50 protein-coding genes and 2 tRNA genes (2 of these 52 only partly in view) are annotated in these 57,671 nt (G+C 67.9%); 32 read left to right on the top strand and 20 right to left on the bottom strand.

Translation table 11 applies throughout. The features are described 5' to 3' along the window. The 4 genes in view from E3O18_RS03630 to E3O18_RS03615 are tightly spaced (at most 2 nt apart) and all read left to right on the top strand, a layout consistent with a single transcriptional unit that may run on beyond the window. Positions 1-1,054 carry the 3' portion of a spermidine/putrescine ABC transporter substrate-binding protein gene (locus E3O18_RS03630; protein WP_134396407.1) on the top strand. It extends 158 nt beyond the left edge of the window, so the window shows 1,054 of its 1,212 coding nt (coding positions 159-1,212); its start codon lies beyond the left edge, outside the window; its stop codon occupies positions 1,052-1,054. Between the two features lie 2 nt (positions 1,055-1,056). Then, on the top strand, positions 1,057-2,256 hold the full coding sequence (locus E3O18_RS03625; RefSeq protein ID WP_134396405.1) for an ABC transporter ATP-binding protein: 1,200 nt from the start codon (positions 1,057-1,059) through the stop codon (positions 2,254-2,256). A 1-nt stretch (position 2,257) separates the two neighbouring features. Further along, a complete protein-coding gene (locus E3O18_RS03620; protein WP_134396403.1) occupies positions 2,258-3,172 on the top strand; it encodes an ABC transporter permease in 915 nt (304 codons plus the stop codon). Continuing rightward, positions 3,169-3,975 carry an ABC transporter permease gene (locus tag E3O18_RS03615; RefSeq protein WP_174722105.1) on the top strand — a complete coding sequence of 269 codons (807 nt, stop codon included), beginning with the start codon at positions 3,169-3,171 and terminating at the stop codon, positions 3,973-3,975. Before E3O18_RS03620 ends, E3O18_RS03615 begins: the two co-directional genes overlap by 4 nt. A 15-nt stretch (positions 3,976-3,990) precedes the next feature. Here the strand turns inward: E3O18_RS03615 and E3O18_RS03610 are convergent, their stop codons facing one another. Together E3O18_RS03610 and gabT are read right to left on the bottom strand one after the other, a co-directional pair. Further along, entirely contained in the window at positions 3,991-5,013 is a 1,023-nt protein-coding gene (locus tag E3O18_RS03610) for an asparaginase (protein WP_241978108.1), read from the bottom strand. 16 nt (positions 5,014-5,029) lie between these two features. Continuing rightward, positions 5,030-6,412, bottom strand: coding sequence for a 4-aminobutyrate--2-oxoglutarate transaminase (gene gabT / locus E3O18_RS03605; RefSeq protein WP_134398756.1), 1,383 nt, complete (start codon positions 6,410-6,412; stop codon positions 5,030-5,032). A gap of 136 nt (positions 6,413-6,548) precedes the next feature. Here gabT and E3O18_RS03600 point away from each other — a divergent pair, with 136 nt between their 5' ends. After that, positions 6,549-7,034 carry an OsmC family protein gene (locus E3O18_RS03600; RefSeq protein ID WP_134396490.1) on the top strand — a complete coding sequence of 162 codons (486 nt, stop codon included), beginning with the start codon at positions 6,549-6,551 and terminating at the stop codon, positions 7,032-7,034. A 111-nt stretch (positions 7,035-7,145) separates the two neighbouring features. On the opposite strand, the gene E3O18_RS03595 is transcribed toward E3O18_RS03600, so the two are convergent. Then, the gene (locus E3O18_RS03595) at positions 7,146-8,483 is read right to left on the bottom strand and encodes an aminotransferase class III-fold pyridoxal phosphate-dependent enzyme (protein ID WP_134396397.1); all 1,338 of its coding nucleotides are present in this window, start codon (positions 8,481-8,483) and stop codon (positions 7,146-7,148) included. Between the two features lie 76 nt (positions 8,484-8,559). Continuing rightward, on the bottom strand, positions 8,560-9,354 hold the full coding sequence (locus E3O18_RS03590; RefSeq protein WP_134417476.1) for a lysophospholipid acyltransferase family protein: 795 nt from the start codon (positions 9,352-9,354) through the stop codon (positions 8,560-8,562). Between the two features lie 65 nt (positions 9,355-9,419). Between E3O18_RS03590 and dxr the strand changes: the two genes are divergently transcribed. Further along, positions 9,420-10,502: a 1-deoxy-D-xylulose-5-phosphate reductoisomerase gene (gene dxr, locus E3O18_RS03585; protein WP_134396393.1), complete on the top strand. Its 1,083-nt coding sequence runs from the start codon at positions 9,420-9,422 to the stop codon at positions 10,500-10,502. Positions 10,503-10,520: 18 nt separating this feature from the next. Here dxr and E3O18_RS03580 read toward each other — a convergent pair whose 3' ends face one another. Genes E3O18_RS03580 through E3O18_RS03570 form a run of 3 tightly spaced genes read right to left on the bottom strand, consistent with a single transcriptional unit; the run spans position 10,521 to position 13,145 of the window. Next, positions 10,521-11,450 (bottom strand): NAD-dependent epimerase, encoded by a 930-nt coding sequence (locus E3O18_RS03580; protein WP_134396391.1) that lies wholly within the window; start codon positions 11,448-11,450, stop codon positions 10,521-10,523. Between the two features lie 25 nt (positions 11,451-11,475). Continuing rightward, positions 11,476-11,907 (bottom strand): hypothetical protein, encoded by a 432-nt coding sequence (locus E3O18_RS03575; RefSeq protein ID WP_134396389.1) that lies wholly within the window; start codon positions 11,905-11,907, stop codon positions 11,476-11,478. Then, positions 11,904-13,145, bottom strand: a complete 1,242-nt coding sequence (locus E3O18_RS03570) for a serine/threonine-protein kinase (RefSeq protein ID WP_277870881.1) — start codon at positions 13,143-13,145, stop codon at positions 11,904-11,906. Before E3O18_RS03570 ends, E3O18_RS03575 begins: the two co-directional genes overlap by 4 nt. Positions 13,146-13,298: 153 nt before the next feature. Between E3O18_RS03570 and E3O18_RS03565 the strand changes: the two genes are divergently transcribed. Then, positions 13,299-14,678 carry a site-2 protease family protein gene (locus tag E3O18_RS03565; RefSeq protein WP_198410884.1) on the top strand — a complete coding sequence of 460 codons (1,380 nt, stop codon included), beginning with the start codon at positions 13,299-13,301 and terminating at the stop codon, positions 14,676-14,678. A gap of 139 nt (positions 14,679-14,817) precedes the next feature. Here E3O18_RS03565 and E3O18_RS03560 read toward each other — a convergent pair whose 3' ends face one another. Next, on the bottom strand, positions 14,818-16,017 hold the full coding sequence (locus tag E3O18_RS03560; protein ID WP_134396386.1) for an acetyl-CoA C-acetyltransferase: 1,200 nt from the start codon (positions 16,015-16,017) through the stop codon (positions 14,818-14,820). 141 nt (positions 16,018-16,158) lie between these two features. Between E3O18_RS03560 and ispG the strand changes: the two genes are divergently transcribed. Further along, positions 16,159-17,319, top strand: coding sequence for a flavodoxin-dependent (E)-4-hydroxy-3-methylbut-2-enyl-diphosphate synthase (gene ispG, locus E3O18_RS03555; RefSeq protein ID WP_174720143.1), 1,161 nt, complete (start codon positions 16,159-16,161; stop codon positions 17,317-17,319). A 364-nt stretch (positions 17,320-17,683) separates the two neighbouring features. After that, positions 17,684-19,447: a proline--tRNA ligase gene (locus E3O18_RS03550; RefSeq protein WP_174722104.1), complete on the top strand. Its 1,764-nt coding sequence runs from the start codon at positions 17,684-17,686 to the stop codon at positions 19,445-19,447. 21 nt (positions 19,448-19,468) lie between these two features. Here the strand turns inward: E3O18_RS03550 and E3O18_RS03545 are convergent, their stop codons facing one another. After that, positions 19,469-20,290 (bottom strand): DUF1206 domain-containing protein, encoded by an 822-nt coding sequence (locus E3O18_RS03545; RefSeq protein WP_134398751.1) that lies wholly within the window; start codon positions 20,288-20,290, stop codon positions 19,469-19,471. A 155-nt stretch (positions 20,291-20,445) separates the two neighbouring features. Between E3O18_RS03545 and nusA the strand changes: the two genes are divergently transcribed. From nusA to rbfA, 4 genes are all read left to right on the top strand, one after another. Further along, on the top strand, positions 20,446-21,459 hold the full coding sequence (gene nusA, locus E3O18_RS03540; RefSeq protein ID WP_134396382.1) for a transcription termination factor NusA: 1,014 nt from the start codon (positions 20,446-20,448) through the stop codon (positions 21,457-21,459). Between the two features lie 8 nt (positions 21,460-21,467). Further along, positions 21,468-21,725, top strand: a complete 258-nt coding sequence (locus E3O18_RS03535; protein WP_134417472.1) for a YlxR family protein — start codon at positions 21,468-21,470, stop codon at positions 21,723-21,725. 76 nt (positions 21,726-21,801) lie between these two features. Continuing rightward, the gene (gene infB / locus E3O18_RS03530; protein ID WP_134396378.1) at positions 21,802-24,657 is read left to right on the top strand and encodes a translation initiation factor IF-2; all 2,856 of its coding nucleotides are present in this window, start codon (positions 21,802-21,804) and stop codon (positions 24,655-24,657) included. A gap of 98 nt (positions 24,658-24,755) precedes the next feature. Next, positions 24,756-25,328, top strand: coding sequence for a 30S ribosome-binding factor RbfA (gene rbfA, locus E3O18_RS03525; RefSeq protein ID WP_134396376.1), 573 nt, complete (start codon positions 24,756-24,758; stop codon positions 25,326-25,328). A gap of 101 nt (positions 25,329-25,429) precedes the next feature. On the opposite strand, the gene E3O18_RS03520 is transcribed toward rbfA, so the two are convergent. Next, positions 25,430-26,284, bottom strand: coding sequence for an A/G-specific adenine glycosylase (locus E3O18_RS03520; RefSeq protein ID WP_166784675.1), 855 nt, complete (start codon positions 26,282-26,284; stop codon positions 25,430-25,432). 79 nt (positions 26,285-26,363) lie between these two features. Here E3O18_RS03520 and E3O18_RS03515 point away from each other — a divergent pair, with 79 nt between their 5' ends. Then, the gene (locus E3O18_RS03515; protein ID WP_134396374.1) at positions 26,364-27,020 is read left to right on the top strand and encodes a hypothetical protein; all 657 of its coding nucleotides are present in this window, start codon (positions 26,364-26,366) and stop codon (positions 27,018-27,020) included. A 22-nt stretch (positions 27,021-27,042) separates the two neighbouring features. Here E3O18_RS03515 and E3O18_RS03510 read toward each other — a convergent pair whose 3' ends face one another. Beyond that, positions 27,043-28,047, bottom strand: a complete 1,005-nt coding sequence (locus tag E3O18_RS03510) for a ketopantoate reductase family protein (protein WP_134396373.1) — start codon at positions 28,045-28,047, stop codon at positions 27,043-27,045. A 63-nt stretch (positions 28,048-28,110) separates the two neighbouring features. Between E3O18_RS03510 and truB the strand changes: the two genes are divergently transcribed. From truB to E3O18_RS03490, 4 genes are all read left to right on the top strand, one after another. Next, positions 28,111-29,154, top strand: a complete 1,044-nt coding sequence (gene truB / locus E3O18_RS03505; RefSeq protein WP_134396371.1) for a tRNA pseudouridine(55) synthase TruB — start codon at positions 28,111-28,113, stop codon at positions 29,152-29,154. After that, positions 29,151-29,519, top strand: coding sequence for a hypothetical protein (locus E3O18_RS03500; protein WP_134396369.1), 369 nt, complete (start codon positions 29,151-29,153; stop codon positions 29,517-29,519). Before truB ends, E3O18_RS03500 begins: the two co-directional genes overlap by 4 nt. Positions 29,520-29,618: 99 nt before the next feature. Next, positions 29,619-30,062: a hypothetical protein gene (locus E3O18_RS03495; RefSeq protein WP_134417470.1), complete on the top strand. Its 444-nt coding sequence runs from the start codon at positions 29,619-29,621 to the stop codon at positions 30,060-30,062. Beyond that, the gene (locus tag E3O18_RS03490; RefSeq protein ID WP_134396365.1) at positions 30,059-30,988 is read left to right on the top strand and encodes a bifunctional riboflavin kinase/FAD synthetase; all 930 of its coding nucleotides are present in this window, start codon (positions 30,059-30,061) and stop codon (positions 30,986-30,988) included. Before E3O18_RS03495 ends, E3O18_RS03490 begins: the two co-directional genes overlap by 4 nt. 194 nt (positions 30,989-31,182) lie before the next feature. Here E3O18_RS03490 and E3O18_RS03485 read toward each other — a convergent pair whose 3' ends face one another. Further along, positions 31,183-32,115, bottom strand: a complete 933-nt coding sequence (locus E3O18_RS03485) for an ROK family protein (RefSeq protein WP_134396363.1) — start codon at positions 32,113-32,115, stop codon at positions 31,183-31,185. A gap of 126 nt (positions 32,116-32,241) precedes the next feature. On the opposite strand from E3O18_RS03485, the gene E3O18_RS03480 reads away from it, so the two are divergent. The 4 genes from E3O18_RS03480 to E3O18_RS03465 are packed head-to-tail and all read left to right on the top strand — an operon-like array spanning position 32,242 to position 36,701. Beyond that, a complete protein-coding gene (locus E3O18_RS03480; protein ID WP_134396361.1) occupies positions 32,242-33,192 on the top strand; it encodes a sugar-binding domain-containing protein in 951 nt (316 codons plus the stop codon). A gap of 26 nt (positions 33,193-33,218) precedes the next feature. Further along, positions 33,219-34,238: a deoxyribose-phosphate aldolase gene (gene deoC, locus E3O18_RS03475; RefSeq protein ID WP_134396359.1), complete on the top strand. Its 1,020-nt coding sequence runs from the start codon at positions 33,219-33,221 to the stop codon at positions 34,236-34,238. Positions 34,239-34,290: 52 nt separating this feature from the next. Beyond that, on the top strand, positions 34,291-35,841 hold the full coding sequence (locus E3O18_RS03470; protein ID WP_134417468.1) for an aldehyde dehydrogenase family protein: 1,551 nt from the start codon (positions 34,291-34,293) through the stop codon (positions 35,839-35,841). Further along, positions 35,838-36,701, top strand: coding sequence for an aldehyde dehydrogenase family protein (locus E3O18_RS03465; RefSeq protein ID WP_134396355.1), 864 nt, complete (start codon positions 35,838-35,840; stop codon positions 36,699-36,701). The genes E3O18_RS03470 and E3O18_RS03465 overlap by 4 nt, the downstream gene beginning before the upstream one ends. Before the next feature lie 15 nt (positions 36,702-36,716). On the opposite strand, the gene E3O18_RS03460 is transcribed toward E3O18_RS03465, so the two are convergent. Continuing rightward, entirely contained in the window at positions 36,717-38,021 is a 1,305-nt protein-coding gene (locus E3O18_RS03460; protein ID WP_134396481.1) for a zinc-dependent metalloprotease, read from the bottom strand. A gap of 190 nt (positions 38,022-38,211) precedes the next feature. Between E3O18_RS03460 and E3O18_RS03455 the strand changes: the two genes are divergently transcribed. The 3 genes from E3O18_RS03455 (at position 38,212) to E3O18_RS03445 (ending at position 42,568) form a co-directional block, all read left to right on the top strand. Then, positions 38,212-39,315: a S16 family serine protease gene (locus E3O18_RS03455; RefSeq protein WP_134396354.1), complete on the top strand. Its 1,104-nt coding sequence runs from the start codon at positions 38,212-38,214 to the stop codon at positions 39,313-39,315. Between the two features lie 95 nt (positions 39,316-39,410). Then, complete coding sequence (locus tag E3O18_RS03450) at positions 39,411-42,326, top strand: UPF0182 family protein (protein ID WP_174720141.1); 2,916 nt, start codon at positions 39,411-39,413, stop codon at positions 42,324-42,326. Positions 42,327-42,491: 165 nt separating this feature from the next. After that, positions 42,492-42,568: transfer RNA gene (locus E3O18_RS03445), tRNA-Met, on the top strand. Positions 42,569-42,748: 180 nt separating this feature from the next. On the opposite strand, the gene E3O18_RS03440 is transcribed toward E3O18_RS03445, so the two are convergent. Further along, positions 42,749-43,162 (bottom strand): galactose oxidase early set domain-containing protein, encoded by a 414-nt coding sequence (locus E3O18_RS03440; protein WP_166784873.1) that lies wholly within the window; start codon positions 43,160-43,162, stop codon positions 42,749-42,751. Further along, complete coding sequence (locus tag E3O18_RS03435) at positions 43,152-43,901, bottom strand: kelch repeat-containing protein (protein WP_134417464.1); 750 nt, start codon at positions 43,899-43,901, stop codon at positions 43,152-43,154. The genes E3O18_RS03440 and E3O18_RS03435 overlap by 11 nt, the downstream gene beginning before the upstream one ends. 31 nt (positions 43,902-43,932) lie before the next feature. On the opposite strand from E3O18_RS03435, the gene E3O18_RS03430 reads away from it, so the two are divergent. The 7 genes from E3O18_RS03430 (at position 43,933) to E3O18_RS03400 (ending at position 50,081) form a co-directional block, all read left to right on the top strand. Beyond that, positions 43,933-44,451, top strand: a complete 519-nt coding sequence (locus E3O18_RS03430) for a hypothetical protein (protein WP_134417462.1) — start codon at positions 43,933-43,935, stop codon at positions 44,449-44,451. Positions 44,452-44,603: 152 nt separating this feature from the next. Then, positions 44,604-44,680 (top strand) — tRNA-Met (locus E3O18_RS03425). A gap of 215 nt (positions 44,681-44,895) precedes the next feature. Further along, a complete protein-coding gene (locus E3O18_RS03420) occupies positions 44,896-45,858 on the top strand; it encodes a sugar ABC transporter substrate-binding protein (RefSeq protein WP_134396346.1) in 963 nt (320 codons plus the stop codon). After that, positions 45,855-46,895, top strand: coding sequence for an ABC transporter permease (locus tag E3O18_RS16270; RefSeq protein ID WP_134396345.1), 1,041 nt, complete (start codon positions 45,855-45,857; stop codon positions 46,893-46,895). The genes E3O18_RS03420 and E3O18_RS16270 overlap by 4 nt, the downstream gene beginning before the upstream one ends. Further along, positions 46,892-47,701, top strand: a complete 810-nt coding sequence (locus E3O18_RS03410) for an ATP-binding cassette domain-containing protein (protein ID WP_134417460.1) — start codon at positions 46,892-46,894, stop codon at positions 47,699-47,701. Before E3O18_RS16270 ends, E3O18_RS03410 begins: the two co-directional genes overlap by 4 nt. Before the next feature lie 146 nt (positions 47,702-47,847). Beyond that, positions 47,848-49,200 carry an HNH endonuclease signature motif containing protein gene (locus E3O18_RS03405; RefSeq protein ID WP_134417458.1) on the top strand — a complete coding sequence of 451 codons (1,353 nt, stop codon included), beginning with the start codon at positions 47,848-47,850 and terminating at the stop codon, positions 49,198-49,200. Between the two features lie 149 nt (positions 49,201-49,349). Next, positions 49,350-50,081, top strand: coding sequence for a maleylpyruvate isomerase family mycothiol-dependent enzyme (locus E3O18_RS03400; protein WP_134417456.1), 732 nt, complete (start codon positions 49,350-49,352; stop codon positions 50,079-50,081). 105 nt (positions 50,082-50,186) lie between these two features. Here the strand turns inward: E3O18_RS03400 and adhE are convergent, their stop codons facing one another. From adhE to nadA, 5 genes are all read right to left on the bottom strand, one after another. Further along, positions 50,187-52,910, bottom strand: coding sequence for a bifunctional acetaldehyde-CoA/alcohol dehydrogenase (gene adhE, locus E3O18_RS03395; RefSeq protein WP_134394292.1), 2,724 nt, complete (start codon positions 52,908-52,910; stop codon positions 50,187-50,189). A gap of 253 nt (positions 52,911-53,163) precedes the next feature. Then, positions 53,164-54,309 carry a cysteine desulfurase family protein gene (locus E3O18_RS03390; RefSeq protein ID WP_134417454.1) on the bottom strand — a complete coding sequence of 382 codons (1,146 nt, stop codon included), beginning with the start codon at positions 54,307-54,309 and terminating at the stop codon, positions 53,164-53,166. An 11-nt stretch (positions 54,310-54,320) separates the two neighbouring features. After that, positions 54,321-55,181: a carboxylating nicotinate-nucleotide diphosphorylase gene (gene nadC, locus E3O18_RS03385; RefSeq protein ID WP_134394290.1), complete on the bottom strand. Its 861-nt coding sequence runs from the start codon at positions 55,179-55,181 to the stop codon at positions 54,321-54,323. Beyond that, a complete protein-coding gene (gene nadB, locus E3O18_RS03380) occupies positions 55,175-56,815 on the bottom strand; it encodes an L-aspartate oxidase (RefSeq protein ID WP_134394289.1) in 1,641 nt (546 codons plus the stop codon). The genes nadC and nadB overlap by 7 nt, the downstream gene beginning before the upstream one ends. A 2-nt stretch (positions 56,816-56,817) precedes the next feature. Continuing rightward, positions 56,818-57,671 carry the 3' portion of a quinolinate synthase NadA gene (nadA, locus tag E3O18_RS03375; RefSeq protein WP_134417452.1) on the bottom strand. It continues 457 nt past the right edge of the window, so the window shows 854 of its 1,311 coding nt (coding positions 458-1,311); its start codon lies beyond the right edge, outside the window; the stop codon is at positions 56,818-56,820.

Genomic DNA, 57,671 nt, shown 5'->3' with positions numbered 1-57,671 from the left:
CACCGCCGCCCCCGACGAGTCCGACAGCAGCAAGCTCGTGCGCTGGGACAACTGGGCGCTCTACATCGACGTCGATGACGCCGGCGATTACCCCACACTGGATGCGTTCACGGCCGAAACCGGCATCAAGGTCGAGTACACCGAGGCCGTCGACGACAACAACACGTACTACGGCAAGGTCAAGGACCAGCTCGCCCTCGGCCAGGACATCGGCGCCGACACCGTCTGCCTGACCGACTGGATGGTCGGCCGTTGGATCCGGTTCGGCTACACCCAGGAACTCGACCAGGCCAACATCCCCAACCTGAAAAACCTGCTCCCGTCCCTGAAAGACGTCGGCTTCGACCCCGGCCGCAAAATGAGCGTGCCGTGGCAGGGCGGGTTCGCCGGCATCTGCTGGAACAAGGAGAAACTTCCGAACGGCATCGCGTCGGTCGAGGACCTGTGGAGCTCCGACCTCAAGGGCCGGGTCGGCGTCCTGTCCGAGATGCGCGACACCATGGGACTGATCATGCTCGACATGGGTGTCGACATCGCGGGCGACTGGGGCGACGACGAGTTCTTCGCCGCGATCGACGTGCTGGAGAAACAGGTCGGCGACGGCCAGGTTCGCAACATCAAGGGCAATGCGTACAAGGAAGACCTCATCAACGAGGACACCCTCGCCGCCATCGTCTGGTCCGGCGACATCGTGCAGCTCAACGCCGAGAACGGGGACAAATGGGAGTTTGTGGTCCCCGACAAGGGCGGCACCCTCTGGAACGACAACTTCCTGGTGCCGATCGGCTCCACGCACAAGAAGAATGTCGAGAAACTCATCGACTACTACTACGACCCGGCCGTTGCCGCCGAGGTCGCCGCCTACGTGAACTACATCACCCCCGTTGCCGGCGCCAAGGAAGCCGCGATGGCGATCGACCCCGAGCTCGCGAACAACCAGCTGATCTTCCCGGACGATACGACCCTGGCCAAGGCTCGCGTCTTCCGCACCCTGACCGGCGCGGAGGAGCAGAAGTACGACGCCGCCTTCCAGGGCATCCTGCTGGGCTCGTAGGGATGGCCAACGGAGAATTCGCCAGCGCGGGGGCCGACCTGGAGCTGGTGGGCATCCAGAAGAGGTTCCCAGGCTTCACCGCCATCGAGCACCTCGACCTGAAGATCCCCGCGGGGTCGTTCTTCGCGCTGCTCGGCCCGTCCGGCTGCGGCAAGACCACGACCCTGCGCTTGGTGGCCGGCCTCGAGGAACCGACGGCCGGGCGCATCCTGATCGGGGGCACGGATGTGACGAACCAGAAATCCTTCCAGCGTCCGGTCAACACGGTGTTCCAGAGTTATGCCCTCTTCCCGCACATGACGGTGCTGGAGAACGTCGCCTTCGGGCTGCGTCGCCGGCGGATCGACGACCCGGTCGCCAAGGCCCACGAGGCGCTCCGCCTGGTGGAACTGGACCACCTCGCCGCCCGCCGCCCGCAACAGCTCTCCGGCGGACAGCAGCAGCGCGTGGCCCTCGCCCGCGCGATCGTCAACCGGCCGGCCCTGCTGTTGCTCGACGAGCCCCTCGGCGCGCTCGACCTGAAGCTGCGGCGCCAGATGCAGCTCGAGCTGAAGACCATCCAGGAGGAAGTCGGCCTCACGTTTCTGCACGTCACCCACGACCAGGAGGAGGCCATGACCATGGCCGATACCGTCGCGGTCATGAACAAGGGCCGGATCGAACAGATGGGCGCCCCCGAGGAACTCTACGAGCTGCCGCGCACGGCGTTCGTCGCCAACTTCCTCGGCCAGTCGAACCTGTTCACCGGCCCCGTGGTCGGTAGCACGAGCGAGGCCATCTCCGTGGCCGTGGCCGGCCAGAAAGTCGTGGTTCCGGCGGCGCGCGCGCACCGGCACACCGGCGAGGTCACCATCGGCGTCCGCCCGGAGAAGCTGACCCTGCACGTGACCGAACCCGTCGCCGACGTCGCTCGTAACCTGATGGGTCCCGGCCGGGTGATCGACGTCTCGTTCAGCGGGGTCAGCACCCAGTACCTGGTCGAGGTCGCCGGAGTCGGCACCCTCATCGTCTTCGCGCAGAACATGGCATTCGGCCCCGTCGCCCATGAGGGGTCCGAGGTCTGGCTGGACTGGAACATCGAACACGGCTTCGGGCTTGAAGACGACGCCTCGGCGGAACCCCGTTTCGAGGCGGACGACACCACCCGGAGCATCGCGACCCAGAAACGCTCCTCCCTGCTCACGGAGCTTGAGGGAGCCTAGGGTGGCGTTCGCGGCATTCTCCACCAGCACCACCGCGCCCGAACCGGCGCCGCGCCGGAAGAGCCCGGTCGCGCTGCTCCTGCTGTTGCCGGGCATCCTCTACCTGGTGCTGTTCTTTCTGGCCCCCCTCGTCTCGCTGCTGCTGACGTCGTTCCAGGCCCCCTCGGAATTCGGCGACGTCGGCCAGTACTCCTACGCCTTCCGCTGGGAGAACTACGTCGACGTGATCACGGCCTACTGGCCGCACATCATGCGCTCCTTCGGCTACGCGCTGATCGCCACGCTGCTCGCCCTGGTGTTCAGCTACCCGCTGGCGTACTTCATCGGCGTGAAGGCGCGGCCCTGGCCGTTGCTGCAGAGCCTCATGCTGGTGCTGGTGATCGCCCCGTTCTTCATCAGCTTCCTGCTGCGCACCCTGGCCTGGAAGCAGCTCCTGTCCGACGAGTCGTTCGTGATCACCTCACTCAAGGCTCTGTCGTTGCTGGCACCGGATGCCCATTTCACGGGCACTGCTTTCGCCGTCATCTTCGGGCTCACCTACAACTTCATCCCGTTCATGACCCTGCCGCTCTACACGACGCTCGAACGGCTCGACCTGCGCTACCTCGAGGCCGGCAGCGACCTCTACGCGCATCCGTTCGACGTGTTCCGCAAGATCACGATCCCGTTGTCGATGCCCGGCATCGTGGCCGGAACCCTGCTGACCTTCATCCCGGCGGCCGGCGACTACATCAACGCGAGCCGGGACTTCCTCGGCGGGCCGGACACCCAGATGATCGGTAACGTGATCGAGGCCAACTTCCTGGTGCTGCAGAATTATCCGGCGGCGGCCGCGCTGTCGATCATCCTGATGTCGGTGATCCTGGTGATCGTGAGCGTCTACGTCAAACGGTCGGGCACGGAGGAGCTGCTGTGAAAATCTCCCTGGGCAAGTGGTTGCTGCCGCTCTACACGGTGTTGGCGCTGATCTTCCTGATGGTGCCGATCGTCTACACGTTCGTGTTCTCGTTCAACGACTCGCTCAAGTCCAACATCACCTGGCGCGGGTTCACCTTCGACAAGTGGCTCAACGTGTGCCAAGTGCAGAACGGCGCCGTCTGCGAGGCGTTCGGCAACAGCATCCTGATCGGCGTGGTGGCCACGGTGGCCGCGACCACGCTCGGCACCATGATCGCGATCGCCCTCGTGCGGTACCGGTTCCGGTACCGGTCGCAGACGAGCCTGCTCCTGTTCCTGCCGATGGCCACGCCGGAAGTCGTGCTCGGCGCCGGCCTGGCCGCGCAGTTCCTGTCGCTCGGCGTGCCGAAGAACATGTCCACGATCATCCTGGCGCACACCATGTTCTGCATCAGCTTCGTGGTGGTGACGGTCAAGGCGCGAGTCGCGAGCCTCGACCCCGCGCTCGAGGAGGCCGGCCGGGACCTCTACGGCTCGGCAACCCAGGTGTTCGCGCGGATCACCTTCCCGCTCCTGCTGCCCGGCATCCTGGCGGCCGCGCTGCTCTCCTTCGCGCTGAGCTTCGACGACTTCATCATCACCAACTTCAACTCCGGCGCCGTCACCACGTTCCCCAAGTACATCTACGTATCCGCCGCCCGGGGAATCCCGGCCGAGGCGAACGTGATCGCGTCGGCGGTGTTCATCTTCGCCCTGGTGATCGTGGTCACCGCGCAGGTATCCCGGGCGGCCAAGGAGAAACGGCTGGCAAAGCAGGGCTGACTCCCGGCCCGCGCCCTACACGTAGCTGGCGCGGATCTCCCCGACCGGGAGCCCGCCGCCCAGCACCGCCAGGTTCAGCTCGGGCAGGATGGCCTCGACGTCGCTGTGTGCGATGGCACCGGAATCCGCGAGAAGACGCAGGGCCACGATGGCGGTTGCCCGCAGGCTGCCGTCGAGAATCTTGAGGGCGACCGTCGTGCCGTTGGCGGCGGAGGCGACGCAGATGCCCTCCGCGCCGGTCTTCACGAACAGTCCGAGGCGGTCGATCACGACCGTGTCGGGCATGCCGGGTCCGGCGATGACCCAGCCGTTCTGCCGTACTGCCTCGCCCAGGAAGCCGGCCTCGCGGTAGATCGCGAAGGGCGAATTTGACTTGGATGTGGCGATGCGGGCGATGCCGCGTGCCAGAGCGGTGAGAGACAGCGCGTGAACCGGCGCGCCGCATCCGTCGATGCCCGACGCCGACGGCCGCTCGCCGGTGAAGCGCTCCACCACGTCGAGAATGCGCTTTTGCAACGGATGCGCCGGCTCCAAGTATCCAGAAAGCGCCCAGCCGTTCTGCTGGCAGGCCACGAGCATCGCGGCGTGCTTGCCCGAGCAGTTCATGTAGATCGGGGCCTTGGCGGCACCCAGTCGCACCAGGGCGTCGCGGGTGGGGGAGTCGTCCGGCCAGGCCGCCGGGCAGGCGAGCGCCGTCTCGGGGATGCCGGCGCGGGCGAGGAGCCCGCGCACGAGGTCGGCGTGGCGCTGCGTTCCGGTGTGGCTGGCGGTCGCGATGGCGGCGTCCTCCCCGCGCAGGGTGACCCCGCTGGCCATTACGGCGATGGCCTGGAAGGGCTTCATCGACGACCGCGGGAAGATCGGGGTGGTCACATCGCCGAGGGCGCGCAGGACCGCGCCCTCGCTGGTGAGCACGACCGCGCTACCGGCGTGCCTCGATTCGATGAAGCCGCTGCGCTCGACCACGGCCAGTTCGACCGCATCGGGGACGAAGAACGTCTGCCCGGCGTGGATTGGCACCTCGAATGTCGTTGTCACGGTGTGTGTCTCGCGCCTAAAGCGCGGCGATGGCGTCGTCGATGACCGAGAGGGCATCGTTCAGAAGGGCATCACTCACGGCCAGGCTCGGGAGGAAGCGCAGCACATTGCCGTAGGTTCCGGCGGTGAGCAGCAACACGCCGTGCTGGGCGGCGTAGGCGGCGATGGAGGACACGGCGGCGGCGTTCGGCGCCTTCTCCGTGTCACCGGTGCCCGGCTGCACGAGTTCGATGGCGATCATGGCGCCGCGACCGCGGATCTCGCCGATGATGTCGTACTTCTCCTTGAGAGAACCGAGGCCGGCGCGCAGGGTGTTCTCGATACGCGCACCCTCGGCGAGCAGGTCGCCCCGCTCAATCGACTCGAAGACCGCGATGGCCGCGGCGCAGGAGACCGGGTTACCGCCGAAGGTTCCGCCGAGGCCGCCGGGCTGCGAGGAATCCATGATCTCGGCGCGGCCGGTGACGGCGGCCAGCGGCATGCCGCCGGCGATGCCCTTGGCGGTGAGCACGAGGTCGGGGGTCCAGCCGAAGTGCTCGCTGGCGTAGTACTTGCCGGTGCGGGCCATGCCGCTCTGGATCTCGTCGGCGATCATGACGACGCCGTTCGCGGTGCACCAGGTCTGCAGGGCGTTGAAGTAGCCCTCGGCCGGAACCATGAAGCCACCCTCACCCTGGATGGGCTCGACGACCAGGCAAGCCAGGTCGGTGGGTCCGACGACCTTCTCGAGGTACGCGATCGTGCGCGCCGCGGCATCCGCGCCGCTCAGACCGTCGTGATACGGGTAGGAGCTGGGGGCGTGGTAGACATCGCTGGCGAGGGGGCCGTAGCCGGTGGCATAGGGCATGGCCTTGTAATTCATGGCCATGGTCAGCACCGTGCGACCGTGGTAGGCGTGGTCGAGCACGGCGACGGCGCGGCGGCCGGTGTGCTTGCGGGCGATCTTGACACCGTTCTCGACGGCCTCGGCGCCCGAGTTGATCAGCACCGACTTCTTCGGCCAGGAGCCGGGGGTGTGCTCGGCGAGAAGCTCGCAGACACGCACATACTCCTCGTAGGGCGTGATGGTGAAGAGGGTGTGGATGAAGTCCTGGGTCTGTTCGACGGCGGCCGCGACCACGCTGGTCTCGGTGTGGCCGATCGTGGTCACGCCGATGCCGGCGCCCAGGTCGATGAACTGGTTGCCGTCGACGTCGACGAGGATGGCGCCGTTCGCCTTGGCGATGTAGACGGGCAAAGCGGATGCGACGCCGCCGGAGACGACGGCGAGCCTGCGCTGCTGGAGTTCCTTCGATCGCGGACCCGGGATCGCGGTCACGATCTTGCGTTCCTGCGGCACGGTGTAAACCGGTGCGGCGGGGGTGGACGGGGAGGTCGAAGGCGTCAGCGTGTCAGTCATGATCTGACCAGTTTACCGATCGATGCGACGCAAGGCGCGGCGAATTGCTGCAACAATCGGTTCCCTGGCCGCGATACGGCCCGCTGTCGGCCGCGAATCGGCCCGCAGAGCCGCGCAAATCGAAGGAGGCGCCGTGATCGGTGCACACCACCACTACGCCGTGAACATCGCCTGGACAGGCAACCGAGGGACCGGAACGAGCGGCTACCGGGACTACGGCCGGGATCACCTGATCACCGCGCCCGGCAAGGAGCCGATCAGCGCATCGGCCGATCCGACCTTCCACGGGGACGCCGACCGTTGGAACCCGGAGGAACTGCTGCTGGCCGCCCTCAGCGAGTGCCACCTGATGAGCTATCTGCACGTCGCCGTGAAGCACGGCGTGCAGGTCGTCGACTACACCGACGACGCGACCGGGTCGATGACTCAAACGACGGATGGTGGCGGCCACTTCACCGAGGTGACCCTGCGACCGCGCGTCACGGTTGCCGACCCCGGCCAGGTCGAACTCGCGCAGTCTCTGCACGCGGAGGCCGCCGGCCTCTGCTTCATCGGCGCATCCGTGAACTTCCCCGTCGTGCACCAGCCTCAGACGGTGGCGCTCGCCGACACTGAGGTGTGACGCCGACCCGGTCACCGCACCGTGCGGTCGATGGCCGTGCTCTCGGCGGCGGCGGCGATCAGACGGCTTCCGCCGCACGCTCGCCGCCACCTACCCGGGGTTCTATCGGTACTACAGGCCGGACAGGGCGGCGAGGGTTTCCTCGATCACGGAGGCGGCATCGTCGATCAGCGCCTCGGAGATGACAACCGACGGCATGATGCGCAGCACCGAGTCCCAGCTGCCGGCATCCAACACGATGACGCCATTGGTGGTCGCGTGCTTGATGATCGCGGTGAGAGCCTCGGGGTACGGAGTGGTCGTGCCCGGGTGAACGAGCTCCACTCCGAACATCGCACCCTTGCCGCGCACGTCGCCCACGACGGAGAACCGCTTCGGCCAGTCGCCGATGCGCGCCCAGAGGGCCTTCTCGACGCGCCGCGCCTCGCCGAGGAGGTCGTCCCGCTCGATCAGGTCGAAGACGGCGAGGGCGGCCGCGGTCGAGACCGGGTTGCCGCCGAAGGTTCCGCCGATGCCGCCGGGCTGTACAGAGTCCATGATGTCGGCGCGACCGGTGACGGCGGCGAGCGGGAATCCGCCGGCGATGCCCTTGGCGGTGGTGACGAGGTCCGGCACCACATTGTGGTGCTCGATGCCGTACCAGGCACCGGTGCGGGCGATGCCGGCCTGGATCTCGTCGGAGACGAAGACGATGCCGTGCTCGGTGCAGAATTCGCTCAGCCGCTTGAAGAATCCGGGGGCGGGGATGACGATGCCGCCGTCGCCCTGGATCGGTTCGATGAAGAATGCCGCGATCTCGGTGGCGCCGATGTGGGTGTTGATGTAGTCGATGGTCTTCTCGGCGGCTTCTTCGCCGGTCAGGCCGTCACGGTAGGGGTAGCTGGTCGGCACGCTGTAGATCTCGCCGGGGAACGGTCCCATTCCGGCGCGCTCGGGCCAGGGGCGGTAGGTCATCGCCATGGTCAGGTTGGTGCGGCCGTGGAACGCGTGGTCGAGCGCGACGATGGCGCGCCGGCCGGTGAACTTGCGGGCGATCTTCACGGCGTTCTCGACGGCTTCCGCGCCGGTGTTCACCAGGATGGAGCGCTTCTCGAAGTCTCCGGGGGTGATCTCTGCGAGCTTCTCCGCGACGGCCACGTAGTTCTCGTACGGGGTGACGGTGAACAGGGTGTGGGTGAGCTTGGCGGCCTGCGCCGCGGCGGCCGCGGCCACCTCGTCGTTCGCGTGACCGATGGTGGTCACGCCGATGCCGCAGCCGAGGTCGATGATCTGGTTGCCGTCGACGTCGACGAGGATCGCTCCCGCTCCGTGATCCATATAGATGTTCGCCAGCGTGCCCGCACCGCGGGAAACCGCGCGCAGGCGGCGTTCCTGCAATTCGACCGACTTGGGGCCGGGAAGGGCGGTGACGAGCTTGCGCTGCTGGGGTACCGAATACGTGTCAGACATGACCCCAGCTTAGGTCGCGCCCGTTTCCGCGGTGTTTCCGGGCGGCGGATGCTCGGCTCGGCCGGCCCGAAAGCGGCTAGACGCGTTCGCGCGGGAAGACCCGGTCGGCGATCTTTTGCAGGGTGCCCGAGGGCGGCGACTCGTTGTACCGGCCGGCCAATTCCTGACGGGACAGGGCGTGGATCGCGGCCATGATCTCGTCGGTCGCGCCGCGCCGTGCCTTGCCGGACTCGGCGGAACCGTGGCGGCGGAGGTCGAGGGGCTCGCCGAAAGTGACCGTGACCTTGCGGATCCGCGGGAATTTTGCTCCTACCGGCTGGATCTCCTGTGTGCCGATCAGCCCGACCGGAACCACGACGGCCCCCGTGGTGAGGGCGAGCCACGCCACGCCCGTGCGGCCCTTGTACAGGCGGCCGTCGAGGGAACGGGTTCCCTCCGGGTAGATCGCGAACGCGCTGTCGGATTCGAGGATGTTGCGGCCCGCGTCGAGTGCGTCCTGGGCGGCCTGCCCCGCGCCGCGTTCGACCCCGACCGCTCCGATCGAGGTGAAGAAGGTGCGCGAGACGAAACCCGTGAACCCGGTGCCGGTGAAGTAGGTGGACTTGGCCAGGAACTGCACGCGCCGAGGAGCGACCAGCGGAATCACGATGCTGTCGATGAACGACAGGTGGTTGCTGGCCAGGATGACACGGCCGCTGCGCGGGATGTTATCCCGGCCGGTGATGGTGGGGCGGAAGACCAGCCGGGCGATCGGCGCCATGATGCCGTAACCGAGGAAGTAGACGAATCCGGGGCGCTTCGTGGGCTCCGATTCCTCCGCCGACAGGTCGACGGGAGTTGCATCCTGGGAATCTGCTTTGGAACCGGTCATCCTTGGACCCTACCGCCACGGCCCGCCCCGGCACGAAAGGCGGCGGCGCCACCTAAAATTGTGGGATGCGCAGACGAGTTGTAATTCTCGGTTCGACCGGCTCGATCGGAACCCAGGCCCTTGATGTGATCAAGGCCAACCCCACCCGGTTCGAGGTGGTCGGGCTCTCCGCCGGCAACAACAGGACGATGCTCGAGGCGCAGGCCGCCGAGTTCGAGGTCGAGCACACGGCGCTCGGCGCGGACGAGGCCGAAGAGCTCGTGCGCGACGTCGAGGCCGACGTGGTGCTCAACGGCATCACGGGCTCGGTGGGCCTCGGGCCGACCCTCGCCGCCTTGCGAGCCGGTCGCACGCTGGCCCTGGCAAACAAGGAATCGCTCATCGTCGGCGGCGACCTGGTGAAGTCGCTGGCGGCGCCGGGGCAGATCGTGCCCGTCGACTCCGAGCACTCCGCCATCGCGCAGGCGCTCCGCTCGGGAACGGCCGGCGAGGTGCGACGCCTGGTGCTGACGGCATCCGGGGGCCCGTTCCGTGGCCGACGACGCGGGCAGCTCGCCGACGTCACGCCGGCCGAGGCGCTCGCGCACCCGACCTGGCAGATGGGGCTCGTCGTCACGACCAACTCCTCCACCCTCGTCAACAAGGGCCTCGAGGTGATCGAAGCGCATCTGCTCTTCGACGTGGACTACGAGCGCATCGATGTGGTCGTGCACCCGCAGTCCGTCGTGCACTCCATGGTGGAATTCATCGACGGATCGACGATCGCCCAGGCGTCCCCGCCGGATATGCGTCTGCCGATCTCGCTCGGGCTGGACTGGCCGAACCGCGTCGCGGCAGTCGGCACGCCGATCGACTGGACCATCCCGCAGAACTGGACCTTCGAGCCCCTCGACACGATTGCCTTCCCGGCCGTCGACCTGGCCAAGCAGGTCGGGCGTGCCGGCGGCACCTACCCCGCGGTGTTCAACGCGGCGAACGAGCAGGCCGTTGCGGCTTTCCACGCCGGCACCATCGGGTTCCTCGACATCGTCGACACCATCCAGCGTGTCGTCGAACGGCACGAGCAGGACGGCCCGCTCACACGCGAGTCGCTCGCCGGCGCCGAGGCGTGGGCGCGCGCCGCGGCGGACAAGCTCCTCGCCCGCTGAGAAAGCCGGCCGTGCGGTTCAGGCCGTGTCGCCTGAGTTGAGGTAACTGTCCGCGGTTGTGGCGAGGGCATCCGGCCACGGGGTCTTGCCGACGCCGAGCTCGCGCTCGGTTTCGGCGGAATCGATGATGTACGGCACCCTGAGCTGATAGCTCGAGGCCCAGATCTCGTGCATCATCGGGTTCAGCGCGCCGAGCGATTTGAGCAGCCACTGCGGGTAGCCCGCCACCGTGCCGTGCGTGCCGTAGCGGCGGTTGAGCTGGGCGGCGATGTCGTCACGGGTGATGGCCGTGCTCGGCACATGCCAGAGCCGGCCCCATTCGCCCCGGTAGTCGGCGGCGGCCACGAGGGTTGTCACGATGTCGGGCAGGAAGCTCCAGCTGTGTACGCGCCCGGGCCGGCCCACGACCCGGGCGGTCTTCGATTCCAGGATGGCTCTGAAGAACCGGTCGTCGAGGTGCGCAGTGCCGACGACGCCCGGCCCGAAATAATCGCTCGCCCGCACCTCGACGGCCCGAATCTCGCCGCGGTCGTGCGCGTCCTTCGCCCGGTGCCAGAGCTCCTTGCGCACGAGCCCCTTCGTCTCGGTGGTCGTTTCCGGCGAATGCTCGGTCATCGGCCCGGTCGGAGACCCGTACGGGTAAAGATTGCCCATCATCACCAGGCGGGCGCCGGTGACGGATGCCGCCGTCAGCGCCGCGTCGATGACCGGCGGCCACTGGGTGGGCCAGTCGGTGTACCGCGGGTTGATGCACAGAAAGATCGTCGACATGCCGGTCGCCGCCCGGGTGAAGGTCTGGGCATCGCTCGCGTTCAGCACGAGCGATTCTGCCCCGGGTGCCGCCGCGCCGGAGCGGGTTCCGACGGTCACCTGGTCGCCTCGACCCACCAGACGCTCGGCGAGCGGTCGTCCGACCATGCCTGCGCCGACAACCAGCTGCTGGGGCATGAATCCTCCTGAGGTGAGGCCGACGCTAGTCCTCGTCGTCGCAGCCGTCGTCTTTCTTCTTGCATCTACCGTCGTCCTTGTCGTTGCCGTTGTCAACGGACGTCGGGCTCGGGGCTGGAACCGGGGCCACGGTCGGCTCCGGCTCGCTCGCCTCGATCGCAGCGGTCAGGTCCGCGAACACCAGGTTGAGGGCTGACTGGATGTCGGCAGCACGGGCGGCGCTTACCTCGTCCGCCGCGGCCGCGGTGAGCAGGTCGGCCTGAACGGCTTCGAGCGAAACCTGGGCGGCGTCGAAGTCGCCGGCCGCGGCGGCCGCTGTCACGTCCTGCACACCGGCCTGCAACTGGGTGGCGGTGCTCTGCTGCAGGTCGGGAGGCGTGCTCCCGCACCCGGTCAGGGTGGACGCGACGAGCGTGACCGCGGCCAGCGCGAGGGTCAGGCGGTCTCGAGGCATCATGGCGTCACGCTTTCCTGGAGTCGCTTCAGATTGGTGCCGAGGGAACCGTCAACGGCCGGGTAGGTGGCGGCGGGCGTGGCCGGTTCGGCCCCCCGGGGGGTGAAGACCACCACGGCGAGCACGATGAGTGCGGCCAGCACTCCCAGCGCGGCGAGCACTCGGGGACGGCGCCATGCGGGAGCGGTGGTGGTGGCACGGGCGCTGCCCGGTGAGCGGGCCGGAGCGCCGGCCGGCGTCAGAAACTCGGTGGGGGCATCCGCGACGGGTTTCGGGGCGGCGATGACTCTCGTGGCGGCCAGAACCGCAGTCGGATCGAGGGTCGCGGACCTGAGTACCGCGGTGGGCTGGAGGGTTTCGGTGGCGCCCAGGACGGCGGTGGGCTCCAATAGCTCGGTGGCCCCCGGAGCCCCCATTGCCACGGTGACTGCGGTTCCAGCGTCGGTATTTCCCCCGCTGACCAGGCGTCGCAGCTGCACGGCTGCGTCGCCCGCGCTGAGCCGGTCGGCCGGCTCGCGGATGGTCATGCCGCCCAGAACGGTGGCCCAGCTCTGGCCGAGATCGGCCGGAATGTGCGGCTGCCGCTGCAGCCTGGCCATTGCCGATTCGATCGCCGTTCCGGTGAAGGCGCGCTCGCCGGTGAGGCATTCAAGCAACACGAGTCCGAGCGAGTACACGTCGCTGGGCGGGCCGATGGTGCTGCCGAGTGCCTGTTCGGGGCTGAGGTAGCCGGCCGTGCCGAGCAGAGACCCGGTCGCCGTGAGGCGGGTCGCGTCGAAGAGACGGGCAATGCCGAAGTCGGCGAGTTTGGCATGCATGGCGCGGCCGGGGAATCCCGACGGTGCGAGCAGCACGTTCGCGGGCTTGATGTCGCGATGGATGATGCCCTGCGCGTGCACGTAGTGCAGCGCCTCCGCGAGGTCGGCGCCCATGGCTGCCACCTCGTCGGGGTGCAGGGCCCCATCGGCGATCTTGCTGCGCAGGTCCGTGCCGTCCACGAGCTCCATCACGATGTAGGTGCGCGAGACGCCGTCGATCACGGCCGTGCCGGCGTCGAACAGGGTGACCAGGGCGAAGTGGTTGAGGCTCGCGAGCACCGTGACCTCGCCGCTCTGGCGCTCGGGCCCGGCGTCGTCGGCCGTGTCGAGACGGAACAGCTTCACGGCGACAGTACGCCCCAGAAAGAGGTCGGTGGCCCGGTAGACGGATGCCATCCCGCCCGTTCCGAGCAGAGCGTCGATACGAAAACGGTCGGCCAGGCTGATGCCGATGGGACCGACGGTGTGTGGCTTGGACAGAGGGGACCTCCTCGTGGATCCGTGAAGTCAAGCAAACCACACCTTGCAGGACGAACGGCCAGCGCCCTCGCAGGGTGGAGTGGGTAATCTACGACTGTGGAAACCGTGCTGCTGTATATTCTGGGCGTTCTGATCGTCGTGGTCGGCCTTGCCCTGTCCATCGGCCTGCACGAGATCGGCCACCTGCTTCCCGCCAAGCTCTTCGGCGTCAAGGTCACCCAGTACATGATCGGTTTCGGCCCCACTTTATGGTCCCGTCGCAAGGGTGAGACCGAGTACGGCGTGAAGGCCATCCCGCTCGGTGGCTACATCGCCATGATCGGCATGTTCCCGCCGGCCCAAAAGGGCGGCCGAGTGCAGGCATCCAGCACTGGCTTCTTCAACCAGCTGGTACAGGAGGGCGAACCGGAAAAGAAGCCCAGCGCCATGGCCACCATGGTCGACGACGCCCGCCAGTCCAGCGCCGACACCGTCGGTGAGGGCGAGGAGCACCGCGCGTTCTACCGCCTGCCCGTCTTCAAGCGTGTCATCATCATGCTCGGCGGGCCCACGATGAATCTCCTCATCGCGGTCGTGCTCTTCGCCGTGCTCCTGATGGGCTTCGGAACGGCCCAGGTCAGCACCACCGTCGGCAGTGTGTCCGAGTGCGTGCTGCCGGCCACGAGCGCCCGGCAGACCTGCGAACCGACCGACGAGAAGGCGCCCGGCGCCGCGGCCGGCCTGCAGCCGGGCGACCGCCTGGTCAGCATGAACGGCACCCCGATCGACAGCTGGGACCAGTCCACCGAGATCATTCGCGAGTCGCCGGGCATCCCGCTTGCCACCGTCGTCGAGCGCAACGGCACCCAGCAGACCCTGACCATCACCCCGAAACTCACCGAACGCTACGTGAGCGATGCCGACGGCGAGATCGAAGAGGATGCCGCCGGCGAGCCGAGGACCCAGGAGATCGGCTTCGTCGGAATCGGCCCGGCTGGCGAGCTCGTGCCGCAGCCGGCGACCGCCGTGCTGCCCGCGGTGGGCGAGAACATCGGCGCGGTCGTGCACATGATCGCGAACCTGCCGCAGCGCATGATCGATATCGCCAACGCGGCCTTCGGACCGGGGGAGCGCGACCCCAACGGCCCGATCAGTGTGGTCGGGGTCGGCCGCGTCGCCGGCGAGATCGCCAGCATCGACGCCATCCCGGTGAACAGCAAAATCGCGAGCATGCTGGGGCTCCTGGCCTCACTCAACGTGGCCCTGTTCGTGTTCAACCTGGTGCCGCTGATGCCGCTCGACGGCGGACACGTCGCCGGCGCGCTCTGGGAAGGGTTGCGGCGTCAGCTCGCCAAGCTGTTCAGACGCCCCGACCCGGGCCCCGTCGACACGGCGAAACTGATGCCGCTCACCTTCGCCGTCGTGGTGGTGCTCGGTGCCATGAGCCTGCTGCTGATCTACGCCGACATCGTCAAACCGATCAACATCTTCGGCTGACCCGCGGCGCGTCCCGGCGCAGCTCTCAGCGGCTCTGCCCGGCGAGATTCACCGAAAATGCCGAGAGTCGCCGTTCCGCCAGGTCAACTGGGCAGAAACGGCGACTCTCGGCGTCTGCGAGCGGCGTCCGGTACGGGCGTTAGCGCGAGAGCAGCAGCGCCTCACCCTGGCCGCCGCCGCCGCAGAGGGCGACGGCGGCCTTGCCGGTGCCCCGCCGGGCCAGCTCGAGCGCCGCATGCAGCGCGAGGCGGCCGCCCGAGGCCCCGATCGGATGCCCGAGGGCGATCGCGCCGCCGTGGATGTTGACCTGCTCGGGGGAGAGGCCGAGCTCCCGGGTCGATTCGAGCGACACCGCGGCGAAGGCCTCGTTGATCTCGACCAGGTCGAGCTCGTCGGCCGCCCAGCCCTGGCGCTCCAACGCGCGGTGGATCGCGTTCGCCGGCTGTGAGTGCAGCGAGTTGTCGGGTCCGGCGACCTGGCCGGAGGACTCCACCACCGCCAGCCAGCTGAGCTCATTGTCGTCGGCGAAGCGGCGGCTGCACAGCACGAGGGCGCTGGCACCGTCGCTCAGCGGCGACGAGTTGCCGGCCGTGACGGTGCCGTCCTCGCTGAAGGCCGGGCGCAGCCGGCCCAGCGTCTGCGTGGTGCTGTCGCCGCGCACACCCTCGTCCGTGGTGACCAGAAGCGGCTCGCCCTTCCGCTGCGGAACGCTGATCGGGGTGATCTCGTCGTCGAAGACGCCGTTCGCGGCGGCGGCGGCGGCGCGCTGGTGCGAGGCGGCCGCGATGGCATCCTGGTCCGCCCGAAGCAGGCCGAGCCGCCCGTTGACATGCTCGGTGGAGAGGCCCATCGAGAGGCCGTCGAAAGCATCCGTCAGCCCGTCGCTGGCGGCGTGGTCAAGCATGGTGACGCTGCCGTAGGCCCAGCCCGTGCGCGAGCCGGGCAGCAGGTGCGGGGCGTTCGACATCGATTCCTGGCCGCCGGCCACGACGACATCCGCTTCACCGAGACGGATGATCCGGGCCGCGTCGATCACGGCGGCCAACCCCGAGAGGCACACCTTGTTCAGAGTCATCGCCGGAACGTTCCACGGGATGCCGGCGCCGATCGCGCTCTGCCGGGCCGGGTTCTGGCCGGAGCCGGCCTGCAGGACCTGGCCCATCAGCACGAACTGCACCTGGTCGGGTGTCACGCCGGCGCGGGCGAGCGCACCAGTGATGGCAGCGGTCCCCAGCTGCACGGCGGTGAGGCCGGCGAGCTGCCCGTTCACCCGCCCCTGCGGTGTGCGCGAGCCCGCGAGGATGACGACGTCGCTGCTGTTCACGGCACTGTGGTTCATAGCGGATCTCCTTCAGAAGACCGATCGGGCCGAGGGCCGATCGGGTAGGTGTGGCGATGCGTTCCGGCGGTGGCCCCGACCGTCGGGAGTCATCCGGCATCCGTTCAGATTTCGCCCGGTCTCGCCGCGTAAGCTGTCGCCGTGGCTGCAATCAACCTGGGAATGCCCAAAGTACCTGAAGTACTCGCTCCGCGTCGCAAGACGCGTCAGATCAAGGTCGGCAAGGTACTCGTCGGCGGTGACGCGCGCGTGAGCGTGCAGTCGATGACGACGACGCCGACCACGAACATCAACGCGACCCTGCAGCAGATCGCCGAGCTGACGGCATCCGGCTGCGACATCGTGCGCGTCGCCGTGCCCAGCCGCGACGACGCCGAGGTGCTGCCGATCATCGCGATGAAGAGCCAGATCCCGGTCATCGCCGACATCCACTTCCAGCCGAGCTACGTGTTCGCCGCGATCGACGCCGGCTGTGCCGCCGTGCGCGTCAACCCGGGAAACATTCGCAAGTTCGACGACCAGGTCGGCAAGATCGCCGCCGCGGCCAAAGCAGCCGGCGTCTCCCTCCGCATCGGCGTCAACGCCGGCTCGCTCGAGCCGAGCCTGCTGCAGAAGTACGGCAAGGCCACCCCGGAGGCGCTCGTCGAGAGCGCCGTCTGGGAAGCCAGCCTGTTCGAGGAACACGACTTCCACGACTTCAAGATCTCCGTCAAGCACAACGACCCGGTGATCATGGTCAAGGCCTACCGGCTGCTCGCCGAACGCGGCGACTGGCCCCTGCACCTCGGCGTCACCGAGGCCGGACCGTCGTTCCAGGGCACCATCAAGAGCGCCACGGCGTTTGGTATCCTGCTCGGCGAAGGCATCGGTGACACCATCCGGGTGTCGCTGAGCGCGCCCCCGGCCGAGGAGATCAAGGTGGGTCTGCAGATCCTGCAGTCACTGAACCTGCGCGAGCGCAAGCTGGAGATCGTGTCCTGCCCGAGTTGCGGTCGCGCGCAGGTCGACGTGTACAAGCTCGCCAACGACGTCACCGACGGCCTCGAGGGCATGACCGTGCCGCTCCGGGTTGCCGTGATGGGTTGTGTCGTGAACGGTCCGGGCGAGGCCCGCGACGCCGACCTCGGCGTGGCGTCGGGTAACGGCAAGGGCCAGATCTTCGTGCGCGGCGAGGTCATCAAGACCGTGCCGGAGTCGGAGATCGTCGCGACCCTGATCGAGGAGGCCAACCGGATGGCCGCCGAGATGCCGCCGAGCGAAGACTCCCTCGGCGCTCCCGTCGTGACGGTCGGATCCAACTAGTCGAGATCCACCGAGTTCGGCGAGTCCCCTTCGCCAAGTCGCGTCGCTGGGCCAGCCGCGCATACTCGTCATGGGCATCCGTCGTCACGTCAACGCGGAGATTTTTGGGAAACACCGGTTTTGGCGCCGCATTGTGCGGCGTGTTGCGAAAAAATCTCCGAGGTTAGCGACCGGCCGCAACGGATGCCCGAGGCGGGAGCCTCCGCACGTCGGGTCGCCAGGTCTCGGCGAGCTCGACCACCGCTGGCGGCACCTCGGTCAGACGGTTCGCGGCGCTGGTTGCGGAAGCCGGCGGACCGCGGAACGGGCGCCGCCGTCCACCGGGTGCGCCGCGACGTCTGTCCGCGCGCCGTAAAGTAGGTGAGTGCCTACTCGTATGTCCAACTACTTCCTCCGTACCCTCCGCGAAGACCCCTCGGACGCCGAGGTCACCAGCCACCGCCTGCTGGTGCGCGCCGGCTACATCCGCCGCCAGGCCCCCGGAATCTTTGCGTGGCTGCCGATCGGCCTGCGCGTCAAGGCCAAGATCGAGACGATCGTGCGCGAGGAGATGGCCGCGGCCGGCGCCTTCGAGGTGCACTTCCCGGCCCTGCTGCCGCGGGAACCCTACGAGATCACGGGCCGCTGGGACGAATACGGCGACGGCCTCTTCCGGCTCACGGACCGCAAGGGCAGCGACATGCTCCTCGCCCCCACCCACGAAGAGGTCTTCACACTCCTCGTGAAGGACCTTTACAGTTCCTACAAGGACCTGCCCCTGTCCATCTTCCAGATCCAGGACAAGTACCGCGACGAGGCCCGATCCCGCGGCGGACTGCTGCGCGGTCGCGAATTCACGATGAAGGATGCCTACTCCTTCGACTACACGGATGCCGGCCTCGACACGAGCTACCAGGCTCAGCGCGACGCCTACGAGCGCATCTTCACCCGGCTCGGCCTCGAGTACGTCATCGTTCAGGCGGATGCCGGCGCAATGGGCGGCTCCAAGAGCGAAGAGTTCCTGCACCCGACCCCGGTCGGCGAAGACACCTTCGTGCGGTCGGCCGGCGGCTACGCGGCCAACATCGAGGCCTTCCGCACGATCGTCCCGCCATCGATCGACTGGGCTGGCTTCCCCACCGCCGAGGTCTTCGACACCCCGGACACCCCCACCATCCAGACCCTGGTCGACCGGGCCAACAGCGACCATCCGCGTCCCGACGGCCGCGCCTGGACCGCCGCGGACACCCTCAAGAACGTCGTCCTCGCGCTGATCCAACCCGACGGCACCCGTGAACTCCTTGTGATCGGCCTCCCCGGCGACCGCGAGGTGGACCTCAAGCGCGTCGAGGTGGCCGTCACCCCCGCCGAGGTCGAGGCCGCGAACGAAACGGATTTTGCCAAGTTCCCCGGGCTGGTCAAGGGCTACATCGGACCCTGGAGCGCGAACGGAGCGGTGTTCGGTGAGAAGTCGACCACCGGCATCCGCTTTCTGGTTGACCCGCGCGTCGTGGAGGGCACCGAGTGGATCACGGGCGCGAACGAGCCCGGCCGCCACGTCTTCGGTCTCGTCGCCGGCCGGGATTTCGAGCTGGGCGGCACCGTCGAGGCCGCCGAGGTTCGCGTCGGCGACCCCGCGCCCGACGGCTCCGGCCCGGTGGAGCTGGCCCGCGGCATGGAGATCGGCCACGTTTTCCAACTCGGCCGAAAGTACGCTGAGGCGCTCGGGCTCAAGGTTCTCGACGAGAACGGCAAGCTCGTCACGGTCACGATGGGTTCCTACGGCATCGGCGTCACCCGCATCCTCGCCACCATCGCCGAACTCAACAACGACCCGAAGGGCCTGATCTGGCCCGAGACGGTCGCACCGTTCGACGTGCACGTGATCGCCACCGGCCGGGATGATGTCGTCTTCGAGACTGCCGAAACCGTTGTCGCCATGCTGGAAGGCATCCAGCGCGACGTGCTCTACGACGACCGCCGCAAGGTGTCGCCGGGCGTCAAGTTCGGCGACGCGGAACTGATCGGCATCCCCGTCATCGTCATCGTGGGCCGTGGAGCCGCCGACGGCATCGTGGAACTCTGGGACCGCCGCACCGGTGATCGCACCCAGGTGGCCGTTGCCGAGCTGGCCGCCAACGTCGCCTGAGTGCCCGGCCCGGCTGAAGGTTCAGAGGCGGGCGAGCCGGGCCCGGGCGAAGCAGTACACGCCATAAGCGATCACTCCGGCGCCGACCAGCACCAGGATTGCCACCCCGAACGGCAGCGCCACGAGTGACTTCAGCGCACCGTCCATGCCGGTGGCCTTCTCCGGGTCGAGCGTGAAAGCCGCCACGGTGAAGAGGATGCCCACGGCGGACAGCGCGATGCCCTCCGCTATGTAGCCCACGGTTCCGAGGATGACGACCACCGTGCCGGCCGGGCCGCCGGGCACCGTGATGCTGTCGGTGAAGCCGTGGCTGGCCCCGCGGTGAACGAAGACGCCGCCGATCGAGACCACGGCCAGGCCGGCGACGAAGAGCAGCACGACGCCCCCGGGAATCGACAGCAGTCTCGCGGTCGAGTCGCTGGCTGTTTCCGACGAGCTTGCCGAGGCTCCGCGGGCGAACGTGAACGCCGTCCCCGCGATGAACAGGAAGACGACACCCTTGCCGATCAGGACGGCGCGGTGGGCCCACTTGCGTTTCGGATCTTGGGCGGGTTCAAGGAACACCTGTACCAGATACCAGAGGCCGAGCGAGGACAGGCCGAGAACCACCGTCCAGAGCACGAACACGCCGCCGGGGGTTTGGGCCAACTGCCCGAGCGCGCCAGACTGGTCTGCCGACTCGCCACCGGCGCCCGTTGCCACGCTGATTGCGATGGCGCCGATCATGACGTGAAGCAGGCCGTTCACCGCATAACCGGCGCGGGCCAGAAGTTGGAAGGTGCGGCTGCCCTCGGCGGTGCGTGCAGCATGCTGAGCGTTGTCAGATACGGAATCGGCTGCCATCCGCCCAGCGTAGCGCCGCGTGCGGGCCGAGGGGAAGGCGGTTTCGGCGCGGAACGGGCCGGGGACGGGTGACGGGCGTCCGGGGAGTCGGCTAATCTAAGACGAGCCCGTTGCGCAGTTTCGCGGCGGCAAGATCTGAATAGAGGAGGCCGGCCATGGACATCGACCTCAGCGTGTTGCGGCAGTTGGAGCGCGAGAAAGAGATTCCCTTCGAGGAACTCGTGCGGATCATTGAGCAAGCAATTCTGACGGCCTACGTGAAGCACACCCAGCAGGGTGAAGTCTCCACGAAGCAGGCCGTCGAGGAAGAGCCGGAAGCGCGCGTCGTCCTCGACCGCAAGACCGGCCACGTCGACATTTTTGTGCCCGAACACGACGAAGAGGGCAACGTCGTCGGCGAAGCCGTCGACAACCCCACCGACTTCGGTCGCATTGCGGCCTTCGCGGCCAAGCAGGTCATCAACCAGCGCCTGCGCGACCTGGCCGATGACGCTGTGCTCGGCGAATTCAAGGGCCGCGAGGGTGAGATCGTCGCCGGGATCATCCAGCAGGGTCCGAACCCGCGCATGATCCACGTCGACTTGGGCACGATCGAGGCGATCCTGCCGCCCGAGGAGCAGGTGCCGAGCGAGAGCTACGTGCACGGACAGCGCATTCGCGTCTATGTCACTGCCGTCGGCAAGGGCCTCAAAGGCCCGCAGATCACCGTGTCCCGCACGCACCCCTCGCTGGTGCGTCGGCTGTTTGCCCTCGAGGTGCCGGAGATCGCCAGCGGCGTCGTCGAAATCGTCTCGCTTGCCCGTGAGGCCGGTCACCGCACCAAGATGGCCGTTCGCGCCACGGAGCCCGGCGTCAACGCCAAGGGCGCCTGCATCGGCGAGCTCGGCCAGCGCGTGCGCGCCGTCACCGTGGAGCTCAACAACGAGAAGATCGACATCGTCGACTACTCGCCAGACCTGGCCACCTTCGTCGCGAGCGCACTGTCGCCGGCCAAGGTCACCAGTTCCTATGTGATCGACGAATCGATCAAGGCCGTCCGAGCCCTCGTTCCCGACTACCAGCTGTCACTGGCGATCGGCAAGGAAGGCCAGAATGCGCGCCTCGCGGCCAAGCTCACGGGTGCGAAAATCGACATTCAGCCGGACAGCATTCTGGAGGACACGGAATAGGGGGTACGATGGATCCCGTTAGAACGTGCATTGGATGCCGTTTGCGCGCTCCGCGATCCTCACTTCTGAGGGTTGTGGCCCGAGAATCGGAACTCGTGGTGGATGAAACCGCCACTCTGCCTGGGCGAGGTGCGTGGTTGCATCCCACTACCGCGTGCTTCCAGGACGCACTGCGGCGACACGCTTTCGGGCGTGCCCTTCGCGTGACCAGTTCAATGGACGCGAATCAACTAGAGAACAGGCTGAACAGGCTTATGGATAACTAATGAGCGGCTCGAAATGAGACCCGTCCGTTACTAACGGTCTGCCCCTTTCCGGGTGCAGACCCGGAACAGGAGAATTGTGGCTGCGAAACCACGCGTACACGAGATCGCTAGCGAGCTCGGCGTCGACAGCAAGGTTGCCCTTGCTAAATTGAAAGAGATGGGCGAGTTCGTCAAGGGCCCGTCCAGTAGCGTCGAACCCCCGGTAGCGCGCCGTCTGCGCGCCGCCCTGGCGGCCGATGGCTCCAGCACCGCGGCTCCCGCCGCCACTGCTACAGCCCCAGCGGGCACCACCCCCGTCGCCGCGACAACCCCCGCGAAGCCGGGCGGCGCACGTCCGTCCCCGGCAAAGTTGGCCGTCAAGCCGGGTGCACGTCCCGTCGTCGAGGTCCCCGCAGCTGCGCCCGCCGCGGACGCCCCGCCGATGCCGACTGCCCCGCTCACCGTCGCCGAGCGTCAGGCTCAGGCTGCCGAGAAGGCCGCCGCCGCCGAGAAGGCTGCGGCCGCCGCGATCGTCACCGAGACCGTGACCGCGACGGATGCCCCGGTCGCCAAGACCGCGGGTGGCGCTTCGGGCGCAGCCAAGCCCGGTGCGTCCGTGCCGAAGCCGCCGACGGCTCGTCCGGGCAACAATCCGTTCGCCAGCAACCAGGGCATGGGCAAGACCCCGAGTCCGCGTCCCGGCAACAACCCGTTTGCGAGCGCGCAGGGCATGGGCCAGCGCCCGCCGTCCACGTCTTCGCCCAGTAACATTCCGCGCCCCGCGGCCCCGCGCCCCGGTGCACCTCGTCCGGGTGGCCCCGGGCAGGCTCCGCGCCCGACCGGTTTCGGTCAGCGTCCGGGTGCGTTCCAGCGTCCCGGTGGCGCTCCGGGTGGTGCCGGCGGCGCACGCCCCGGCTTCCAACGTCCTGGTGGCGCCCCGGCCGGAGCCCCCGGCTTCGGCCCGCCCCGTCCTGCCGGTGGTGGCGGCGCCGGTGGTCGCGGTCGCGGCCCCGGCGGCGGAACCGCTGGTGCGTTCGGTCGCGGTGGCGGCAAGAACAAGGCCCGCAAGTCCAAGCGGACGAAGAGAGCAGAGTTCGAGCTGCGCGAGGCTCCGTCGCTGGGTGGCGTGAGCGTACCCCGCGGCGATGGCGGAACCGTGGTGCGTCTGCGCCGCGGTGCGTCCATCACGGACTTCGCCGACAAGATCGACGCGAGCCCCGGAAACCTGGTCACGGTCCTGTTCCACCTCGGTGAGATGGCCACGGCAACCGAATCGCTCGACGAGGCCACGTTCGACGTGCTCGGCTCCGAGCTCGGTTACAAGATCCAGATGGTCTCTCCCGACGACGAAGACCGCGAGCTGCTGCTCGCCTTCGACATCGACATCGACCAGGAGCTGGAAGACGAGACGGATGACGAGCTTGTCGCCCGTCCCCCCGTCGTCACCGTCATGGGTCACGTCGACCACGGTAAAACCGCGCTCCTGGACGCCATTCGCAATGCGAAGGTGGCCGCGGGCGAAGCCGGCGGAATCACGCAGCACATCGGTGCCTACCAGGTCATCACCGAACACGAGGGCATTGAACGCGCCATCACCTTCATCGACACACCGGGCCATGAGGCGTTCACCGCCATGCGTGCCCGTGGTGCCCAGGTGACGGACATTGCGATCCTCGTGGTCGCGGCGGACGACGGCATCATGCCGCAGACGATTGAGGCGCTCAACCACGCCCAGGCCGCCAACGTGCCGATCGTGGTTGCAGTCAACAAGATCGACAAGCCCGGCGCCAACCCGCAGAAGGTGCGCCAGCAGCTCACGGAGTTCGGTCTCGTCGCCGAAGAATACGGTGGAGACGTCATGTTCGTCGACGTGTCGGCGAAGCAGGGCACCGGCATCCAGGAAGTCCTGAACGCCGTGCTCCTCACCGCTGACGCCGGTCTCGACATGCGGGCCAACCCGGACAAGGACGCTCGCGGCGTGGCCATCGAGGCTCGCCTCGACAAGGGTCGTGGCGCCGTGGCGACCGTGCTCATCCAGTCGGGAACACTGAACGTCGGGGACTCCATCGTGGCGGGCACGGCCTACGGCCGCGTTCGTGCGATGGCAGACGAGAACGGAGTGCCCGTGCTCGCCGCAACCCCGTCCCGTGCCGTCCAGGTTCAGGGCCTCTCCAGCGTTCCGCGTGCCGGCGACACCTTCCTGGTGATCCAGGAAGATCGCACGGCTCGTCAGATCGCCGAGAAGCGCGAAGCCGCCGAGCGCAACGCCCTGCTGGCCAAGGCCCGTAAGCGGATCAGCCTCGAAGACTTCACCCGTGCACTCGAAGAGGGCAAGGTCGAATCACTCAACCTCATCATCAAGGGTGACGTTTCCGGTGCTGTTGAAGCCCTGGAAGAGTCGCTTCTCAAGATCGAGGTCGACGATTCGGTTCAGCTGCGCATCATCCACCGTGGTGTCGGTGCGGTCACGGAAAGCGACGTCAACCTCGCCACCGTCGACAACGCCATCATCATCGGCTTCAACGTGCGCCCCGACACGAAGGCACGCGAACGCGCAGCCCGTGAAGGCGTGGATGTGCGCTTTTACTCGGTCATCTACAACGCACTCGAGGACATCGAGAACTCCCTCAAGGGTATGCTCAAGCCCGAGTTCGAAGAGGTGCAGAGTGGTGTCGCCGAGATCCGCGAGGTATTCAGCTCCTCCAAGTTCGGAAACGTCGCCGGCGTCATCGTACGGTCGGGCGTCATCACGAGGAACGCCAAGGCGCGGGTCATCCGCAACGGTGTCGTCGTGGGAGACAACCTGGGCATCGAGTCGCTGCGCCGGTTCAAGGACGATGTCACCGAGGTCCGCACGGACTTCGAGTGTGGTATCGGCCTGGGCAAGTTCAACGACATCCAGATCGGTGACGAGATCGAGACGATCGAAATGAAGGAAAAGCCGCGGGTCTAACGACCTACGGAAGATGGGTGCGGGTTTCGCCGGGTTCCTGAACAGGGACGAGGCGGGGCCCGCTCCTTCGGTAGTTTTTCGACAATAGGAGTTAGACAATGGCAGATCCGGCACGCGCCAGGAAAATGGCCGACCGCATCAAGGTCATCGTGGCCAAGCGCATCGAACGCGGACTCCGCGATCCGAGGCTCGGTTTTGTGACCATCACCGACGTGAAGGTGACCGGTGACCTGCAGCACGCCTCGGTGTTCTACACGGTCTACGGTTCGGCGGAGGAACGAGCCGACAGTGCGGCAGCGCTCAAGGCGGCCACCGGCATGCTGAGGAGCGAGGTCGGTAAGAACATCACCGCCCGGCTGACGCCGTCGCTCGAATTCATCGCGGACGCCATCCCGGAGAATGCGGCCCTGATCGACGACCTGCTGCGTGAGGCGCGCGAGCGCGACACTCAGGTCGAGGAGCAGGCTCGGACGGCGAAGTATGCCGGCGACGAGGACCCCTACGTCAAGCCGCGCGAATTCGACGAAGACGAAGACGACGACGACGACGAGGACGAAGGTGACGACGACGACGAGGACGACGACGTGGCGCAGCCCGCGGGCGGCCAACATGCCGAAGTTCCCGCCGAAGTTCCCGCCGACGTTCCCGCCGGTTCGGATTCGCAGAAGTAAGGATGCACCACCTGCCGGTCAGTGACCGGCCGGCCGTGCCGGCCCGCACCATCCGTCAGCGGTGTGCGGGCCGGTTCGGCCTTTTTCGCGCCCGAAGGGGCTTATCCCTGCGGCAGGATGTACTCCCCGGGCAAGGTGGCAACGGCGAGGCCGTCGGACAGCAAGCCCGCCAAAGCCCGGTCGCGCTGCGGTGAGTCGGCCCACAGGCCGGTGATCTCGGCATCCGTCACCGGGTGCCGCGTGGCGCGAAGCTGGGCCATGATCAAGCCTCGAACCTTTCGGTCACTGCCCTCGAACTTCTTCTGCACGGCTTTGCGCGGGCCGGAATAGGGCGGGTAGTCCGCCAGGCGCCAGGCGCAGGCGGCGCGGATGGGGCAGTCATCGCACCGGGGGCTCCTGGCGGTGCAGACCACGGCGCCCAGCTCCATCATGCCGGCGTTGAATACGGCGGCGTCGCTCACGGGGAGAGGGAGCAGCGCGCTCATGGCGTCCAGGTCGCGGGTGCGGCTGGGTGGGGCCGGTTCGGCCTGGCCGGCCACGGCGCGCGCGATGACCCGCCGGGTGTTGGTGTCGACGACCGGATGCCGCAGGCCGTAGGCGAACGCGGCGACCGCCCTGGCCGTGTAGTCGCCGATCCCGCTGAGGGCCAGCAAGGCGTCGACGTCGGCGGGGACCACCCCATCGTGCCGCTCGGTGATCTCCACCGCGGCCGCGTGGAGCCACAGAGCCCGGCGAGGGTAACCCAGGTTTGCCCAGGCGCGCACCGCCTCGCCGGGCGGGACCGCCGCGAGGTCACCCGGTGTCGGCCAGCGCTCGAGCCACTCCGCGAGGCGGGGAATCACCCGGTTCACCGGGGTCTGCTGCAGCATGAACTCGCTCACCAGCACACCCCAGGCGCCGAAGCCGTGCCGGCGCCAGGGCAGGTCGCGGGCATTGCCCCGGAACCAGGCGTTGATGGCGAGGCTGAGGGCAGGGGAGCCGGCTGCAGGAGCGAGCGTGAGCGTGGCATTCACCGTTCTAACCTAGGCTCGAAAGATGCAGCTTGCCTCCACTCCCCGGATCGAGTTCCTGCGGGAACTCACGACCGAAATCCTTGGCGTCTACGGGCTCGGTCGCACGGTCGTCGCCATCGACGGCACGGAGGCCGCGGAGCGCGCCGCTTTCGCCGACGACCTGGCCGCCGTGTTCGGTGAGCGGGAGCATCCGGTGTTCTCAGCCTCCCTGCGCGATTTCCGGCGGTCGCGCGCGGAGCAGGAGCGCTTCGGCCCGGAATCTCCCGAGCGGCTGCTGCGCCACCTGTACGATTTCTCGCTGCTGCGGCGCGTGCTGCTCGACCCGTTCCGGCTGGGTGGCAGCACCGGTTTCGTCACGCGGGCGTTCGACGCCGACCGGGATGCCTGGATCCAGCCGACCTGGCTGACCGGGCCGTCCGACGCCACGCTGATTCTCGACGGCGAGTACCTGAATCGCAAGGAGTTGCGCGACCTATGGTCGTATAGCGTTCTGGTGGAGACCGAGGCGGACGCTGTGCGCTTCGGACCAGGCGGTGCCGAGGACGCCGGCACGGTCACCGAACACGAGGTCGCCGACCGGCTGTATCGCGGCGAGGTGCGTCCGCGCGGCCGGGCCACGGCCATCGTCGACGTGAGCAACCCGGCCGACCCGCGCCGTGTGTTCCTCGACAGCTGCTGATCGGGGTCACGGGTCGCGACGGTCAGTGGCGCAGCGCCGCGAACCGCTCGAGCACGTCGTACGGTGCCAGCGGCACCCCGCGTGCCTCGACCTCGTGCACGAGAGTGGTCAGCAGCTCGTTCACGGGCGCCCGCACGCCGGCCAGGGCGGCTTCCCGCACCACAGCGCCGTTGAGAAAGTCGACCTCGGTGAGCTGCCCGCGCTTCAGGCTCTGCTGCGTCGAACCCAGGTTCGGCACGTCGCCCATGCGGGCCTTCAGCCTCAGCGGCAGCACCTGGCCAAGGGCCGGCGGCAGCCGCGAGAAGGCTCTCAACGGCCGGTCGCCGAGCCCCTGCAGGCTGCCGAAACGCACCCCGCGCTTCATCCCCACCCCCACGGTCTCGCGCATGCTCTCGGTCATCACGCGGCGCAGCCCGGCGTGGTCGATGACATTCTGAACGCTCATCCCGGTGATCGCGGGTAGTGCGTTGAGCATGTTGACGACGAGTTTGGTCCACTGGGCGCCGACGAAGTTGTCGAGGGCGACGGTGGGCACGGCGCCGGCGAGCACGTCCCGCCAGGCGAGCGTGGCGGCATCCGCGGCGCCGGTTCCCCGGCCCAGATAGGTGGGCGCGGCGGTTGTGATCGTCACTTGTCCGGGTGCCGCGTAGTTCGCCGCGATGATCGACAGGGCGCCGAAGCAGTCCGAGCGGGGCAGCAGAGAGCCCGCGGTGCGCACCCCGTCGAGGCCGTTCTGCACGACGATCACGGGGGAGCCGTCGAGAACCCGGACGTTCTCGCCGATGGCCGCCGCCGCATCCTGGGCCTTGGTGCAGATGAGCGTCAGCTGAGGAGTTCGGGCCAGACGTTCGAGCGCGAGCGGATGCTGGCGTACGGTTCCGAAGGCCCCGGTCAGGGAAATTCCCTCGGCCCGGATGGCCGTAAGCGCCGGTCCGCGCGCTGTCACGGTGACCGTATGACCGGCCCGGGCGAGCAGGGTCGCGAACGTGCCGCCGAGGGCGCCGGCTCCGATCACCGCAATATCCATCCCCCCAGCCTAGGTCGCGCCCGATGGGTCAGCGCCGGGCCGGGGCCGGATACCATGTCAAGAATGAACGAAGCATCCGGCGGGCCAGCCAGCGAACCGACAGTCGAACGGACGCCCGGGCAGCGGTCGACGAAGGTCGGCGCCACCGTCAGCGGCCTCCTCCTGGTCGACAAGCCCCAGGGCTGGACCAGCCACGACGCCGTCGCCCGCACCCGCCGCCTGGCCGGCACCCGCAAGGTCGGTCATGCCGGCACGCTGGACCCGATGGCCACCGGCCTGCTGGTCCTCGGCATCAACAGTTCCACCCGCCTGCTGACGTACGTCGTCGGCCTCGACAAGGAATACCTGGCGACAATTCGACTGGGTGCGTCGACGACGACCGACGACGCCGAGGGTGAAGAGCTGGCGCGGGCATCCGTCGACGCCGTGGCCGCCGTCACGCCAGAAGCCGTCGCGGCCGGAATCGGCGCCCTCACCGGCGCCATCGCGCAGCAGCCCAGCTCCGTCAGCGCCATCAAGATCGACGGCAAGCGCGCCTACGCCCGGGTGCGCGCCGGCGAAGAAGTGGACCTGCCAGCCCGCCCCGTCACCGTGAGCGCGTTCGCGCTGCTCTCCCTGACCCCGGCCGACGGGTTCCTCGACCTCGAGGTGCGGGTGGAGTGCTCCTCCGGCACGTACATCCGGGCGCTGGCCCGCGACCTCGGCGCCGCCCTTCATGTCGGCGGCCACCTCACCAGCCTGCGCCGAACCCGGATCGGCCCGTTCGGCATCGACATGGCCCAGCCGCTCGCCGAGCTCGACGTCGCCGCCGGACTGATCGGCCCGACGGATGCCGCCACGCGCATCCTGGGACGCCTCGACCTGACAGAGCAGCAGGCCATCGACCTCGGACACGGCAAGCGCATCGCGGTGGACGGTGCAGTCGGCACCGACGCCGAAGCCGGCACCGCGGTGCCGGTCGGCCCGGTGGCCGCGGTCGCGCCGGACGGCCGGTTGGTCGGCCTGGTCGAGTACCGTGGCGACCACGCCAAGTCCCTGCTCAACTTCCCACCCGATCAGGTCGCCGATGCCCCGCAACCCGCGGCAGCCCCGGAGGCCACCGCATGATCGAGTGGTTCATGTGGCTCCAGCTGGCTGTGGCCACCCTCACCGGCCTGCTCTGCATCGCCCTCGGCTTGGCCGGGCGCAAACCCAGCGACCTCACCATGGGTGCCACCGCGCTCGTAGAGCTGCTGCTGATCGTGCAGCTCGTCGTCGCGATCGTCGCCCCGCTCACGGGCAACACCGCGACCGGCAGCCTGCTCGAGTTCTACACCTACCTGATCAGCGCCATTCTCGTGCCCGTGGCCGCCGCAGCCTGGGCGCTGATCGAACGCAGCCGCTGGAGCACGGTCATCCTGGGCGTCGGCGGGCTGGGCGTGGCCGTGATGGTCTACCGGATGTGGCAGATCTGGACCGTCCAGGGCCTGTGAGATCCAGGGTCTGTGAGATTCAGGGCCTGTGAGATGCAGGGCCGAGAAGTCCGGCGCCCGTGAAATCGGATCCACGGATGCTGCGATAATCAGTAAGCCATGACCGCACAGCAGAGCAACGCCGCAGGGACGCCCGCCCAGACCGCTCGGCCGACCCCGGTGACCGGCATCGGACGCGTGCTGATCGCCGTCTACGGCCTCCTCGCGCTCGCCGCCACGGGCCGCTCCTTCGTGCAGATCGCCTCTAAATTTGCCGAGGCACCGTTGTCCTACTCACTGTCCGCTCTGGCCGCGGTCGTCTACATCGTCGCCACGGTGGCCCTGATCAGGAGCGGCGGACGCTGGCGCCGGGCGGCCTGGATCACGATCGGCTTCGAGCTCGCCGGCGTGCTTGTGGTCGGCACCCTCAGCCTCGTCGACCCGGCCCTGTTTCCGCACGACTCGGTCTGGTCGCTGTACGGCCGCGGCTACCTCTTCATCCCGCTCGTGCTGCCGGTCCTGGGCATGTGGTGGCTGTCCCGGAGCGGGAAGGTGCGCGAGTGAAGGTGCTGCGCGGCGTAGCCGACATCCCGGCCGACTGGCCGGCCTCCGCGGTCAGCATCGGCAAGTTCGATGGTGTGCACGCGGGGCACCGCGCGGTCATCGCCGAGTTGCAGGCACTCGCCGACAGCGCCGGACTGGCCTCCGTGGTGGTGACCTTCGACCGGCATCCGCTCGCCGTGCTTGCCCCCCAGGAGTGCCCACAGACCCTGATCAGCACCGAACAGAAGCTTGCCCTGCTCGCCGAGACCGGCGTGCGCGCCACCCTCCTGCTCGAGTTCACCGCGGCGTTGGCCGCTCTGTCGCCCGAGGACTTCATTGAGAGCATCCTGGTGCAGGGGCTTCACGCGCGCACCGTTCTGGTCGGCCGCGACTTCCGGTTCGGCGCTCGCGGCGCCGGCGATGTGCACCTACTGCAGGAGCTGGGGGACCGGTTCGGGTTCACCGTGCGCCTGATCGACGACGTGAAACCAGACCGGATGCGCCGGGTCTCGTCGACCTGGATCCGCGAGCTGCTCTCCCGCGGCGAGGTCGGCGCGGCCACCACGCTGCTCGGGCACAACCCGACCGTGCGCGGCGAGGTCGTGCACGGTGCGAAGCGGGGTCGCGAACTCGGCTTTCCCACGGCCAACCTGTCACCGGCGTCCGAGGGGCTCATCCCCGCGGACGGGGTCTACGCGGGCTGGCTGACGGATGCCGGTCTCCGCTACCCGGCGGCCATCTCGGTGGGCAACAACCCCACCTTCGACGGTGTGGCGCAGAAGCAGGTCGAGGCCTTTGTGCTCGACCAGGACATCGACCTGTACGACCATGTGGTGGAGGTGTCCTTCGTCGAACGTATCCGCGGCATGGTCGCGTTCACCGGAATCGAACCGTTGATCGTGCAGATGCACGACGACGTGGACAAGGTCCGCGGCATCCTGGCCTGACCGGGCATCCTGGCCTGACCGGGCATCCTGGCCTGACCGGGCATCTCGCTGTTGCGAGCCGGCTACTTGGTCAGGCGGCTGCCTTTCGGGCCGTTGCACCAGCTGACCGGCGGCTGGACCTGGCCACTCGCCTTCCTGATCGGCACCGCCCTGGCCGCTGCCCTCGCCGACGCCGTGCAGCGGGCGCGGGCGCCTCAGGCGACCAGATCGGCGCGGTGGATGAGCGCCGCGGCGCCGATCAGTGGGCCGTCGCCGGAGAGAGCGGATGCGACGACGCGCACCCGGGTCGCGAAGGAGAACACCGTGCGCTCGGCGACGGCCGCTCGCACGTAGTCGAACAGGTCCGGCGTGACGTGTGAGAAGCCGCCGCCGATCGCCACCACGTCGAGGTCCACGAGGTTCGTCGCGGAGGCGATCGCCTGGCCGATGGCCTGGCCGCAGCGCTTGACCGCACTGATTGCGATCGGGTCTCCTGCGGCGTACGCGGCCGAGAGATCTTCGCCGGTAAGGCCCGGCCAGCCCTCGGCGCGCGCCCAGGCCACGGTGCGCGGTCCGGACGCGACGGCCTCGAGGCATCCGGTGCCGCCGCAGGCGCAGGCGTCGTCGAACCCGCCGACTTCGATGTGCCCGATGTGCCCGGCGTTGCCGGTGGCCCCGGAAACGGTGGACCCACCCAGGATCAGGCCGCCGCCGACGCCGGTGGACACGACCATGCCCATCAGGCTGTCGGCGCCCCTCCCGGCGCCGAGCCAGTGCTCGGCGAGCGTGATGCAGAGGCCGTCCAGACGCAGGCGCACGGGCGCATCGGGCACGAGGGCCGCGACACGGTCCCGTAAGGGGTAATCCCGCCAGGCCGGCAGGTTCAACGGAGAAACCGTGCCCGTGTCCACGGTGATCGGTCCGGCGGTGCCGATGCCGACGCCGAGGAGGGCGTCTCCGGCCGGCAGGCTCGCTCGGGCGCGCGTCACGACGGTCCGTACACTGTCCGCGAGTTCGTCGGCGGTTTTCACCGGGCCGGTGGGGGCGCGGTGCCGGCTGGCGGCGAGCACGACCCCCTGCTCGTCGACGAGTGCGGCTTCAACCTTGGTGCCGCCGAGGTCGACGGCGAGAGCGTAGCTGGTGGGCATGAGATCAGCCTAGGGCGTGCTGAGATGCGGTGTCGATGCCCGAATGCGCAGATGAGCAACATGGCCAACAGGCGTTGATCGGGGGAGACCGGAGACTTAGGCTGGACCCGAACGGAACGGAGCACCATGACGGACACCGACGAACTCTTGTCCATTCGCGCGGCCGAGCTCTACTATGAGGAAAACAAGACGCAGGACGAAATCGGCACCGTTCTCCGCCTCACCCGCTGGAAGGTGGGCCGGCTCCTCGCCCAGGCCAAGGCCAGTGGCTTCATCCGCATCGAAATCGTGCATCCGCGCGCCCGTCGCCTCTCCATCGAACGCCGGCTGCGCGAGACCACGCACCTGACGGATGCCATCGTCGTCTCCTCCGCCGGCGTCTCCACTGACGAAGAACTCCAGTCCCGCACTGCCCAAGCTGCCGCCGACTACCTCACGGGCCTCCGCCCGGTGCCGCGAACGTTCGGCATCAGCTGGGGCCGCACCCTGCACGAGGTGTCGCTGCACCTGGCCCAGGGCTGGGCCAACGGCGTCAACGTCGTGCAGATCAACGGCGGAGTCAGCCTCAACCGGCGCGCCGGCACCGCAGCCGCGACGGCCGTCACCATCGCTCACAAGGCCTCGGGGGCGGCGACGCTGCTGCCGAGCCCCGCCATCCTCGAGCGCCTCGACACCAAGATCGCGATCGAAGCCGACCGCTCCGTCGCCGCCGTGCTGAACCTCGGCTCCGCGGCATCCGCCTACCTGTTCAGCGCCGGCCAGGCCGACCAAAACTCGGCTCTCGTCGACAGCGGCTACCTCACCGCGGAACAGGTCGCCGAGCTCGTACGCAAGGGCGCGGTCGGCGACATCGTCGGCCGGTACATCGACAGCAACGGCAACATCGTCGACCCGGAACTCAACGGCCGCACCGTCGGCATCCAGCTCGAAGCGCTGCGTCACGCGAAGACCGCCATCGCCGTGATCACCGGCGGCTCCAAACACTCCATCGCCCGCGCCGTCGTCGGCAGCGGCCTGTGCACAGTGCTCGTCACCGACGAAGACACCGCACTCGCCATCCTCGGCGAAAACGCATGACCGCACCCCGACCGCAAGGACAATTCATGACTACCAGCCAAACGGCCATGGCCCAGCTGAACACCGGGGAACGCGCCCTGGCGCTCATCGGCGGCGAAGCCACGGATGCGAATCTGCGGCGTTACCTGCACGGCATCCCCGGCATCGACGCCGTCGGCTTGGAGCAGCGTGCCGCCGACCTCGGCACCCGCTCGATCAAGACCAGCTCGAAAAAGTGGGCGATCGACAAGATCATCAGCCTGATCGACCTCACCACCCTCGAGGGGGCCGATACCCCCGGCAAGGTGAAGTCCCTGGTCGGCAAAGCCCTCACGCCCGACGCCGGCGACCTCAGCTGCCCTCGCGTGGCCGCGGTCTGCGTCTACGGCGACATGGTGCCGCACGCCGTCGCCGCTCTCGGCTCCGCGCACTCCGCGGGCACGGATGCCGGCGTGAACGTCGCCGCCGTCGCGACCGCGTTCCCGAGTGGGCGCGCGTCCCTCGCGATCAAGCTGGCCGACGTGCACGACGCCGTCGCGGCCGGCGCCGACGAGATCGACATGGTCATCGACCGTGGTGCGTTCCTGTCCGGCAGGTTCGGCCAGGTCTACGACGAGATCGTGGCGGTCAAGCAGAGCTGCCGCCGCCCCGACGGCAGTTTCGCCCACCTCAAGGTGATCCTCGAGACCGGGGAGCTCACTACCTACGACAACGTGCGCCGCGCGTCGTGGCTGGCCATTCTGGCCGGCGGCGACTTCATCAAGACCTCCACCGGCAAGGTGCCCGTCGCGGCCACCCTGCCCGTGACCCTTTCCATGCTCGAGGTCGTGCGCGACTGGCATCGCCTCACCGGGGCGAAGGTCGGTGTGAAGCCGGCCGGCGGCATCCGCACGTCTAAAGACGCCACCAAATACATCGTGACCGTCGCCGAAACCGTGGGCGAGGAATGGCTCACGCCGAGCCTGTTCCGGTTCGGGGCGTCGAGCCTGCTGAACGACGTGCTGATGCAGCGCCAGAAGATGACCTCCGGACACTACTCCGGCCTTGACTACGTGACGATCGATTGAATCTCGACAAGCTCGATCACCGACAACTCGATCAACCTTGATTGGAATAACCATGAGCTTTCTTGACTACGCTCCGGCCCCGGAGTCCCAGGCCGTGCTGAACCTTCGGGGGGACTACGGACTCTTCATCGACGGGGAGTTCGTCGCCGGTCGGGGCGAGCCGTTCCAGAGCATCAACCCGGCCACCGAGAAGCAGATCGCAATGATCGCCCACGCCGACGCGGCGGATGTCGACGCGGCGGTGGCCGCCGCCCGTCGCGCCTACGACAAGACCTGGTCGAAGCTCTCCGGCAGCGATCGCGGCAAGTACCTGTTCCGCATCGCCCGCCTTGTGCAGGAGCGGGCCCGTGAGCTTGCCGTCGCCGAGACCCTCGACAACGGCAAGCCGATCAAGGAGAGCCGCGACGTCGACGTGCCTCTGGTTGCCGCCTGGTTCTTCTACTACGCCGGCTGGGCCGACAAGCTCGACCACGCCGGGGTCGGCCCGACGCCGTCCGCGCGGGGCGTCGCCGCCCAGGTGATCCCGTGGAACTTCCCCCTGCTGATGCTGGCTTGGAAGATCGCCCCGGCCCTCGCCGCCGGCAACACGGTCGTGCTCAAGCCGGCCGAGACCACCTCCCTGACCGCGCTGCTGTTCGCCGAGATCCTGCAGCAGGCCGACCTGCCCGCCGGCGTAGTCAACATCGTCACGGGCGGCCGCGACACCGGCAAGGCCCTCGTCGGGCACCCCGGCGTCAACCTCGTCGCGTTCACCGGCTCCACCGGCGCCGGCCGGGCCATCGCCCGCTCGGTCGCCGGAACCGACAAGAAGGTCATCCTCGAGCTCGGCGGCAAGGCCGCGAACATCGTCTTCGACGACGCGCCCATCGACCAGGCGATCGAGGGCATCGTCAACGGCATCTTCTTCAACCAGGGCCACGTCTGCTGCGCGGGCAGCCGCCTGCTCGTGCAGGAGTCGATCCACGACGATGTCATCGACCGCCTCAAGGCGCGCCTGTCCACGCTGCGCCTCGGCGACCCGATGGACAAGAACACCGACATCGGCGCCATCAACAGCGCCGAGCAGCTGGCCCGCATCCGGGAGCTCACCGACATCGGCGAGCAGGAAGGCGCCGAGCGCTGGAGCCCGGACTGCGTGCTGCCCGAGGCCGGCTTCTGGTTCAGACCGACCATCTTCACCAACGTCTCCACCAGCCACCGCATCGCCCGTGACGAGGTATTCGGTCCGGTGCTCTCCGTGCTGACTTTCCGCACCCCGGCCGAGGCCATCGCCAAGGCGAACAACACGCCGTACGGACTGTCCGCCGGAATCTGGACCGAGAAGGGCAGCCGGATGCTGGCCGTCGCCGACAAGTTGCGTGCCGGCGTGATCTGGGCGAACACGTTCAACCGCTTCGACCCGGCCAGCCCATTCGGCGGCTACAAGGAGTCCGGCTACGGGCGCGAGGGCGGCCGTCACGGGCTTGCCGCCTACCTCAAGCCCGCCACGGGTCGCGCGGCCGCGCGCACCGTGACGGCCGCGCCCGCGGCATCCATCGCACCGGCCGCTGCTTCGCCGGCCGCGGAGAAGACCCCCGTTTCCCGAAAGAAGGCAGCCAAGTGACCCGCCTCGCCGTTCCCAAGACCTACAAGCTCTACCTCGGCGGCAAGTTCCCGCGCAGTGAGTCGGGCCGGGTCTACGAGATCCGTTCCCATGACGGGGAATTCCTCGCCAACGCCGCGAAGGCCAGCCGCAAGGATGCCCGGGACGCCGTCGTCGCCGCCCGCTCGGCCCTCGGCGGCTGGGCCGACGCCACGGCCTACAACCGCGGTCAGGTGCTCTACCGCATCGCGGAGTTGCTCGAGGGGCGCCGGGCCCAGTTCGTCGCCGAAATCGTGCAGTCGGAAGGAGTGAGCACCGCGGCAGCATCCGCCCAGGTCGACGAGGCCATCGACCGCTGGGTCTGGTACGCCGGCTGGGCCGACAAGTACCTGCAGGTGGCCGGCAACGCCAACCCGGTTTCGGGACCCTACTTCAACCTCACGGTGCCGGAGCCCACGGGCGTCGTCGCCATCATCGCGCCGCAGACCGGGGGTTCCCTCCTCGGTCTCGTCAGCGCGGTCGCCCCGGCGCTGGTCTCAGGCAATACCGTGGTCGTCGTCGCGAACGAGGCCATGCCGCTCTCGGCGATCAGCCTGGGCGAGGTGATCGCCACGAGCGACGTGCCCGGCGGCGTAGTCAACATCCTCACCGGGTCTCCCGCCGAGATGGCGCCGTGGCTGGCCAGCCACGCCGACGTCAACGCCCTCGACCTGGTTGGCGCCGGCGATCTCGACTGGATCCACCTCGAGATCGACGCGGCCGAGACGCTCACCCGGGTGCTGCAGCCCGAGAATGGTCCGGATGCCGCGAGTCCCTCCCTGGCGCGCGTCCTGGCATTTACCGAGACGAAGACGATCTGGCACACGAAGGGCCTGATCTAGCCCGCGCCCGCCACGCTACGCCTCGTGCGGCCGCTCGGTGTCGTCGTCGCGCAACAGGTCTTCCAGAGCCTGGTCCACCTCGTCGAGCACGGGCTCGGCTCCGGCCGCCGAGCTGGTCAGACGGGCCACGAGGGCCTGTGGGTCGTCGAGGTCCGCTGACGAGGGCAGAAGGTCCGGGTGGGCCCACAGTTCGTCGCGCTTCTCGTTGCCCACGGCATCCGTCACGGCCTGCCACAGCGCGGCGGCCTCGCGCAGACGCCGGGGCCGCAGCTCGAGCCCGACCAGGGTGGCGAACGCCGACTCGGCGGGGCCACCGGATGCCCGGCGCCGCTTCACCGTCTCGGCGATCGCATCCGCGCGGGGCAGCCGGCTCGTGGCCTCGAGGGTGACGACATCGACCCAGCCCTCGATCAGGGCGAGCATCGTCTCGAGCCGGGAAAGCGCGGCCAGCTGGGCCTCGCTCTTCGGCGGGATCAGCGAGCCGTCGACCATGGCGGCGCGCAGCTCTTCCGGGTTGGCCGGATCGAAGCCGTCGGCCAGCTGCTCGAGGCGGCTTGAGTCGATGTGGATGCCGCGGGCGAAGTCGGTGATCGAGCTGATCAGGTGCAGGCGCAGCCAGCGGGAGTGGCGGAAGAGGCGCGCATGGGCGATTTCGCGCACCGCGAGGTAGATCTGCACCTGGTCGGCGGGAACGTCGAGGCCTTCCCCGAACGCGGCCACGTTCTGGGGGAGCAAAGCGGCCTGCTGGTCGCTGAGCAAAGGGATGCCGACGTCTCCACCGGAGACGACCTCGCTGGACAGCTGACCCACGACCTGGCCGAGCTGCATGGCGAACAGGGTGCCGCCGATGCTGCGCATCACCTGGCCGGCACCGGCCATCATGCCCTTGAGTTCTTCCGGGGCCTGATCGGTGAGCACCCGGGTCAGAGAGTCGGAGATGCTGGTCGCGACGGGCTCGGCGAGCTGGGTCCAGAGCGGCATGGTCGCGGTGACCCATTCCTTACGGGTCATCAGGCGCGGAGGGGTGGTGAGCTCGGCGACCGAGATCACCTCGTCCAGCCAGAGGGAGGCGATGTGGAATGCCTGGTCGAGGGCGGCGCGTTCGGCCGAGGTCACGTCGAGCTGGCTCTGGGCCGCGCGCTCCTGGCCCTGGTTGAGGGCGGCATCCCAATTGATGGATCCGTCGCCGCCGCCGCGCAGAGCACCCTGCAACTGATTCATCAGCGCGGAAATGCTCGCCGGGTCGCTGGGAAGCCCCGCCGCGCCGGCCAGCTGGCTCGGGTCGATGGACGACTTCCCACTCAGGATGTCGCGCAGCATGTCCCGAAACTCATCTTCGGGATTGTGACCCTCGTCGGGTCGGGAGTCGTCGTCGGCCACTTCAGGCACCTCTCAGTCGCGTCCTCCTACGCTAGCCGGAGATCCCCGGCGCGGACTGGGAAATGACCTACGCTGGTAAACCGGTGTCCGCCTGCCGCGAACAGCCAGCACATTCCCTGGAAGGAGACCGGTGGCCCTCTTCACCGATCACCCAGTACAGCCGCCCGACCGATCCGCGCGCGCCGTCGGGGCAGGCTGGGTGGTGCTCGGGATCGCGATGGTCATCGGCCTCATCCTCGCCGTGACGCCGTCACCGTATGTGATCGAGAAACCAGGACCGGTCTACAACACCATCGGCACCGCCGAACAGGATGGCCAGCAGGTGCCGCTCATCTCCATCTCCGGCGAACCCGTCTACCCGACCGAGGGCAGCCTCGACCTGCTGACCGTGTCACTGGTGGGCAACCCCGACAACCGGCCGAGCTGGCTGACGGTCGCCGCCGCCTGGCTCGACCCGAACCAGGCCGTGATCCCGATCGAGTCGGCGTTCCCGCCCGACGTGAGCACGAAGCAGCGCGAGGAGCAGAGCCAGGTGCAGATGGTGAATTCGCAGCGGGATGCGATCGCCGCCGCTCTGACCAGCCTCGACTATGACTACCCGACGATCCTCTCGGTTGTCTCCCTGCCCGGCGACTCGCCCGCCGAGGGAGCCATCGAAGCCGGCGACGAGGTGGTCTCGGTGAACGGTGAGGAGGTCGCCGACATCACGGCCCTGCGAGACGCGCTGACGCGAAACGGGGTCGACGACGCCGCCTCCATCGGAATCATCCGGGACGGCGCCAGCGAGACGGTGCAGGTCACCCCGGTTGAATCGGGCGACGCCGTCGTGGTGGGCATCAATGTGACGAGCGACTACGACTTCCCCTTCGACGTCACGATCGAACTCGACTCGGTCGGCGGGCCCAGCGCGGGCATGATGTTCGCCCTCGGCATCATCGACACGCTCACCTCCGGCTTTATTCAGGGCGGTGAGGACGTCGCGGGCACCGGCACGATAAACCAGGCCGGCGAGGTGGGTCAGATCGGCGGTATCCGACAGAAGCTAATCGGTGCCGACCAAAGCGGCGCCCATTGGTTCCTCGCGCCCGCCGGCAACTGTGACGAGGTTACCGGTCACGTTCCCGACGGGATGACGGTCTTCTCCGTTGACACCCTCGACGACGCGCTGGCCGCGCTGGACGCCATCCGCACCGGTGCGGACACCGACGCGCTGGAGCAGTGCACACTCGGCTAACCCCGGGTCGCTGCCCAGCGAACGTGCGGCTTTCGTTCGGGGCGGCTGTCTAGAATGTACGTTGACCGCCGATTTCGAGATCAAGAGGCCAATTCGTGACGTCACAACAAGCCCGTAGCGCTCCAGCGCCACAGCGCAGCCGTGCTCCCCTTGCCATTACGGCAGCGATTATCGCGGGGCTGGTGATCATCTTCTTTGTTTTCGCCGGGCTCTATGCCGACGTTCTCTGGTTCGACCAGTTGGGCTTCCTCACCGTGCTGACCACGCAGTGGTTCGCCGGTGCCGTGCTGTTTCTGATCGGGTTTGTAGCGATGGCGGTCCCCGTCTGGGCGAGCATCCAGATCGCGTACCGCTCGCGGCCGGTCTATGCGAAGCTGAATTCGCAACTCGACCGCTACCAGCAGGTCATCGAGCCGCTGCGCCGCCTCGCCATGTACGGCATCCCGGCTCTGCTCGGTCTGTTCGCCGGCGTCGCCGCGGCCACCCGCTGGCAGGTCGTACTGATGTGGCTGAACCGCACGGACACCGGCCGAGTCGACCCCCAATTCAAACTGGACATCTCGTTCTATCTGTTCGATCTCCCCTTCCTCCACTCCGTGCTCGGGTTCGCGTCGGCCGTGGTGCTCATCTCGGCCCTCGTCGCCGCGGCTACGAGCTACCTGTATGGCTCGATCAGGGTGAGTGGGCGCGAGGTCATCGTTTCCAAGGCCGCCCGCATCCAGATTGCCATCACGGCAGCCCTCTACCTGATGCTGCAGGCCGTCAGCATCTGGCTCGACCAGTACTCCACGCTGACCAACACCAACGACATCATCACCGGCGCCGGCTACACCGACGTGAACGCCACGATCCCGGGCCGCGCCATCCTGGCCGGAATCGCCGCCGTCGTCGCTATCCTGTTCCTCCTCACGGCCTTCATCGGCCGCTGGCGCCTGCCCATTGTCGGCACCGCGCTGTTGATCGTCAGCAGCCTCCTGCTCGGTTCGCTGTACCCGTGGGTCGTGCAGCGCTTCCAGGTGGTGCCGAGCGCCAAGACGCTCGAAGAACCCTATATTCAGCGCAACATCGACCTCACCCGCGACGCCTACGACCTGGCGGATGTGGAGGAGATTCCGTACAACGCGAGCACGACGGCCGAGCCCGGCGCCCTGCGCGCCGACGCTGAGACGACCGCTAACATCCGTATTCTCGACCCTGCTCTGGTCAGCGACGCGTTCTCCCAGCTCGAGCAGTTCAAGCAGTATTATCAGTTCCCGCAGAACCTCGACGTCGACCGGTACACGATTGACGGCAAGTCCCAGGACACAGTGGTCACCGTGCGCGACCTCAACCTGACCGGCTTGAACGCCGGGAACACCTGGGTCAACTCGACCGTGGTCTACACGCACGGCTACGGCGTCGTGGCGGCCTACGGCAACCAGCGCTCGGCCGACGGCCAGCCTGTGTTCCTCGAGTCCGGCATCCCGACCACCGGGTCACTGCCCGACTATGAGCCGCGGATTTACTTCGGCGAGACGTCGGCGCCGTATTCCATCGTGGGCGCGCCGAAGGACAGCAAGCCGGTCGAGCTCGACTACCCGTCGGGAACGGATGGCGCGCAGCAGACCTATACGACCTTCGACGGCGACGGCGGGCCGAAGCTCGACAGCGCATTCAGCAAGCTGATCTACGCGCTCAAGTTCCAGTCGGAGCAGATCTTCCTGGCCAACGCCGTGAACGAGAAGTCTCAGATCCTCTATGACCGCGACCCGGTCACCCGGGTGCAGAAGGTGGCTCCGTACCTCACCCTCGACTCCGACGCCTACCCGTCGATCGTCGACGGCAAGGTCAAGTGGATCGTTGACGGTTACACCACCTCGGCCGACTACCCGTACTCCACCTCCGTGGGCCTGAGCGACGCGATCGCCGACACTGAAACGCCCCCGCAGCCATTCGCGCTCGACAACATCAACTACATGCGAAACTCGGTCAAGGCCACGGTCGACGCCTATGACGGCAAGGTCACCCTCTACGCCTGGGACGACGAGGATCCGCTGCTCAAGACGTGGCAGAAGATCTTCCCGACGACCGTCAAGCCGATGTCCGAGATGAGTGGCGATTTGATGAGCCACGTGCGCTACCCGGCGGACCTGTTCAAGGTGCAGCGCCGGGTTCTGGGCAAGTACCACGTCACCGACCCGGGTTCCTTCTACTCGGTCGACGACGCCTGGACCACGCCGAACGACCCGGTGTCACCGTCGACGAACACGACCCTGCAGCCGCCCTACTACCTGACCATGCAGGTACCGGGCCAGGAGAAGCCGGCCTTTTCGCTCTACTCGACCTTCATCCCGGATGCGAGCGGCGCGACCAGCCGTAACGTGCTGACCGGCTACCTGGCGGTAGACGCGGATGCCGGATCGACCGACGGGAAGCGGGCTGAAGGCTACGGCAAGCTGCGCCTGCTCAACCTGCCGAAGGATGTGACCGTGCCCGGCCCCGGCCAGGTGCAGGCGAAGTTCAACGCCGACCCGACCGTGTCTACCCAGTTGAACCTGCTCAAGCAGGGCCAATCGAAGGTGCTCAACGGAAACCTGCTCACCGTGCCTGTGGGTGGCGGCCTGCTCTACGTGCAGCCGGTTTACGTGCAGTCCACGGGTGAGACCAGCTACCCGCTGCTGCAGAAGGTGCTCGTCGCCTTCGGAGACCAGATCGCGTTCGAGGACACGCTGGACAAGGCGCTTGACGTGCTCTTCGGCGGCGACTCCGGCGCCAGCGCCGGCGACACCGATGTGCCGCCGTCCGAGACGCCCGTGGAGGGGGAGGCCCCTGCCGAGGGTGGAACCACTCCGTCCACGTCGACCGGTGACCCGGCGACGGATGCTCAGCTGAAGTCGCTCCTCGCCGTGGCCAAGCTGGCCGTCACCGAGAAGCAGGCGGCCCTGACGACCGGTGACTTCACCGCCTACGGGGTAGCCGACAAGAAGCTGAACGACGCGATCGCCGAAATGCTGGTGCTGCTCGACCAGTAGCGAGTCGTTCGCCGCTTCATCCGCTGCGCGGGTGCTGCGCCGTTTCGCCGGGGGCACGCCTCCCGCGGAACGGCGCAGCACCCGCGTTCCGTGTGCAGGGATGGCCGGTTCCGCAGCCCGTGTGGTCGGACCGGTCCGCAGGCTGTGGTAAATTTGATCTTGTAGCGCGGGGTGGAGCAGTTCGGTAGCTCGCTGGGCTCATAACCCAGAGGTCGTAGGTTCAAATCCTGCCCCCGCAACCAAGTGCGCTTCAGGCAATGCCACGGTGATTCTCATCACATGTACAGAGGGACCGGTTCAGCAGAAATGCTGCACCGGTCCTTCTGCTTTAACTCGGGGGTCCAGTACATGTCCGGACTTTTGAGTGAAAGTGTCGGAAAGGTCATCACCCCGACTCCACATTCCTCACGGCCGTAGTTCGACTACCCGATCCGGATCGTCTGGGCGACGCTCGGCACCCCATTCGCGTCCAGGGAGAACGGGAGATAATGCCCGGGAACCACGACTCCCGGATCGGACGGAATGGTCAGGGATGCGGTATTGCCGGTCACGCCGGTGGGCGTGAGCGGGATGCGACGCTGGTCAGTGTTGATCGAGTGGGTGACCGTGCTCATGCGGATGAGGGAGAAGACTGGTGTGGGCCCAGACGTCGTTACCGGGATGGTGGAACCCCGCGCCGCAGTGGTAGGCGCCGTGGTGATCGATGGACGAGGACGGGCCGTACCGTCGGCGTTGAGCAGGTAGGGCGGCGTGAATACCTGCCCGTCCGGATGGTTGGTCGTGCAGGTGCCGCAGAGGCCGCCACCGCCGACGTAGACCCGGGCATCAGGCAGCAATAGCCCCACGCTGTGATATGTGCGCGGCACAGTCATCGGCGCGAGCGCGGTGAACTTGCCGGTCGCCATACGCCTGACCGCCCAATGCCAGAACCTGTCCGTCGGGCAGCACGACGGAGTTCAAGAAAGCCCGTCGCGCCGCCATGTCGCCGGTTCGCGTCACCGTGACACCATTGTTGATGTCGATTGCATGGGCCCGCGCGGTGGCGTCACTGTCCTGGTACGCGGGCGAGCCACCGAGGGTGAGTATTTTGCCGACGTCGTACATGACCGCATTTCCGTTCATCGCGTCGCCACTGTCGGCCCGGAGACCAAGATCCTGAACAGCGCTGGTGCTGCTGGTCGTGTACATGTTCATCCGACGGCTCGGGCCGGCATGGAACACCTTCCCGTCGGCCACCGCGAACAGCCATGCGTGGTTGTCGGATCGGAACACCCCTTGCGGGTCGTTCGTCAGGATCGGTGCGACAGGCGCGTTGGCCAGCCCGCGCCACCCGGCGCCAGTCGACCAGATGTCACCATTCTTGCCGCCCTGGCCGCCCGCCCAGGAGCCGCCGAGAAGGAATACCTGCCCATTGGAAAGCGTGACGTTCGACTGATAGGCGCGCGGGATGTCCATGGGTGTGGCGGCTGACCACGTGTTGTTCGCCGGGTTGTAGATCGTCGACGAGGCGGCGTTGCTCCCCCCGCTGATCAGGATCCTGCCGTCCGGGAGGATCGACACCCCGGGGCAGAACATGTCGGGCCCCGTATTCGCGACAGTAAGCGGGGTGACCACGCCGGTGTTCAGATCGAGGATGGCGGTCTGGGTGTTGCCGTTGGCCCCGCCGAAGGTCGTGTTGGAGTACGAGGATCAGGTGAGCACTGTGTTGCCGGGCAAGAGGGCTGCCGCCGCGGGAACCAGCGGGAAACCGATCGTCGCACCCCAGCTTCCTTTCGATGCCGTGGGGGTCGGAGCGGGCGGCGGCGCTGAGAGGGAGCGACCGATCACGTTCAGCTCCGCCGCCGTGGTCCACTGTCCGCGATTGCCGGGGCGTACCAGCGATGATCACCGTGAACACGACGGCGAGAAGCCGGGCAGCGGTCGGGTTGCGGCGCATGCGGAATACCTCGTTGGGTACTGGGGGAAGGTGCAGGCAGTGTCGATAGAACCCCAGATCCACCGTCAGTGGGAGGGTGTGAGGGAGTGCAATTCGACGAACTTCGACATCCCCGGCACAGCGTCGCGCGCGGTCGCCCAGGACGTCCGGAATCAGTTTCCGGACTTGTCGCCGAAGCCTTCGGCATAAGCGGCGGTGTCGGACCGGGCTTCTGTGCGAACCGTCAAAGGTGAATCTCCCCCTATCGAAAGCGGATTCAGGAGTACACAGAGTGTGGCCACCACCTCTGAGATCGACCATGCGTTTCACAACCCAAGGCTGTGGTAAGTTTGTTCTTGCAACGCGGGGTGGAGCAGTTCGGTAGCTCGCTGGGCTCATAACCCAGAGGTCGTAGGTTCAAATCCTGCCCCCGCAACCATCAGCCCCCGGAACCACACGGTTCCGGGGGCTTTCTTGTGTCTGGCACACGTGGCTGTGCGCCGAACGAATCGTCAAGGAGGAGTCACTCATGCCACTGGTTCGAATCGAACTGAATCGAGCGGGGCCCCAGTCCAGTAAGTTCGATATGCATCAGGTCACCGGCGAACCCTCGCTGTTTCAGGCCGCCGCACGACAGTCGGGAACAGTTCAGACATGAAGCTCAAGATCAGCCTGCTGGCCGTTTTCGGTGTCGCGTCGCTGGTGCTGACGGGGTGCACCGCCACGGAAACGGATGCCGACGGTGGAGCGGCGGGGGAGCCTGTCACCATCGCCGTGGTCACCCACGGCACCGCAGGCGATTCCTTCTGGGACGTCGTCAAGAGCGGCGCCGAGCAGGCAGGCACGGACCTCGGAGCCACGGTCACGTATCAGGGCGACGGCGACCCGGTCAAGCAGAGCCAGCTGATCGAAGCGGCCATCGCGGCCCAGCCCGACGGGCTCATCATCTCGATGGCGAACCCCGACGGCGTGAAGAGCGCCGTCGAGAAAGCCGTTGCCGCCGGCATCCCGGTGATCACCATCAACTCGGGCCTGGAGAAGTCCGTCGAATTCGGCGCCCAGACCCACGTCGGCCAGAGCGAGTTCATCGCGGGCCAGGGAGCCGGCGAACAACTGGCCGCCGCCGACGTGACCAACGTGATCTGCATCATCCACGAGGCCGGCAACTCGGGGCTCGAAGAACGCTGCACGGGTGCCGCCGACACGGTCGGCGCGGACGTCAGCAACGTGCAGGTCGACGTCGCCAACCTCGCGGATGCCCAGAACACCATCAAGAGCAAACTCCTGGCCGACCCGTCCATCGACGCCGTCCTCACCCTGCAGACCGGGGTCGCCGTTGCCGCGAGCCAGGCCATCGACGAGGTGAAAAGCCCAGCCACGCTGGCCACATTCGACGTGTCGGCCGACGTGACCCGGCTCATCCAGGGCGGCAAGATACTGTTCGCGGTCGACCAGCAGCCCTACTCCCAGGGCTACCTGCCCGTGACCTTCCTCACCCTGCAGAAGCGCAACGGCGACGTCGTCGGCGGCGGGCTGCCGGTCTATTCGGGCCCGGGCTTCGTGACGAAGGACAACGCGGCCCAGGTCGCGAAGTTCGCGGAGAACGGCACGAGATGACCGTCGCTGTGGGCGCGGGGATCGATGAACGGCCGGGGAGGGTGCATCCGCTGCTCACCCTGCTGCGCAGGCCCGAAGTCGGCGCACTCGTGGCGGCCCTCGCGATCTTCCTCTTCTTCTCGCTCTCCACGCAAGCGTTCCTGACCCCCGCGGGCATCTCCACCTGGCTCTACTCGGCCTCCCTGTTCGGCATCATGGCCGTGGCCGTCGCCCTGCTCATGATCGGCGGGGAGTTCGATCTCTCGGCGGGCGCGATGACGGGCACCACGGGGCTCATCGTCGGCGTGGTCACCACTCAGTGGGACCTGAACATCTGGCTCGCCCTCGTGCTGGCCCTCGTGGTGGCGCTCGTGATCGGTGCCGGCAACGCCTGGGTCGTCATGAAGACCGGCCTGCCGAGCTTCATCGTGACCCTCGCAGCCTTCTTCATCCTGCAGGGCTGCAACCTGGCGTTGACGAAACTCATCACGGGCAGCGTCGCCATTCAGGGGATGGGGGCGGTGCCCGGGTTCGACCAAGTCAAGGTCTTCTTCGGCTCCTCGTTCCCGTTTCTGGGCATGGACGTCAAGATCTCGATCGTCTGGTGGATCGCGCTCACCGCAATGGCCACCTGGGTGTTGCTCCGCACCCGGCCCGGCAACTGGATCTTCGCCGTCGGTGGCCAGGTCACGAGCTCTCGGCAGGTCGGCGTTCCCGTGTTCAAGGTCAAGCTCGGGCTGTTCATGACCACGGCCGGTGCCGGCTGGCTCGTCGGCATGCTTCAGCTCTTCGACGTGTCGACCGTGCAGGCCACGACCGGGGTCGGCCAGGAATTCATCTACATCATCTGTGCCGTCGTGGGCGGATGCCTGCTCACCGGCGGCTACGGATCGGCGATCGGCGCGGCCCTCGGAGCCCTGATCTACGGGATGACCCTGCAGGGCATCGTGTTCGCCCAGTGGGACAACAACTGGCTCAAGGCCTTTCTCGGCGGGATGCTGCTGCTCGCCGTGTTGGTCAACCTGCTCGTTCGCCGCCAGTCCGGGGTGCGCGCATGACGCCGGCCCCGATCCGGCCAGAGCCGATCCGTCCGGAGCCGATCCTCGAGGTGCGCAACATCGGGAAGTCCTACGGTTCCGTGCGGGCGTTGGCGGGCGTGTCGGCATCCGTCGGCGCCGGGGAAGTGCTCTGCGTGCTGGGCGACAACGGCGCGGGCAAGTCAACGTTCATCAAGATCCTCTCCGGTGCCCACCAGCACTCGGAGGGAACCCTGCGCGTCTTCGGGGTGGAGCGCCGATTCGCGCATCCGCGGGAGGCGCTCTCCTTCGGCATCGCCACCGTTTACCAGGACCTGGCCGTGGTGCCGTTGATGCCGGTGTGGCGCAACTTCTTCCTCGGTTCCGAGCTCACCCGCGGCAGAGGCCCGCTCCGGCGCCTCGATGTCACCGGCATGCGGGCCACGACCAAACACGAGCTCGCCCGGATGGGCATCAACCTGCGCGACGTGGACCAGCCGATCGGAACGCTTTCCGGCGGGGAACGGCAAGCCGTCGCCATCGCACGCGCCGTACATTTCGGGGCGAAGGTCGTCATTCTCGACGAGCCCACGTCGGCCCTGGGAGTCAAGCAGGCCGGGGTGGTGCTCTCGTACATCGCCCGGGCCAGGGACCGCGGGCTCGGCGTCGTCTTCATCACGCACAATCCGCACCACGCCTATCCGGTCGGCGACCGCTTCCTGCTACTGCAGCGCGGCACCAGCATGGGCGATTTCGCCAAGAGTGAGATCACGATCGTAGAGATGACCGCGCTGATGGCCGGAGGGGCCGAACTTGAGGCGCTGGCCCACGAACTGGAGCGTGCGTAGGGCCTGAGATGGCCGCCCCGTCGCCACGCGGGCGGCGGAAGAGCACGGACTTATTCGTCTATATATACAAAACAAGTTCTCAATATATGTGAGCAACTCTCAACTTCAAGTTCTAGTCAGGGTAGAATTACCCCGTAACCAACCTCCTGGAGTATCCCGAAGCGGATGCCGCGCCCGGCCCGTCCGCGGCGGTCGAGGTCCTCGGCCGGCGGGTCTACGCGCTGCGGGTGGCGGTGGCGGGCGAGGTCGCGGACCGGTGCCGGCCCGAGCACGGCACCGGGCAGCTCTCGGCGAAGCGGGGCTGCCGCACCGCTGGAGAACTACTCGAGCGCCTGACGCTCGTCTCCGGGCCGACCGCGGGGCGACGGATGCGGTTGGGCAGGCAGCTGCGCACCGGCCGTTCCCTGGGTGGCGAACCGCTGCCGCCCACCTTCCTCGCCACGGCCATCGGCCTGGCCACCGGGGCGATCGGCGTCGACACGGCCGACGCGATCCTCACCGCGTTGACGCCGACACTGCGGTGCACCGACCTGGACTCGGTACAGGCCGCGGAGAGCGAGCTGGTCGCCTCGGCCACCGGCACCTGCTCCGAAACCCCGGTGCCGGCGTCGGCGGATGAGATCCGGTTGCAGGGTGCGGTCTGGAGGGCCGTGCTCGCGCCCGACGGGTCCCGGCCCGACGACCACGCCCTGATGGTGCGCGGGATCCGGCTCGGCCGCGAACGCGACGGCATCGTGCCGGTCTCGGGGGCGTTGATGCCCGAGATCGCGGGCAGGCTCCGCCGCCTCTTCGACGCGTACCTGTCGCCGAAGAGCGCCCCGGTCGCCTTCCACACCGCGGAAGAAGCCGACGCCGAGCGGGAGCAGGCGCCGCTCGAACGCGACGACCGCACGCCCGACCAGCGGCGCCACGACGTGCTCGCCGTGATCCTCGACATTGACTCCCGGGCCGGGGAGGCCCCGACCATCGACGGCGCCCCGGCCACGGTCCTGGTCAGTGTGCGGGAACAGGACCTGAACGCAGACTACAGTCAGGGCCGCGGCGTCGGCTGGATCGACGGCGTCGACACCCCGATCTCGATCAGCGCCGTCACAGACCTGATCAGCACCGGCGGACAACAGAAAGTCGTCATCACCGACGAGGGCCGCATCATCGCCCTCGGCTCACCCGAACGGTGCTTCACCGCCGCGCAACGCCGGACGATCCAACTCCGCGACGGCGCCTGCATCATCCCGGGCTGCAAAATCCCGGCCGGGATGGCCGAGATCCACCACGCGATCCCGCACTCCGAGAGCGGACCGACGCACACCGACAACGGGGTGCTGCTCTGCTGGTGGCACCACCGCTACCTCGCCGCCTCCGGCTGGAACATCCGCATGCTGCACGGCGCCGCGCAGATCATGGCACCACCCTGGCTCGAGACCGGGCCCCGCACCCGGCGAAACGCCACCACATCGCGCACCCGGATGACCGACGCGGCCGAACGGAAGAACGGATAGGGAGTCTCTCGTCTCCGCTCCCTGGTCCCGGACTCGGTCCCGGTCCGGTCCCGGTCCCGACAGGCTCGACCAGCGTCGCGGGAACGTTGGGGAGGGTGGGCCGCCGGGTAGCGTAGGGACTATACGCGTTGACCCGAGAAAGGGGCATCATGAACGCACCCCACGACCCGTTTGAGCTTTCTGCACTCCGGCTGACGCTAGATCTCGCCCGGCGGGGCACGGAATTCTTTGGCCGCGGACTGCAGGGGCTCACGGACGATGAACTCGACGGGGACTCTCTGCTGCCGGGCTGGACCCGGCGCCAGGTCGTCGCACACGTCGCGTCCAACGCCCGCGCGATCGGACGGCTGGCGCAGTGGGCCGACACCGGAGCCGAGACGGTGATGTATGCCTCGATGGAGGCGCGGAATGCGGAGATCACCGCCGGCAGCATCCTCAGTTCCGACGCGCTCCGTGAATCCTGGGCGGACTCGGCCACCGACCTGGACCGCCGCTGGCTGGCGCTGGCGGACGACCGCTGGGTCGTTCCGGTCAGGAACGGGCAGGGTGCCATGGTGCCGCTGCGAGACACGGTCTGGATGCGCACCCGCGAACTCTGGATCCACGCCGTCGACCTCAACCACGGTGCCGGCTTCCGGGACCTGCCGGAGGAGGTTCTCGACCGGCTTCTCGGCGAGATTGTCGGTGCCTGGGCCTCCCGGGGTGACACGGGCCGCCGGCTCACCGCGACGGATTCGACGCACACAGGCTACGGCGATCCGGATGCCCTCGACCAGGTCACGGGGTCGCTCGCCGACTTGGCCGCCTGGGCCGCCGGCCGTGCCCGCTCGGGCGTTACGTCCGATGCGGGGGAGACCCCCGTGGCAGCGCGCTGGCTCTGACCAGGCTGCGATCAGGCCCGCTCCTGCCACAGGGTGGGCCGTCCACGAGAACGGCCCCGCACCAAAAGGTGCGGGGCCGTTCCTCAGTCAATCAGGCGGTGACGGTTATTTGCCTGCCTTGCGGGCCGACTTCTTCTCTTCGGCCGGTGCCACTGCTTCGACGGCCGCGCGGCCGGCGCGGACCTCGTTGAAAGAGGTGCCGTAGTACGCGGCCTCCATGATGGTGCGCATGTCATCGAGCATCGGCATGCGCGGGTTGGCCGGTGCGCACTGGTCGCCGTAAGCACCCATGGCCAGGCTGTCGAGGCGGCTGATGAAGTCCTCCTCCGGCACACCCTGCGCCTGGAAGGACGGCTTGATGCCGGCCAGGTCGCGCAGCTTCTCCACGGCCAGGGCGTAGGACTCGACGCCCTCCGCCGGGGTCGACGCCGGGAGGCCGAGGTGCTTCGCGATCTGCTGGAAGCGCTCCGGGGCGATGTAGCTCTCGTACTTGGGCCAGCTGGTGAGCTTGGTGGGGATGAGGCCGTTGTAACGGATCACGTGCGGCAGGTAGGTCGCGTTGACCCGGCCGTGGATCAGGTGGAGCTGGGCGCCGGTGACGTGAGCCATCGCGTGACAGATACCCAGGAACGCGTTGCCGAACGCCATGCCGGCGATCGACGAGGCGTTGTGCATCTTCTCGCGGGCCTTGATGACCTCACCGTCGGTGCTGGCGGTGGTGCCGTTGACGCTGGTCACGATGTTCTCGAAGATCAGCTTGATCGCGTGCAGGCAGAGGCCGTCGGTGAAGTCGTTCGCGTACACGGACACGTAGGCCTCGGTGGCGTGCGTGAGAGCGTCGAAACCCGAGTCAGCAACCAGGAACGACGGCATCATGGCCGTGAGCACGGGGTCGATGATCGCGACGGTCGGCAGGAGCGCGTAGTCCGCGAGCGGGTACTTGACTCCGGTGACTTCGTCGGTGATCACGGCGAACGGGGTCATTTCCGAACCGGTACCCGAAGTGGTCGGGATACAGACGAGCTTGGCCAGTTCGCCGAGGTCGGGGAACTTGAACGCGCGCTTGCGCACGTCGAAGAACTTTTCCTTCATGTCGGAGAATTCGATTTCGGGGTGTTCGTACAGCAGCCACATCACCTTCGCGGCGTCCATCGGCGAGCCGCCGCCGAGGGCGATGATGGTGTCAGGCTTGAAGGCCCGCATTTCGGCGGCACCCTTCTCGACCGCTGAGACGGTCGGTTCGGGCAGCACGTTGTCGATGATCTGCAGTGCGACGCGGCCCTCGCGCCGGTTCAGGATGTCAAGGATCTTGTCGACGAAACCGAGGCGGGTCATGGTCGAGTCGGTCACGATCGTGACGCGTTCGACGTTGCGCATATCCGCCAGGTAACGGATGGCGTTCGGCTCGAAGTACGTCTTGGCGGGGACCTTGAACCACTGCAAGTTGTTGTTCCTTCTGCCGATGCGCTTGACGTTGATGAGGTTGATCGCGGAGACGTTGTTCGAGACGGAGTTGTGTCCGTACGAGCCACAGCCAAGCGTCAACGACGGGATGAACGCGTTGTAGATGTCACCGATACCACCGAGCGAGCTGGGGGCGTTGGTGATGATCCGGACCGCCTTGACGCGGGTTCCGAACTCTTCGATGATGGCCGGGTTTTCGCTGTGGATGGAGCCCGAGTGGCCGAGGCCGTCGAATTCAACCATCTGCTCGGAGAGCGAAATGCCCTCTTCAGCGTCCTTGGCGTGCAGCACGGCGAGAACGGGTGCCAGTTTTTCGCGGGTCATCGGCTCGTGCGGTCCCACTCCGGCGACCTCGACCAGGATGATCGATGTGTCGGCCGGGATGGTGAATCCGGCCTGCTGGGCGATCCAGACCGGCGACTTTCCGACGACGGCGGCGTTGAGCTTGGCCTCGCCACAGTTGGTCGAGTTGGCCTGGACTCCGAAGATGTAGTCCTCGAGGAGGAGCTTCTCGGCCGGGGTGACCAGGTAGGTGTGCAGGATCTTGAACTCGGCCATGGCTTCTGCGTAGAGCGGCTCTTCGATGATGACGGCCTGCTCCGACGCGCAGATCATGCCGTAGTCGAAGGACTTGGAGAGCACGACGTCGTTGATGGCACGCTTGAGCTTGGCGCTCTTCTCGATGAAGGCGGGAACGTTGCCCGCGCCGACGCCGAGGGCCGGCTTGCCGCAGGAGTACGCGGCCCGGACCATGGCGTTGCCACCGGTGGCGAGGATGGTTGCGACGCCCGGGTGGTTCATCAGCAGGCTGGTGGCCTCGAGGGACGGCGTTTCAACCCACTGGATGCAGTTTGCCGGTGCACCGGCGAGGATGGCGGCGTCGCGCACGACGCGCGCTGCGGCCACGGAGGACTGCTGGGCGCCCGGGTGGAAACCGAAAACGATCGGGTTGCGGGTCTTCAGCGCGATGAGCGACTTGAAGATCGCGGTCGAGGTGGGGTTCGTAACGGGGGTCACACCGCAAATCACGCCGACCGGCTCAGCGATTTCAGTAATGCCAGTAATGTCGTCTCGGCTGATAACGCCGACGGTCTTAAGGTTTTGCATCGAGTTCGTAACGTGCTCGCATGCGAAAAGATTTTTAACGGCCTTGTCTTCGAATACGCCACGGCCGGTTTCGGCTACGGCGTGAACGGCAAGTTCGGCGTGTTTGCTGAGAGCAGCCACCGAGGCTTTCTTAACGATGTGGTCGATTTGTTCCTGCGTGAAGTTCGCGTAATCCAGAAGCGCGACCTGAGCGGCTTTAACCAGGGAGTCAATTTGAGTGGCAAGTGACTCGGTGACTGGTTTGTCGATTATTGTCATTGTGTCCCTTTTTGGCGGCCCACCTTGGGCTTATCGCCTCTTACCTATAACCTTAGGGCGCTGGCCAGACGGCTGCACGTCAAGGGACGCCCACTCAGCGGTCCAGGGGCCGGTCGCCATCAGCAGATTGGCTGATCGGCAGCATCTTCGCTGCGAGAAACGGAACCTTTGGAAATTGTCTGACAACTCGCAGTCTGATCGGTTCTTACGCGCGCGTGCACGCGCGCGAAGCGGCGCCTGAAGCCGCTGCCGGTCAGCCTCGGCCGAGACCGCGGACGGCGCCCACGGCGGCTTGAACGGATGCGGCCGCTTCAGATGCATCCGCAGCTGTGGTCGTCGATGCCAGCGTGAACCGCACGGCGGTCTGGGCGACCTCAGCCCGGATGCCCAGAGCGGTCAGCACATGGGACGGCTCGTCGCTGCCGGCCGCGCAGGCCGAACCGCTCGAGCAGACGATGCCGCGCTGTTCCAGTTCGAGCAACACCGCCTCGCCGCTCGTGCCCGGGAAGACGAACGAGGCGGTGCCCGGCAGACGCTCCGTCGGGTGGCCGGTGAGGCAGGCCGACGGTGTTCCGCTCAGAACCGTGGTGATGAAGGCATCCCGCAGCGCGGTGATACGGGGCGCTGCCTCCGCGCGTTCCGCCTCGGCGAGGCGCAGTGCGGTCGCCAGTGCCAGTGCCCCGGGCACGTTCTCCGTTCCGCTGCGGCGCCCGCGCTCCTGACCGCCGCCGTGCAGCACCGGTTCGACCGCGATGCGGCGGCGTAGGAAAAGCACCCCGATGCCGGGAGGTGCGCCGAGTTTGTGGCCCGACAGGCTCAGGGCATCGACACCGAGAGCGCCCACGTCGACCGAAAGCCAGCCGGCCGCCTGCACGGCGTCGGTGTGGAGCGGAACGCGGGCGTCCTGGGCGATGGCCGATAGTTCCGCGAGCCGCTGAACGGTGCCGACCTCGTTGTTGGCGTACTGCACCGAGACGAGGGTGGTGTCCGGGCGGATCACGGTGCGGAGCTGTTCCGGATCCACCCGGCCGGAGGCATCCGGGTCCAGGAGCGTCACTTCGAAGCCGTGCAGGCGGCGCAGATAGTCGCAGGATTCGAGTACCGCCTCGTGCTCGATCGGCGTCGTGATGAGGTGTCGGCCGCGCGGGGCGCCCAGAGCGATGCCCTTGATCGCGAGGTTGTCGGACTCGGTGCCGCCGGTCGTGAACACCACGTCGGCCGACCGGCAGCCGAGCACGCCCGCGACCATGGCCCGCGCCTCGGCGAGCGCGGCGGCCGCGGCCTCGCCCACTCGGTGGTGGCTCGACGGGTTGCCGAACCGGCCCGCGAGCTGCTGCCAGAGCACCTCGAGAACTTCCCGTCGCACCGGGGTGGTCGCGGCGTTGTCGAGATAGATCATGGCCGGACCGCTCAGCCCTCGGTGAGGATGACGACGTCGAGGCCGAGGTCGAGGGAGCGCACGCTGTGCGTGATGGCCCCGACCGAGATGATGTCGACACCGGTCTCGGCGATGCCGCGCACGGTCAGCAGAGTGACGCCGCCGCTGGCCTCCACGCGTGCTCGGCCGCCCGTGAGGCGTACGCCCTCGCGCAGGTCGTCGGGGCTGAAATTGTCGAGCATGATCGTGTCGACACCGGCGGCAAGCACAAGCTCGATTTGGTCGATTCGGTCGACCTCCACCTCAAGGTGCGTGGTGTGTGAGATGCGGTCGCGCACCTGCCGGAGCGCCTCGGCGAGGTTCAGGCCGCCCGCGGTGAGCACGGCCAGGTGGTTGTCCTTGGCCATGACCGCGTCGGAGAGGCTGAACCGGTGGTTGTGGCCGCCGCCGTCGCGCACCGCGGCACGTTCCAGCACACGCAGGCCCGGGGTGGTCTTGCGGGTGTCGACGATGCGCGCGCGGGTACCGGCCGTCTCGGCCACGTAGAGCGCTGTCAGCGTGGCGATCCCGCTCATGCGCTGCACAAAGTTCAAGCCGATGCGCTCGGCCTGCAGAATGCCGCGGGCGGACCCCGACACTTCCGCCAGGGTGTCACCGGCGTCGAAGACGGTGCCGTCGGCCACGAGCATCCGAACGACGATTCGCGGGTCGGTCAGTCGGAAGGCCGCCGCGAACACGGCACCACCGCTGAAGACGCCGGATTCCCGGGCGACCAGCTGCGCGGTTGCGGCGGCGTCGGCGGGGATCAGCACCTGCGAGGTGAGGTCGCCCCAGGGGGCGTCCTCCTCGAGCGCGGCGCGCACGACGGTGTCGATGGCGTTCATGGTCAGCATGCGATGGCCTCCTCGGCCTCAGTGGGGTGGTCCAGATTCAGGGTGCTCCGCATATCGTCGGCTGTGTCCAGGGCTGTGCCGCGGGTCCAGGCGACGGTGCGGGCGAGCTCGGGCCGGCCGTCGGGGTAGTCGGAGCGGTGATGTGCGCCGCGCGATTCCTCCCGAGCCAGGGCGGAAGCAACGGTGACCCGAGCCAGGTCGAGCAGGTTGGCGTCTTCATATGCCCGAACCCGCATATCAAGTGACGTTGTTTCGTCCGGTCCCGTCGGACGGGTGGCCCAGCCGGTCAGGGTGACGGATGCCTCGGCGAGCTTCTCCCCGCTCCGCAGCACTCCCGCGCACTCCCACATCAGCTGCTGCACGGCGTCACGGTCGACGCCGGCAGGTAACCTCCCAGTGGTCGAGCCTGTCACGACCGAAACCCCCGCCGAGACCCGAACCGGCAGGCGCAGCGCGCGCACGGCCCGGTCGGCGAACACGGCCGCTTCGAGCAGAGAGTTGGAGGCCAACCGGTTGGCCCCGTGGGCGCCGGTGCGGGCTACTTCTCCCACGGCGAACAGGCCGGGCAGGCTGGTGCGGCCCCAGATATCGGTGAGCACCCCGCCCATCCAGTAGTGCGCCGCCGGGGCGACCGGGATCGATTCGACGGCCCAGTCCAGGCCGGCAGCGCGGCAGGCCGCGGTGATGGTCGGAAAGCGTCGCTCGAGCAGTTCACGGCCGAGACCGGTGGCGTCCAGTCGCACCGGTTCGCCGCCCTGCCCGGTCATTTCCCGGGCGATGCCTCTGGCCACGATGTCGCGCGGGGCGAGTTCCGCATCGGGGTGCACGTCGAGCATGAAGCGGTGGCCCGACGCATTCCGCAGCACGGCGCCTTCCCCGCGCACCGCCTCGGAGACCAACGGGGTACCGGGAACCGCGAGTGCGGTGGGGTGGAACTGGTAGAACTCGAGGTCGGCGACGGATGCCCCCGCGCGCCACGCGGCGGCCACGCCGTCGCCCGTCGCCAGAGCCGGGTTCGTCGTGTGCGGGAAGAGCTCGCCTGCACCGCCGGTCGCCAGGATCACCGTGTCGGCGGGGATCGTGCGGAGTGCTTCGTCGGGCCCGAGGAGGACAACCCCGGTCACGCGTCCGTCCTGCACGGTCAGATCAACCAGCATTGTGTGTTCCTGCACGCGTAGGCGGGCGCCAACGCCCCGCAGCGAGCGGGCGGCCCGTTCACGCACCGTCGCCACGAGGGCAGCCTCGATGGCTGCGCCCGTGGCATCACCGCCGGAGTGCAGCACCCGCGAGCGGGAGTGGGCAGCCTCCAGTCCACGGGTCACTCCGGACTCGTCGCGGTCGAAGTCCACACCGAACCGGATCAGGTCCCGCACCCGAGCCGGTCCCTCGGAACAGAGCACGCGCACTGCGACCGGGTCGCAGAGTCCGGCACCGGCGCGCAGGGTGTCCTGCACGTGTGACTCGACCGAGTCGTCGGGGAACATGGCCGCGGCGATCCCGCCCTGGGCCCAGCGGGTGTTGCTGTCGGGCAGGGCCGCTTTCGTGACGAGGGTGACCTGGTGGCCGGCATCCGTCGCACGCACCGCGGCGATGAGTCCGGCCAGCCCACTGCCGACGACGAGCACGCGGGTCACGGTCAGGCCCCGATGGAGACGGGCGGCTTGGCGGAAAGCATCCGTTCGAGGGCGACGCGGGCGTTGCCGGCAACCTCGCCCGGTACCTGGATGCGATTGAGCACCTCGGGCGCGCGGTCCGCGGTGCCGACCAGAGCTTCGAGCACCCAGGCCAGGTAGCCCGAGTGGATGCGGTACATGGTGGAGCAGGGGCAGACCACCGGGTCGAGGCAGAAGATGGTGTGCTCGGGGTGCTGTGCGGCGAGACGCTGCACCAGGTTGATCTCGGTGCCGACGGCGAACGTGGACCCGGCCGGGGCTGCCTCGATGGCCTTCTTGATGAAGTCGGTCGAGCCGGAGGAATCGGCGGCGTCGACGACGCCCATCGGGCACTCCGGGTGCACGACGACGCGCACGTCCGGGTGCGACTGGCGGGCCGCGGTGATCTGGTCCACCGTGAAGCGCTTATGCACGCTGCAGAACCCGTGCCAGAGCACGACCTGGGCGGTCTCGAGCTCCTCAGCCGTGTTGCCGCCGAGGGCCTTGCGCGGGTTCCACATCGGCATTCGCTCGAGGGGCACCCCCATCGCCTTGGCGGTGTTGCGGCCGAGGTGCTGGTCGGGGAAGAAGAGAACGCGGCGGCCGCGGGCGAAGGCCCACTCGAGCACGGTCTCGGCGTTGGAGGAGGTGCAGACGATGCCGCCGTGCTCGCCGCAGAACGCCTTCAGCGCAGCCGAGGAATTCATGTAGGTGACCGGGATCACGGGCACGCGGCCGTCGACGCCCTGCTCGGTGCCGTAGATGTCCTCGAGCTGCTCCCAGCAGTCGGTGACGGAGTCGATATCGGCCATATCGGCCATCGAGCAGCCGGCGGCGA

Origin of the sequence: Cryobacterium sp. TMT2-42-4, from assembly GCF_004402645.1 — a bacterium.
Taxonomy (GTDB): domain Bacteria; phylum Actinomycetota; class Actinomycetes; order Actinomycetales; family Microbacteriaceae; genus Cryobacterium; species Cryobacterium sandaracinum.
Note: the sequence above shows the minus strand (reverse complement) of the source record. Positions and strands in the feature narration are given on the sequence as shown.

Bases quoted from the DNA above. Each gene is read 5' to 3' on its own strand.
- E3O18_RS03595 (WP_134396397.1), bottom strand. From the start codon at position 8,483: ATGTCTGACACGTATTCGGTACCCCAGCAGCGCAAGCTCGTCACCGCC.
- E3O18_RS03470 (WP_134417468.1), top strand. From the start codon at position 34,291: ATGAGCTTTCTTGACTACGCTCCGGCCCCGGAGTCCCAGGCCGTGCTG.
- truB (WP_134396371.1), top strand. From the start codon at position 28,111: ATGAACGAAGCATCCGGCGGGCCAGCCAGCGAACCGACAGTCGAACGG.
- E3O18_RS03460 (WP_134396481.1), bottom strand. From the start codon at position 38,021: ATGCTGCGCGACATCCTGAGTGGGAAGTCGTCCATCGACCCGAGCCAG.
- E3O18_RS03545 (WP_134398751.1), bottom strand. From the start codon at position 20,290: ATGGCAGCCGATTCCGTATCTGACAACGCTCAGCATGCTGCACGCACC.
- E3O18_RS03435 (WP_134417464.1), bottom strand. From the start codon at position 43,901: ATGTTCTGCCCCGGGGTGTCGATCCTCCCGGACGGCAGGATCCTGATC.
- E3O18_RS03580 (WP_134396391.1), bottom strand. From the start codon at position 11,450: ATGCCCCAGCAGCTGGTTGTCGGCGCAGGCATGGTCGGACGACCGCTC.
- E3O18_RS03575 (WP_134396389.1), bottom strand. From the start codon at position 11,907: ATGATGCCTCGAGACCGCCTGACCCTCGCGCTGGCCGCGGTCACGCTC.
- E3O18_RS03390 (WP_134417454.1), bottom strand. From the start codon at position 54,309: ATGATCTATCTCGACAACGCCGCGACCACCCCGGTGCGACGGGAAGTT.
- deoC (WP_134396359.1), top strand. From the start codon at position 33,219: ATGACTACCAGCCAAACGGCCATGGCCCAGCTGAACACCGGGGAACGC.
- E3O18_RS03535 (WP_134417472.1), top strand. From the start codon at position 21,468: ATGGATCCCGTTAGAACGTGCATTGGATGCCGTTTGCGCGCTCCGCGA.
- nadC (WP_134394290.1), bottom strand. From the start codon at position 55,181: ATGCTGACCATGAACGCCATCGACACCGTCGTGCGCGCCGCGCTCGAG.
- nusA (WP_134396382.1), top strand. From the start codon at position 20,446: ATGGACATCGACCTCAGCGTGTTGCGGCAGTTGGAGCGCGAGAAAGAG.
- rbfA (WP_134396376.1), top strand. From the start codon at position 24,756: ATGGCAGATCCGGCACGCGCCAGGAAAATGGCCGACCGCATCAAGGTC.
- E3O18_RS16270 (WP_134396345.1), top strand. From the start codon at position 45,855: ATGACCGTCGCTGTGGGCGCGGGGATCGATGAACGGCCGGGGAGGGTG.
- E3O18_RS03560 (WP_134396386.1), bottom strand. From the start codon at position 16,017: ATGAACCACAGTGCCGTGAACAGCAGCGACGTCGTCATCCTCGCGGGC.
- E3O18_RS03590 (WP_134417476.1), bottom strand. From the start codon at position 9,354: ATGACCGGTTCCAAAGCAGATTCCCAGGATGCAACTCCCGTCGACCTG.
- E3O18_RS03420 (WP_134396346.1), top strand. From the start codon at position 44,896: ATGAAGCTCAAGATCAGCCTGCTGGCCGTTTTCGGTGTCGCGTCGCTG.
- E3O18_RS03495 (WP_134417470.1), top strand. From the start codon at position 29,619: ATGACCGCACAGCAGAGCAACGCCGCAGGGACGCCCGCCCAGACCGCT.
- E3O18_RS03480 (WP_134396361.1), top strand. From the start codon at position 32,242: ATGACGGACACCGACGAACTCTTGTCCATTCGCGCGGCCGAGCTCTAC.
- E3O18_RS03515 (WP_134396374.1), top strand. From the start codon at position 26,364: ATGCAGCTTGCCTCCACTCCCCGGATCGAGTTCCTGCGGGAACTCACG.
- E3O18_RS03400 (WP_134417456.1), top strand. From the start codon at position 49,350: ATGAACGCACCCCACGACCCGTTTGAGCTTTCTGCACTCCGGCTGACG.
- gabT (WP_134398756.1), bottom strand. From the start codon at position 6,412: ATGACTGACACGCTGACGCCTTCGACCTCCCCGTCCACCCCCGCCGCA.
- E3O18_RS03500 (WP_134396369.1), top strand. From the start codon at position 29,151: ATGATCGAGTGGTTCATGTGGCTCCAGCTGGCTGTGGCCACCCTCACC.
- E3O18_RS03410 (WP_134417460.1), top strand. From the start codon at position 46,892: ATGACGCCGGCCCCGATCCGGCCAGAGCCGATCCGTCCGGAGCCGATC.
- dxr (WP_134396393.1), top strand. From the start codon at position 9,420: ATGCGCAGACGAGTTGTAATTCTCGGTTCGACCGGCTCGATCGGAACC.
- E3O18_RS03625 (WP_134396405.1), top strand. From the start codon at position 1,057: ATGGCCAACGGAGAATTCGCCAGCGCGGGGGCCGACCTGGAGCTGGTG.
- E3O18_RS03485 (WP_134396363.1), bottom strand. From the start codon at position 32,115: ATGCCCACCAGCTACGCTCTCGCCGTCGACCTCGGCGGCACCAAGGTT.
- E3O18_RS03510 (WP_134396373.1), bottom strand. From the start codon at position 28,047: ATGGATATTGCGGTGATCGGAGCCGGCGCCCTCGGCGGCACGTTCGCG.
- adhE (WP_134394292.1), bottom strand. From the start codon at position 52,910: ATGACAATAATCGACAAACCAGTCACCGAGTCACTTGCCACTCAAATT.